Origin of the sequence: Flavobacterium yafengii (assembly GCF_030010375.1) — a bacterium.
Taxonomy (GTDB): domain Bacteria; phylum Bacteroidota; class Bacteroidia; order Flavobacteriales; family Flavobacteriaceae; genus Flavobacterium; species Flavobacterium yafengii.
In genome coordinates this window covers 634,386-678,829 of record NZ_JASCRY010000002.1, presented here as the reverse complement: position 1 = coordinate 678,829, position 44,444 = coordinate 634,386, and the positions used below count along the sequence as shown (strand labels likewise).

Sequence of the window (44,444 nt, the reverse complement as noted above, 5' to 3'; positions counted from 1 at the left end):
TAACTGTTCAATGTTCTAATGTTCCAACTGCTGCTACCTTAACCGCTACTGATAATTGTGGGGATGCTACTGTAACATACAACCAAACATCTACTCCAGGTTTATGTGCCGGTGCTTACACACTAACGCGTACTTGGACTGCAAAAGATGCTTGTGGAAATGCCTCAACAGCTACACAAACTATTAATATAATAGACACTGTTGGTCCAACAACTGCCACTCAATTCAGTTCAACTGTTAATGTAACTTGTGATGCAATTCCAGCTAAGCCTGAACTTGTGTTTGTAGATAATTGTTCTACAGTTTCACCAGCTATTTTTACTGAAAACATCATAAACAGAACAGAAAATTCTTATTCAATCGTAAGAAAATGGTCTGTAGCTGATGCTTGTGGAAATGTATCTGAGTTTACTCAAATCATCAATGTTACTATTCCTAATAGTGTTGTAACAATAAGCCGTTCAATCTGTAATGATGGAGATATCACTACGACAAATCTAAATGATTTGTTACCGGTTGGAACTCCAACAAACGGAACTTGGGTAGATGTAAATAATTCCGGTGGTTTACAAGGAAGTATTCTTAATGCTTCAGGTCTTTCAGTTAGAGATTATACATTTGAATACAAAATTAATGATGCAACTTGCCCTAGAACTATAAGAATTGTCATGACGGTAAATACTGGTTGTGGTGGTATTGTATTAGCTTGTGGAACTGTATTGGTTCATAATGCTTTCTCTCCGAATGGTGACGGAATTAATGAAAAATTCATAATTGATAATATTGATGATACTGTTTGTTATCCAGAAAATACAGTAGAGATATATAACCGATGGGGTGTATTGGTTTTTGAAACCAAAGGATATAATAACACAAGTAATTCATTTGATGGTATTTCTGGTGGTAGATCAACTGTTCAACAATCTTCTGGTTTACCAACAGGAACTTACTTCTATATCTTGAATTATACCTCTGTTGATAATGATGGAAAAATCATAACCAATAAAAAAGACGGATATTTATACTTAACCAAATAATTAATCTTTATACCTGAGAACAAAAAAAGTTCTCAGGTATAATAAAAATAATATCTTTAGGTCCTCTTTTACAAAATGACACACCCTAAGGAAATTTATCAAACCGACCTGCCGGATTCTTATAAATGAGTTCGATAGATAATTTAAAATAATAAATATCTACTATGAAAACAAAATTATTTTCTTTCGTTTTGATGTTTACAGCCTTTGTAAGTTATGCGCAACAAGATGCCCAATTTACTCAATACATGTACAACACAATCAATATTAATCCCGCTTATGCTGGATCAAGAGGTGCTTTAAGTATTTTTGCGCTACACCGTACACAATGGGTAGGACTTGATGGTGCTCCAGTAACTAATGCTGCTTCTGTCAATACGCCTCTCAACGAAAGTAACTTAGGTTTGGGAGTATCGATTATAAATGATAAAATTGGACCTACCACTGAAAATACGATTTCAGCTGATTTGTCATACACCGTTCCTACTTCTGAAACGTTTAAACTATCTTTTGGAATCAAAGCAACTGCTAACTTTTTCAATTTAGATGTTAACCGATTAAATCCTGTTGATGATGATCCTAGTCTGCATGATTTCAATAATAAATTTACACCTAATATTGGAGCTGGTGTTTATTTACATTCTGATAAAGCTTATCTAGGGTTTTCAGTTCCCAATTTCATCGAAAGCAACCGTTATGATGATAATGAAGTAGCCATTTTTAAAGAAAAAATTAATTACTACTTAATCGCAGGTTATGTTTTTGATGTAAATGAGTCCATAAAATTTAAACCCGCATTATTGACAAAAGTAGTTGGCGGCGCTCCACTTCAAGTGGATGTATCAGGAAATTTCATGTTCAATGATAAATTTGTTGTAGGTCTAGCTTATAGATGGTCTGCGGCACTAAGTGCGATGGTTGGATTTCAAGTTACCGACGGAATGTATATAGGATATGGTTATGACCATGAAACCACTAAATTGAATAACTATAATTCTGGTTCTCATGAAATATTTTTACGTTATGAAATATTTAAAAATAATGGTAAAATTATAACTCCTAGATTCTTCTAGAAATTAAGCCACATGAAAAAAATTATATTCTTTTACATAACAATAATAAGTCTTGCTTCTTTTAAAGGGAATGCTCAAGATTCAAAATTTTACGTAACAGATAAAATAAGTGACAAATATGCTTACATAGATGTCATAAAAACGTATGAAAGGATTGCTGAAAAAGGATATAAGTCAGTAGATCTGTTTAAAAAACTTGGAGATTCCTATTACTCAAACGCAGATTTTGACAAAGCTGCAAAATGGTATTGTGAATTATTTGCCTTAAGCATTGATTTAGAACCTGAATATTATAATCAATATGCGAAGTGTTTACTATTTATTGGTCAAAATGATAGTGCCAATGAAATACTGGAAAAATTAAAACAAAAATCAGGGGTAATACAAGAGAAAAAAAATCGAAAATAACGATAAAATCACAACTCCAAAATTCTTTTAAAAACAATTATTATGAAAAAAAATATACTCCTTTACATAACAATAGTAAGTGTTTTTTCTATTAACATTTATTCCCAAAAAGCAAAATTGGCTACTGCTGATAAAAAGTATGATGGCTATGCTTATGTAGATGCCATCAAAACCTATGAAAGGGTTGCTGAAAAAGGATATAAATCAGCTGATATGTTTAAAAAGCTGGGCAATGCTTACTACTTCAATGCGGACTTTGATAAAGCTGCTAAATGGTATGGTGAATTGTTTACTATGGACACCTCAAATTTAGAACCTGAATATTATTATCGCTATGCTCAATCTTTAAGAGCAATCGATCAAAATGATAAGGCCAATGAGATGATGGAACTATTCAACCAAAAATCAGGAAACGACACCAGAGCTAAACTCTTTAAAAAAAATACCAATTATTTAGAAGCTATAAAAGCGAATTCCGGAAGGTATACAATTGAAGATGCCGGAATAAACTCTATGTATTCTGATTACGGAACTGCCTTATATTCCAATAAATTAGTTTTTGCTTCTGCTAGAGATACAGGAAGTCTTGGACAGAGAAAACACAAGTGGACCAACCAATATTTTACAAACTTATACACGGCTGATTTAGCAGAAGACATGGCTCCAAGTACTCCGAAAAAGTTTGATGGAACCATAAATTCCAAGTTTCATGAATCTACTCCTACTTTTAGCAGTGATGGAAAAACCATGTATTTTACACGAAACAACTATCTCGATGGTAAAAAAGGAAAAGATGGAAATAAAATTACTTTAATTAAAATATACAAAGCCACTTTAGAGAATGACAAATGGGCAAATGTAACCGAACTGCCTTTTGACAGTGACAATTACAGTACAGCGCATCCTGCTTTAAGTCCTGATGGAAAAACATTGTATTTTGCTTCTGATATGCCTGGAACATTAGGACAATCTGATTTATTCAAAGTAACAATAAATGAAGATGGTACTTTTGGAACCCCTGAAAATTTAGGGAATACAATTAATACCGAAGGAAGAGAAACTTTCCCTTTTATTAATGATGAAAATGAAATTTACTTTGCATCTGATGGACATCCTGGTCTTGGAGGATTAGACGTGTTTATGTCTAAAATAAATGAAGATGGTACTTTCAGTGAAGTTCAAAATGTAGGGGCTGATGTCAACTCTCCTAAAGATGATTTTGCTTATTTAATCGATACAAAATCAAGAAGAGGTTTTTTTACTTCCAATAGAGACGGTGGTAAAGGCTATGACGACATCTATAAATTTTTGGAAACAAGAAGACTTATTTGCGAGCAACTTCTTTATGGTGAAATCACCGATATAAAAACGGGAGAACTACTGGCTAACACAAAAATAACCTTATACGATAATCAATTTAAGGTTGTCAATACTGCTACTTCAGATGATAAAGGAAAATATAGCTTTACGGTTGCATGTGGAAAGACTTACAATGTAAGAGCTGAAAAACCAGAATACACCACCAAAGAAGAAAAAATCACTATCACTGCAACAACTGGAAAAACGTATTTACCAATCGCTTTAGAAAAAGAAATATGTAAAGTAGCCGTTGGTGATGATTTAGGTAAATGTTTTGGTATCAAAATGATTTATTTCGATTTAGACAAATCGAATATTAGACAAGAAGCAGCTCTGGATTTAGAAAAAATATTAGATGTTTTAAATCAAAATCCAACGATGAAAATTGACATCCGTTCTCATACCGATAGCAGACAAACCTTCAAATACAATGAAGCTTTATCTGAAAGAAGAGCTAAATCAACTATAAACTGGTTAGTTAAAAATGGTATTGATTCAAGCAGATTGACTGGTAAAGGTTATGGTGAAACTCAACTGGTAAACAAATGCGCTGATGATGTAATTTGTACAGAGGATGAACATCAACTCAACAGAAGAAGCGAATTTATTATTACTGCTTTGTAAATTGTAAAAATTTAATAGGCTGTATTATAAAGACAGCCTATTTTTTATAAGCTTTACAGAATAAGGATATCACTGCACAACTTATTATGTAATTAGTTTCACTCTAAGAGCTAAGAAGATCAACTCCTTTTAGAGTTACTAAAACAAAAGATAATTACTCCAAACAAAAAAGTCCAATGAATTATTTCATTGGACTTTTCTCTTTAACCAATCATAATAAAATTAATTATCTTCTAGATTCTTAATAAATATAAAAGGCTGCCTTTTGGGGATAAGACAGCCTTTTAGTTTTAAAAACAAACTCTAACTATATTTTTGCGAAAATATTTGTGTAATATTTTCTACCATTTGCAGGATTTTCTTTAATTGCAATTCCAAAATGCGTATGATCACCTTCTATATTAGCTTTATGACTAGGACTTGCTAACCAAGCATCTAAAACTGCCTGAGGACTATTGTAATTGTAAGCTATATTTTCGCTTACTGTTTTAGCCCCTAAAGTTTTAATGATATTTTCGGAACGAGCTACAAAATCATTATGATTAACTACATTATTTGCAATCATGTAATTATCATGTTCTTCTGATTTGAAAGACATATGATTTATTTTTTCCAAAGGTTTCAATCCAACACTGATTCTGTGTTTATTAATTAAATCCATTGTTTCTAATTCAATTGAATTATAAGAATAACTTACCACTTTTTGTAAAGACGCTTCAGTAGTTTGAGTTTCAGAATCATCTGAAGAGCAAGAATTCATAGTGCATATCACAGTAACGAGCAATAATGCGCGAAGTAATTTTATTTTCATAATATAGTAGTTTAAGTTTAAAGTAGATTGTGGGGCAAACTTCTTTAATAAATAAATAATATGTTCTTATTTCTTTTTCAAACATACTTCTTTTGTCGTTAAACTACCAAAAATAATCGACGAACTACATCATAAAAATAATTAAATATGTATTTTTCTTACATTATGGAGATAATCGATCGATTTTCCAAGAAAAATCTTCCTGACTACTATATCTAATTCTGTCATGCAATCTATTAGGTCTTCCTTGCCAAAATTCTACCTCTAAAGGTGTTACTAGAAATCCTCCCCAATGTTTCGGTCTAGGAATTACCATACTCTCAAAATCCTTTTCTAACTGTTTTAGATTTCCTTCTAAATATTCACGAGAAGGGACAACTTCACTTTGGTTTGAAACAATTGCTCCTAATTTGCTTCCGTCCGGTCTAGATTCAAAATAATTATCTGAAATGGTTTCGGTAGTTTTATGGGCAATACCTTTTATAATAACCTGGCGTTCCATAGTGTGCCAAAAAAAAGATAGGCAAATTTTAGGATTTTGGGCAATAGCCCTACCCTTTTCTGAATTATAATTGGTGTAAAAAATAAACCCTTCCTCATTAAATTTTTTCAACAAAACAACTCTGGCCTTTGGAAATCCATCTAAACCTATTGTAGATACCGTCATAGCATTAACTTCACTATCGCCACCAAAGTCTTCTACTTCATGAAACCATCTGTTAAAAAGGTTTATTGGGTCTTCAGGAATATTTGATTCTAATAATTCACTCTTTTCGTACGATTTTCTGTAATTACCTAAGTCTTTCATATTTTATATTTTAAGATTATTCGATACTTGAATGATTCCATTTAGAAAGATTCAAATATCCAAATGTGAATTCAGATGAAATAAATTATTTTTATTTAAAACTCGAAGCTTTTTCCATCATCGGCCAAGAGTACTTCCGGAAAAATAGTTGCTGCTTCTTCTTTAAAAAGATCAATATTCTCATATCGAGTAGAATAATGCCCTAAAATTAATTGCTTTGCATTAGATTTCAAAGCAATTGTAGCGGCTTCTTTTGCCGTGGAATGCAAGGTCTTTTTAGCTAAATTTTCTTCTGTTTGCAGAAAAGTAGATTCATGATATAAAACGTCAATATTTTCAATGATTGGAATTATTGCTTCATTATATGCGGTATCTGAACAAAAAGCATAATTTTTTGCAGGAATTGGATCAAATGTTAATTTGTCATTTTCAATAACTCGCCCATCATCTAAAGTAATATCTTTTCCGTTTTTTATTTTTTGATAATAACAGGTATCGATTTCATAATTTTGGACGGCATCGAGATTAAGTTTTCGGTCTCCTTTTTTTTCTTGGAATAAAAACCCATTTGTATAAACACGATGCTTTAAAGGAATGGTTTTTACCAAAACCTTTTCATCTTCAAAAATCACTTCACTTTCGTTGGATTCCAGTTCATGGAAAAACAAACCATAATTAGTCCAAGAATTAGATAATCTCAATTGTAACTTGATGATTTCTTGGATTCCCTTTGGACCATAAATATGTAAATCAGTTGTTCTGTTCAGTAAAGTAAAAGTAGAGACTAAACCTATTAATCCAAAAAAATGATCTCCGTGCAAATGAGAAATGAAGATATGATTAATCTTAGAAAATTGGATTTTATTTTTTCGCAATTGCACTTGGGTTCCTTCTGCGCAATCAATCAGAAAAATTCTGTTTTTTATTTCTAGAATCTGTGAGGTTGGATTCGTAAAAGTTCGGGGTGTTGCGGCATAGCAACCAAGGATTGTTAATTTCAAGTTTTTGTGTATTCGGTTATTACGTATTTAGTTAAATCAATTAAACGGTTAACAATAACCGAATACACTAATTTAAAAACCTAAATCTCTTTCAATCTCTTCCATTTCAATAATATCATGTGCTTCTAATAAAGAAGGAACAACTGTTAATTTCTCTGGAACGGCATTGTAATCAAAATCAGAAGTAACTATAACAAATGATTTTTTAGCTTTTTTATGCAGTTTTGATAAAGGCATAAATAATTTCATATTACCCGCCGGTAAATCTTTGTACAACAAAAGATCTATGATTAAATTATGCTTTTCAAATGTTTTATATTGATGAGTAACCTTCATTAAAAAAGAGGTAAAATCACCTTGCGTATCTCTAATGCTAATTGTGTGTCCTTTTTGATCTACTTTCATCTTTTTAATTTCTAAGTCTACTCAAGGTAGAGAAGTTTATAAATAGCTAATTTACAAAGTTTTATATTAAACTACTGAATTTTTGATGCCAAAAGATAAATTACCGCCATTCTAATCGCCACACCATTTTCGACTTGGTTTAAAATCACCGATTGTTGTGAATCAGCCACCTCACTGGTAATTTCGACACCACGATTAATCGGTCCCGGATGCATAATTATGATTTCTTTATTTAGAGAATCCAAAATCGTTTTATCAACTCCATATTGTTGAGCGTATTCTCTTGTAGATGGAAAATAATTCACATCCATTCGTTCGTTTTGCACGCGTAACATATTCGCCACATCACACCATTCTAGCGCTTTTATCAAATTAGGTTCTACAGTTACACCAAGCGATTCAATATATCTTGGAATAAGCGTTTTTGGTCCGCAAACTTTCACCTCTGCTCCCTGCATTTGTAACGCATATATATTTGACAAGGCAACTCTGGAATGCAAAACATCACCTACAATCACTACTTTTTTTCCGGCCACTTCTCCTAATTTTTCTCTAATCGAATAACTGTCTAATAAGGCTTGTGTAGGATGCTCATGTGCGCCATCTCCCGCATTTACAATACTGGCTTTTACGTTTTTGGAAAGAAAATAAGCAGCACCAGGATTAGCATGTCGCATGACTACCATATCTACTTTCATCGAAAGAATATTATTAACGGTATCTATTAGAGTTTCCCCTTTTTTGACTGAAGATTGTGCTGCCGAAAAACTGATAACATCGGCAGATAAACGTTTTTGTGCTAACTCAAAAGAGAGTTTTGTTCTAGTACTATTTTCGAAAAAAATATTGGCAATGGTAATATCTCGTAAGGAAGGTACTTTCTTAATTGGTCGATTGATAACTTCTTTAAAATGATCGGCTGTTTCAAAAATTAGGTCAATATCATTTTTGTTGATGTATTTTATTCCTAATAAATGATTTACGCTTAATTCTTTCATTTCTTTTTACGATTATTAGTTTTTAATGTTAGACTTTTAAACAAATAAGTATCTAACTTGTAATTAAATAGACACCATCTTCACCATCATTTTCTTTCCAACTCACTTTAACTTTTTCGTTATTTATGGCATCTACCTGTCTTCCTCTATAATCCGGTTGAATAGGCAAATTACGGCTAAAACGTCTGTCAATCAAAACCAGAAGTTCAATTTCTGATGGTCTTCCAAAAGATTGAATGGCAGTCAAAGCGGAACGAATGCTTCGTCCGGTAAATAAAACATCATCAATGAAAATAACTTTTTTGTTTTCAACGATAAAATTAATCTTGGTTTTATTTGCTTCTAATGGCTTATCTGTTCTTCGAAAATCATCTCTGAAAAAGGTAATATCCAAATAGCCCAATTGAATTTCAGGTGTTTGGTATTCTTTTTCTAATATTTCTTTCAAACGTTCTGCTAAAAAAACGCCTCTTGGTTGAATACCTACTAAAATAGTGTCTGAAAAATCTAAGTGTTTTTCAATTAATTGACAGGCCAAACGATGTAATATTATAGTAACTTCTTTTGCAGTAAGTAATACTTTTTGACTCATTGTAAAGTGTGTTGTTTGGTTTTGCAAATATACGAATTCCGATTTATGATTTTATAATTATAAAGAGAGAAAATAGAGGCCTTTTTTATTTACCCCATGAAATCCATGTAGCTTTATACCAAATCGTTTCTAAAGGTCCTTGTTTATGCGTTTTAAGCCACCAAGTACAAAATATTAATTGTATAAAAAATAACACAATACCTATCAATAAACAATATGTTGCTCCCGTATATTCAAAAAGTCCTAATCCGTATCGATAATAAAGAAAAGAACCAATCATAGATTGCATAATGTAATTAGTCAAACTCATTTTTCCAAAAGGAATAAGTTTAGAAAATACTTTATTAACAGAATCCTTTTGATACAATAAAACAAATCCTGAAACGAGAACTAACATAAATGCTACGTTTGACCAAGAAGTAAATATAATGGTGAGTTTATTAGATAACGTTACTCTTGCTATAACATCTACCGTATGAGTCTTTAATACAAATAATGGTATAAATAAAATACTTGAATACAGTAATACTTTTTTCCAAAACTGTTGGTTTGCATCGGTTATATTAAAAAGTTGTTTTCGACCCAGTAACATTCCAAATAAGAATAAAGCCGGAGCCTGGAAAAACCTACCATTTTCCCAAGACCATAATAAAGAAGCGATTTTTCCTAATGTCAAGTTTCCTACTACATAATCTACAAAAGAACCATTTTTCATAAAAAGTGCAATACTTTCATAATAACCATTAGACAAATTAGGTGGTGCAACATAATCTGGATTTAGAATATAATAAATACACCTTGCCCATTCTAAAGGTTGCAGCATCAAAATAATAGCTGTAATAAAAATAGCTTTGTTACTCCAGTTGACAACCGGTATCAATAAAAGTCCCAAAAAAGCATACAAAGTCAGAATATCTCCTTGATAAAATGCCGTATTTATAAGTCCAAAAACTAATAATAACATCATACGCCAAAAAAATCGCCCTCGGAAATCATTTCCTTTTTTAGCTTGATTGTCATTTTGAATGTAAAAACTAAACCCAAAAAGAAGCGCAAAAATGGCATACGATTTTCCTCCAAAAAGGAAAAACATTGAGTCCCAAACTATTTTATCCATAGCGACAAGCCAAGCAGGAAAATTTTCAGGCAAATGATAATATTCAAAATGTTCTACATTATGAAGTAACATAATAGACATAATGGCAAAACCACGTAAGGCATCTACCACTTCTATTCTCGGAGATTTTAAATTTAAAGTAATGTTGGTCATATTGATAGCTTAGATTAAATAAAAATAATAAAACTCAAAAATATATTTTTTTACATAAATAGTGGTTTAAAAAATATTTATAAAGGTGCATTTTGTGATTTTTTTTTAAAACTATTGAAAAATTTTACAATAAACAGTAGAAATTATATAACAAATAAGCGCTTCTATTTAGTAATTTTATATTTCTAATTAAAGAAAAAAATCATGCAAAAAAAACTAACCAGATTGTTAATGCTTTTAGTAGTATTACTATCGTTTACGAGTTGTTCAATTATAGAAGGTATATTTAAAGCAGGAGTTGGCGTAGGTATTTTTATTGTGATTGCTGTACTAACCATTATCGCATTTATTGTGAGTAAAATTTTCAGCAGGAAATAGACAGAAATAATTTTAATTATTTTAGTGAATATCAATTAAACAAAAAAATCTCCCACAAATTGCGGGAGATTTTTTTTATAAACACTGTATTACTTTTATATTGTATACATCTTAGCTCTCAATTCCTGAACTTTTTCATCATCAAGATAATCATCAAACGTCATGTAACGGTCAATAGCTCCATTTGGTGTCAATTCGATAACTCTATTGGCAACAGTTTGAGAAAATTCATGATCATGAGTAGTAAAAATCACAGATCCTTTGAAGTTTTTTAAGGAATTATTAAAAGCTGTAATGGACTCTAAATCTAAGTGATTCGTTGGTTCATCAAGCATTAAAACATTCGCTCTTTCCATCATCATTCGAGACAGCATACAACGTACTTTTTCTCCTCCAGATAATACTCTACACGTTTTCAAAGCTTCTTCTCCAGAGAAAATCATTTTCCCAAGGAAACTACGAATATTTACCTCATCACGCTCTTCTTCGGTTTTTACCCATTGACGTAACCAATCTACAAGAGAATAATCGCTCTCAAAAAACGAATGATTTTCTACTGGCAAATACGCTTGGTTTGTAGTAACTCCCCAATCATAAGTACCTGAATCAGCTTTTTGGTTTCCATTTAAAATTTCATAGAAAGCAGTAGTTGCACGGGAATCTTTTGAGAAAAGAACGATTTTATCGCCTTTGGCCATATTCAAATCTACGCCTTTAAACAAAACATCACCATCTATTGAAGCACTTAGATTTTGTACGTTCAAAATTTGATCTCCCGCTTCACGCTCTTGGTCAAAAATAATCGCTGGGTAACGACGGCTTGATGGTTTTATCTCAGAAATATTCAACTTACTGATCATTTTTTTACGAGAAGTAGCTTGTTTTGATTTAGCCACATTCGCACTAAAACGACGAATAAATTCTTCTAATTCCTGTTTCTTTTCTTCGGCTTTCTTATTCTGTTGTGCACGTTGTTTTGCAGCTAATTGACTTGATTCATACCAGAAAGTATAATTTCCTGAATAATGATTGATTTTATTGAAATCAATATCAGAAATATGGGTACAAACTGAATCCAAAAAGTGTCTGTCGTGAGAAACTACAATTACTGTATTCTCATAATTTGCCAAGAAATTCTCTAACCAAGCGATGGTTTCAAAATCCAAATCATTGGTAGGCTCATCCATAATAAGCAAATCAGGGTTTCCAAAAAGTGCTTGTGCCAAAAGCACTCGAACTTTTATTTTCCCTTCCAAGTCTCCCATTAAAGTATAATGATGATCTTCGGTAATTCCAAGATTTGATAACATCGATGCAGCATCAGAATCAGCATTCCAACCGTTCATTTCTTCAAATTGCACTTGCAATTCTCCTATTCTGTCTGCATTTGAATCGTTGTAATCTAAATACAAAGCATCCATTTCTTTTTTGATTGCATATAAGGTTTTATTCCCCATCATAACGGTCTCAAGAACGGTACTTTCATCAAACATATTATGGTTTTGGTTCAAAACCGACATACGTTTTCCTGGTTCCAAGTGAATATGTCCCGATGTTGGATCCATTTCACCTGCAATTATTTTAAGAAAAGTAGATTTTCCAGCGCCATTGGCTCCGATAACTCCGTAGATATTACCGTGTGTGAAGGTAGTATTTACTTCGTCAAACAAAATTCGTTTGCCAAACTGAACTGATAAATTATTTACTGTTAACATGAATATTTATTTTATAAAATTTTTGCAAAAATACGAAAAAAATACTAATTTTTTTTATCCAAAAAAGTACATTTTTATGAATTCTATTTAGCTTACCATTAAAAGACTAATCAAAAAAAAACCTGACACAAAATGCCAGGTTTATAATATCATTTTCTTTAAAACAAACCACTTTCTAAATTATAAAGAAACTAATATTTATTCAAAATAAAATAAATCAAAATATAAATAACCAAACTCAATTTTAACAAGCCTATTCTATTTTTGAACTTTCATTATTTGATTAATTTTTTCAAACTATTGTACACTGCTAATTCTACATCGGCATGATTTTTTGAATTGCATTGTTCCAATAAATCATTCAGTACAACTGAATTTAAAGATTGTTTTTTCTCTATACTTAATAAAAGTTGTTCTGATATGGCACTTAAGCTTTTTGACAAAGGTAAAAGTGGTTGAACCAATGGTGCATTTGTACTCAAATCAATCAACTTAGTATTCATATCCATCCATTTTTTTAGAAAATGAGTAACTGAAACTTGATTTTCTAAACTTTTATTTTCTAAATAAAGACTCACTACCGCATCAAAAGCCAAGGCATCACTTGCGTCCGGTGCACAAGCATCAGCAAATAAAGTAAAAGGGGAATACATTTGATACTCGGTTCCGCCGCTATTACGCGAATATATTTTTAGTGGTTCACAAACATTAGAAAAATCATTTAAAGCCTCTGTTTTTTGATTATTACTGATGTTTCTTAAAATCACTTCTTTGTTTCTTATATGTGTAATTCCAAGCTCTTCTAATCTAAAAGAAATGCCTTTCAATCTTTTGCGCAAGCTATTTATATCCGTAATATTTTCATCTGACCACAATCGTTCCGCAATTGCTGCCGCTCTTGGCCAAATTCTGGAATCAATGTTTAAAGGTGTCACTAATTCGCTCCACATGGTTGCTTCTCCTCCTAATATCCTAGCTTTTTCAGCATCAGTTAACATATTGTTTTTAGGTAACGGATCGTTTGAATAATGATCTGCAACACCTTGCATTAAATCAATATAATATCCATTCGACAAAACGGTTTTATATCCGTTTTTTGCTGCATTAATTAATGAACTCCCTGATAAAACACCTTCATTTACTCCTTTCCAAGAATGAATTATCGCATCTTTAGACATGTTTTTAGTCATTATTTCTTCCCAACCCATTAATTCCTTATGATGTTTTTTTAACATCGGAACTAATTGCATGGTGAAATAAGTTTGTAATTCATGGTTGTTAGCCAGTTTATTTTTCTTTTTAAACTCTTGAATTTTAGGATTAGAATCCCAATCTTTTCCTTCATTTTCATCACCTCCAATATGGAAATAACTCCCCGGAAACAAGGGACAAACCTCATCAAATATTTCACTCAATAATTGATACGTTTTAGGGTTTGAAGGATCTAATGTTGGTGTAAAAATCCCAGCATTTCTTTCTAAAGAATAGGATGTTATCCCGGATACTTGCGTTTTACTTTCAATAGAGTTTGAATTCAAATTCACTGTTTTACTGCCTATTTCCGGATAAGCCGTAAGCATCGCAGTTCCATGACCTGGAACATCAATTTCAGGAACTACAAGAATCCCTCGATCATCAGCATATTTTACAATATTTTTTATTTCTTCTTGGGTATAATAATTCCCATCCGAAGCCAATTCTGTTAGTTTTGGATGCTTTTTCAGTTCAATTCTCCAACCTTGATCATCTACTAAGTGCCAGTGAAAAACATTCATTTTTACGGCTGCCATAGCATCAAGATTTCTTTTGATAACATCTATTGGTTGAAAATGTCTGGCAACATCTATCATTAATCCCCTCCAAGTAAATCTTGGAAAATCAGTAATCATAACTGTTGGAAAATAAAAAGAAGTCCCATTATTTTGCAACAATTGCAATACAGTTTCAAGTGCATGTAAGGCTCCTAAGTCAGACGTAGCATTAATAATAATTTTATTAGACTGAATTTCAAGTTGATAACTTTCATCTTCATACAACCCTATTTTTCCATTTTTAACACAATTTATTTGTACTTGTGCCTCTGGCGCTTCATTTTTTTTTATAAAAAATCCTTGCTCAAAAAACAAACCAGTTTTGTTGTCTAATCTTCGTAAAAAATTAGTCGCACCCACAAATATTCGAGGGTTAGGATTACCTGTAATATTAACTTTAAAGTTTTTGCTTAAAGCAAAAGTACCTTGAGTCAAATTAATATTTTGAGGCCATGGCATCAAATCTAATGATGTAGTTTTTAATTGAGCATTCGCAACAATGCCTGTGAACAATAGAATTAAAATATATTTCATGCTTTTTTGGGTAATTACAATAGTATAGAGAAGTATTTGAACTTGGTTAGGAACAAATTTATAAGCAGATTTTTTTTTCCACAGCTGTCAAAAGAAAAATCTGCCTATTATTTTATTTAGTAGTCGAAACGCTTGAAAGCTTCGATAGCTTCGTATTCAGCAAGACCTAAATTATCATACAATTTTGCTGTATTTTTATTACGGTCTTCAGCTCTTACCCAGAATTCTCTGGAATCGTTTCCTTGAAACATTACCCTGTCTTTTTGGGATTGATGGTACAAAATTGCATGTCTTTTAAGTAAGACCTCATCTGGACTTAATGGTACGGCCATGTCTATTTCGTGAATATCCCACTCATGCCATGCACCTCTATACAACCACAACCAACAATCATTCATGTAAGCCTCCGGTTTCAGTTGTTTCATTGCCGCGAAAATTGCATTCAAGCAAACTTCATGAGTTCCATGCGGATCAGCAAGATCACCTGCGGCAAAAACCTGATGGGGTTTAATTTTTGCAATTATATCTTTTACAATGGCAATATCATCCTCGCCTATTGGATTTTTCTTTACTTGTCCTGTTTCATAAAAAGGCATATCTAAAAAATGAATATTTTCATCTTTCAATCCGATATATCTTGTAGCAGCGTACGATTCACGACGTCTAATAAGACCTTTTAATTTTCTAACTTCAAGAGAATCTATTTGATTTTCTGTTTTGTTATTTAGAAAATTAATTACTGTTTTAAAATTAATTTTAGTTTCATCTGTACCAACAAAATCGTTACAAACTTCGGCAAACTTTAAAGCTTCATCATCTGTAACAGCAATATTTCCTGAAGTCTGATACACTACATGAACATCATGTCCTTGTTTTATCAATTTTGAAAAGGTTCCACCCATAGAAATTACATCATCATCTGGATGCGGACTAAAAAGGATTATTCTTTTCTTAGAAGGATTAGCGCGTTCCGGTCTGTAAGTATCGTCTGTATTCGGTTTTCCTCCCGGCCATCCAGTTATGGTATGCTGCAACACATTAAACATATTAATATTTAAATCGTACGCAGAACCTTCTAAAGCCAAAAGATCAGACATTCCGTTATTATTATAATCCCTGTCGGTCAGTTTTAAAATAGATTGATCCGTTTTTTGGCATAGCCAAACAATAGCTTTACTTTTTAATTCTTGTGTCCAAATGCATTCTCCCACTAACCACGGTGTTTTGAATCGGGTTAATTCAGAAGCAGCAGATTGGTCTAAAACAAAAGTTGTATTGGTGTGATTTTGTAAAAAAGTAGCAGGAACTTCAGAGCTTATATCACCTTGAATAGTTCTTTTTACAATATCGGCTTTATTTTGTCCCCATGCCATCAATACAATTCTTTTAGATCTAAGAATCGTAGAAACGCCCATGGTAATTGCTCTTTTAGGAACATTGTCAATCCCATTAAAATCCGATGAAGCATCTACTCTTGTAATATGATCCAACGTAATTATTCGAGTCCCTGAATTGATGTGCGAACCCGGTTCATTGAATCCAACGTGACCTGTACGGCCAATTCCTAATAATTGAAAATCAAGACCACCTGCATTTTTTATTTTCATTTCATAATCAATACAATATTGGTTCAATTCTTCAATAGCCACCGTACCGTCTGGAATATTGACATTTTCAGGTTTAATGTCTATGTGATTAAAAAGATGCTGGTGCATGAAATAATGATAGCTCTGATTATTCTCTTTTGTCATTGGATAATACTCATCCAAATTAAAAGTGATTACATTACTAAAACTAAGACCTTCTTCTTTATACATTCGAACCAATTCTTCATATACTTTTATAGGCGAAGAACCTGTTGCTAAACCTAGAACACAAGGTTTGTTTTCTTCTTGTCTTGATCTAATTAATTGTGCAATTTCCTGAGCGACAATGACAGACGCTTCTACTGAGTTTTTAAAAATTTCATTATGAATTTTTTCAAATCTCGTTTCTTCAAATTTACCGGCACTTTTATAGCTGATGTCAGGTTTAATTTCTAAAGCACTTTTCATTTTATTTTTATTTATTCGATTTAATTACTTCGTTGATATTAATTGTTTTAATCTAAAGCATAAAATTAACTAAAACGTTTTACCTAAAAAAATAATTTATACCAACGGTCATGAAATTTCAACAAACGACATGATTTACTACATAATCCGTTTTAAAAAATAGACTTGTTTTTAATGTTAGCAACAAATTATTTAAATACGAGGTTCATCCTTAAAAAACGTCTTTGATATAAAAAATGGTGCAAATAATTATGAGTTACTTACACCATTTTTAATCTGTACTAATTTTATTAAAAATTAGGTCCGGTAGTATCCCACCAAAGTCTAGTTCCTCCATTATCTGCTCCACCAAGTTTCGCAACTCCTGAAGCTACACCACCTGGATTTCCATCTTTTTCAGATTGAACAAAATTTACTCTTCGTATTCCCAAAGCAGAATTTATTGTTCCTCCACTAGTATTTTTAAGTACCGGTAATAATTTTGGATATCCTGTTCTTCTATATTCAGACCAAGCTTCTTGACCTTCCGGGAAACCGGCAATCCATTTTTGAGTAATAATCTTTTGCAATTTCACCTCATTTGTCGCGGAACCGTCCCAAGCCACAGTAACGTTATTAAGAGCTGCTCCATTGTTTACAGGGAAGTTTGGATCTACGTAAGCTTTTGCTTTTTTCACATTATCAGCAATGTAAATAGCTGCTCCAGAAACTCCATGTTGATCGAAAGAAGCAGTGATTCCCATTTCATACAAACTTTGAGCCGTTCCTCCCATATTCCAACCTCTTAAAGCACCTTCAGCTCTTAGTAAATATACTTCGGCAGTATTCATCAAAACAATTTCTTTTGAATTAACAATTGGACCAACACCGGAGAAATCAACATGATCCGCTTTGGCAGCGATTTCAATTCCAGTACGAACTCCTTTATATTCTCCAGGAAACTGTACTGATGTATTGAAAAATACAGATAATCTAGGGTCCGAATAACCACCCATGATAGATTCCATATCAGCTGACATACGAATGTCTCCCCAAGCATTGCTTATAGTAGCAATTGGATTATTGTACGTAGGCGATACCACTTTGAACGTATCTGCATTAACAGTCATCACACCAAATTTATGTGCAATCGCTTTTTCAGCTTCGGTTTTCGCCAAAGTTGGATTCTTTTTCACAATACGCATTGCTAATCTCAGGCGCAATGAATTAGCAAATTTGACCCATTGTTTGTAATGCTCTCCGGCTCCTGCTTTTTCTGCTTCTTTATAACTTGACAAATCAGTAGTTAAAAAAGTTGACGGCTCTTTAGCATCAGCTCTTTTTGTCAACTCTGCAACTGCTATATCTAATTCCTTAAACATTAAATTATAGACTTCCTCTTGGGAATCATATTCAATAACAGGATCTGTTGTACCAAATTTTGAATACACAATAGGTCCGTAAGTATCTGTTATTCTATGCATTCCTTCTACTTTTAAAATCAAAGACAAAGCATAAAACTGATCGTATTTTCCTTTTGCTTTTTGCTCAATTGAATACGCATTATACATTACATCTCCATAACCAGAAGCCCAAGCAAAACCGTTCCAACCATCAACTAAATCATATGTTGTATTGTTAGTTCCTCCTCTAAAAGCGGTTCCGGTAGCCATATAACCCGACCAAATATCTCCTTGTAATCCTTGCTGTACTTGGTATTTCCATTCAGGAGTAAGAACTAATATGTTATTGAACATAGGATCAAACGAACCTTTGATATGATTAAAATCTTGTTCGTATTGTTCAGGCGTGATCCCGTTGGGATTGGTATTGATATCTTCAAAATTATCTGTACAACTTACTGCTGCGAGTAAGGAAACACAAATAGCTGTTCTTTTTATAGTATTTAATTTCATGATTTTTTGTGATTAGAAAGTTACGTTTAAATTAAGACCGATACTTCTCGTAGATGGCATTCCGTAAACGTCAATACCTTGCAAACCTTCACCTGTACTTAATGAAATGTTAGGGTCAAATGGAGCATCTTTGTAGATAAAACCTAAATTTCTGGCAATTAATGACAAACTTGCCGATTGTAAGAAAGATAATTTTTTGACATTAAAAGTATAGCCAATAGAAACCTCTCTTACACTTACATTGGTCGCATCATAAACATATTCTCCTGTTGCTCCTGCTCTACCGCCAGTTTGTTTATAATAACTCTCCGCCGGATATTTTCCTGCATAAGCAGTTCCATCAGGATATACTGCGTTAATTGTAACTCCACCAGCATTTCTGGCATCACCTGTTACTTTCGAAACTCCAAACTCATCATTCACAGCTTCGGTTAAACTCATTACATCACCACCAAAACGAGCATCTATCAATACATTTACAAAGAAAGAACCAAATTTAAACGAGTTCGAGAAACCTAACATAAAATCTGGATTTGCATTACCCACTTCTTCAAAACCTGTTTTTTGTATCGTTCCGTCTGCATTTAACAACACTCTTCCTTGAGCATCTTTCTTTATGCTTACGCCTTCAATTACACCAAAAGGTTTTCCTTGTTCTAAAACATATCTGTAGTTGTTCACTCCTGCTTCGGTCAAAATTACTTTTCCTCCTAGTTCTGCAGGAATTTCTTGTACCGTATTTTTATTTTGAGAATAGTTTACAGTAGCATCCCAAGAGAACTTATCCGCTTTAACAATCTTTCCGGTTACTACAGCTTCAAAACCTACATTTTTAATACTACCTGCATTTATACCGTAATATTTTACACCAAGAGGATTTGTTAACGGAGCAAGAATTTGTAAATATTGGTGTTTAGTCTCTGAATTGTAATAGGATAATTCGAATCCAAGTCTGTTATCAAACATTCTCCATTCGGTACCAATCTCAACTTCTGATTTTAATTCCGGTCTCAATGATTCCCCTGGTCTTGGAGCCACTAATGGAGGTTTATTCCCTTCAGATGTAAATCCGTAAGTTGGCGATGTCACAAAAGAAAACACATCATTACCTACTCTGGCATAAGTTGCACGAACTTTTCCGTAATTGATAAACTCCGGCAAAGTGGTCATTTCACTAATAATAGCCGTAACTCCTACCGAAGGATAAAAAAATCCTGGATTATTTGTATTTACTAATGTTGAAGACCAATCGTTTCTTGCTGCAAGATCTAAAAACAACATGTCTTTATATCCAAAGGTTGTAGCTGCAAATAAAGACTGTACTTCTTTTGAGGAATCTAACGTTTGCAAATTACCCGCATTATTAACAAAATTCCCTAATGTAAACCAGTTTGCTTTTTGTAAACCACCACCAATGCCGGAATCAAGCGTTGTTCTTTGATTTCCTAATGTATTTGTAATACTGGTTCCAATGTTTGCATTAAAGCTAAAGTCATCATTGAATTTAGTATTAATTGTAGCAATCAAATCACCGTAACGTTGTGTACTTAATGTATTAACATTTATGTATCTACCATTTATGTGAGAAAGTGTTCCTTGAGTTGTTGCGTATATTTTTTTATCAAAACCACTCTCAACACGGTTATAACTGTATCTGGAAGCTATAGAAAACCAACTGTTAACTTTATAATCTAAAGCGATTGATCCGTTAAAAAATTGATTAGTATCTTCTGATTTATTTCTATTGATTCCCCAAAATGGATTTTGAAGGATATCTCTATCCGTCATCCAATTTTGAGCCATCAGATTTCTCGTAGGGTCAAAAACCTCAAAATTCTCTTTATATTCATTAAAATCATTTCCTCTTGGCATCAAATAAACTCCTGTCAAAGGATTGAAATAAAGTCCGTTTACAGGTTTGTTAAAAACGGTTTGAGTTGTATAATTGGCATTAGCCGCAACATTCAATTTATCATTGAAGAATTTTGCAGTTTGACGAATACCAAAATTATTTTTCTTAATGCTGTTTCCCGGAATAATTCCTGAACCGCTTGTATTAGCATATGATAAAGTTGTTGAAGATGTTGCTGATCCAGATGAAAAAGCCAATGAAGTAATTTGAGTATTTCCTGTTTCAAAGAAATCTTTCACATAATCATCAGAGGCTCCTTTTGCTCCCCAAGTTTCTTCTCCGTTAGGAACTGCAACATATTCATTTTGAAATTTAGGCAAATAAGCTGCCGATTCGAAAGTGGTCACTGAAGATGCTTTAAGATTTGATCTTCCCTCTTTTTCTTTTTTAGAAGAAAGTAAAATAACTCCATTTGCACCTTGACTTCCATACAATACAGATGCAGCTGCACCTTTTAGAACTGTCATACCTTCATAATCATCAGGATTAATAAGAGAAACTACGTCTCCACCATCACGATTTCCTCCTGCAGTATCTCCAAAAGCATTATTAGGTTGTCCTGAAGTTCCGTTGAACAACGGAATACCATCAATTACATAAAGCGGCTGGTTATTACTCACCGAAGAGTTTCCACGAATAACAACTTTAGTAGAACCTCCAGTTCCTCCAGCACTTTTTGTCACGGCTACACCGGCAATTTTCCCTGCTATAGTGTTAATAATATTAGCGTCTTTGACACGGGTTAATTCTTCTCCTTTTAGTTCTTGAGCAGCATAAGTCAAAGATTTTCGCGTTTTCTTGATACCCAGCGAAGTCACTACTACTTCATTTAAAGCATTTGAAGCTGCTTCTTTCAATTGAACTGTAATAGTATTTTGATCACCTACTACAATACTTTGAGTTTCTAAACCCAAATAAGAAATTATCAAGGTTTTGCCTTTTTGCACTTCAATAGAAAAATTACCATCAAAATCGGTAATAGTTCCATTTGATTCTCCTTGAACTGCAATAGATGCGCCAGGCAGTGGTGAACCGACAGCATCGGTTACTGAACCTTTGACAGTTTTCGCTTGTGCAAGCGTAACTTGCGAAGTAAAAACAATCATAAAGATTAAGATAATTTGTTTCATTTTTTTTAAGTTTTTGTTGGTTATGGCGTAAATTTATCTTTATGGGTTTTCTAAAAAAAATAATTTATACCAACGGTAGTTTATTTTAAACCAACGACACAATTCTGTCAATAATGCGTTTTCCAACCGTAATAATTATGAGTTTTTTTTACCAATTTTCATATTTTTGATATTTTTATTTAAAAAAAGTTGTTTTTTATTATCAAATTGATTAAAGTTGCAGAAAATTTACTTTTTTATAAATAGTCAGTACTAAAGATAATTCCAACAGAAAATGAAGTATACAAAAGAGGAAAAATTCGATATCAAACTTCAAAATCATTTTTGGTTCTGGGGATTGTTTTTTTTAATGAACTTTCTTCGATGGGGAGCGTATTTCAATGATTATGAATATTCATTTAAATCGAATGTCTTAGAATTCTCGCTTCATATTCCATTAGTCTATTTCAATTTATTTGTTCTAATTCCCCGCTATGTATTAACATCAAAATATTACAAGTATACATTTGCTTTACTTTTGAGTTTAATGGTTATCTATTTATTAAAAACAGGATTAACCTATTATATCATTTCTGAGGATATTTGGCCCGAAGCTGATAGAGAATATACACCATTTGAAATCAATCATATTGTTGCCGTATGCATTGGTGAATTGTATGTTGTTGCAATCGCCTCATCCATTTACCTTACCCAAATTTGGCTCAAAGAAAGAGAACGAAACAGAGCCATAATTGAGAACCAATCCAAGATGAAACTGAAGTATTTAAAGACTCAGATTCAACCTCATTTCTTCTTCAATACCTTAAACAATTTATATGCATTGTCACTGGAATCTTCAAAAAAAGTTCCAGATGTGATTATTAAGTTGTCAAAATTGATGGAATATGTATTATATGATATCGAAGACACTAAATTTGTACCACTAATAAAAGAAATTGATTACATTCAAAATTATATTGAAATTGAAAAACTTCGTTTTGAAAACGTAGAAGTAAGTATAAATCTTGAATCGAATATTGATGAAGTAAAAGTGCCGCCATTACTGCTGATTTCCTTTCTGGAAAATGCCTTTAAACACGGCGGAATAAATAATGACAATCTTAAAATAAAAATAAATTGTAAAATTATTGATGGGTCCATACTCCATTTTGAAATACTAAATAATTTTGTACTTTCACAAGGTTTTAAAGAAAAAAAAGGAATTGGGCTAACAAATACTAAGAAGAGATTAAAGTTAATTTTCAAGAAAAAATATAAATTAGAACAACAGATAAAGTTCAATTTTTATATCATCCGCTTACAAATACCTATATCTAATGAAGATTAAATGTGTTTTGATTGACGACGAACCATTAGCCATAAAAGTATTGCAGAATTATTTTAATAATTTTGCCGACTTTGAAATTACTGCTACATTCAATAATGCTCTGGAGGCTCTGGAGTTTATCAACAACAATACTGTTGATGCCGTTTTTTTGGATATTAATATGCCAATGATGACTGGTTTTGAATTAATCCGATTGATAGAATATAAGACCAAAATTATTATCACCACAGCCTTTAGAGAATTTGCTGCCGAAAGTTATGATTTAGACGTATTAGATTATTTAGTAAAACCAATACCACTTCCAAGATTTATAAAATGCATTCATAAAATTGAAGCAGATTTCAATTTAAAAAATAATATCAAAATTGAACCGCATAAAATTGAACCGCATATTTTTATCAAAGTAGATAAGAAAATGGTAAAAATAACCATCGATGAAATCCTATTTATTGAAGGAATGAAGGAATATATAAAAGTAGTTACATCGGATAAAACATATATTACCCACAAATCATTGACCTCATTATCCGAAGAATTACCTGCTGACAGGTTCATGCGCATTCATAAATCATACACTATAGCGATTGATAAAGTAAAATCTATTGAAGGCAATAGAATACAGATCCTTTCTTACACGCTACCAATTGGCAGAAATTACAGTAAAGATGTAAAAAGTAAAATTTTAGAATAAATTCCATTTCAATATTTTATTTGAAAAAGCAAAAACTTCGAAAAAAAAGCATCGTTTTTTAACAAAAAGTGATTATTCTATAATTCTAACAATATTTATTCTAAATAATTTTTTTTTAATTTACTTAACAAATATATTTACGGTCTTGCAGCTATAAAAGTCATTAACTTAATCATTAACCTATTTAAAATTATGAATTCAGAACAAACAAAGTCTAATAATTCCGCACTTTATACGCTCATTACCGTATTTTTCTTTTGGGGATTTATTGGAGCATCTAACGGTATTTTTATTCCGTTTTGTAAAGCCAAGTTTGGCTTAGATCAATTTCAAAGTCAACTTATAGATTTTGCTTTTTACGGAGCATATTATATTGGAGCATTACTTCTATTTATTTTTAGCAGCATCGCAAAAAAGGATATTTTAAATGCTTGGGGATTCAAGAAAGGAATTATCTACGGACTATTGATCAGTACATTTGGAGCTGTATTAATGATCTTAGCAGTAACACAAGGAAGTTATTTATTTATTTTAGGAGCTTTATTCATAGTTGCATTAGGCTTTTCATTACAACAAACTTCTGCACAACCATTTGCGGCTTCTTTAGGAGAAGCACATTCTGCATCAAGTAGATTAAATCTTGCTGGAGGAATCAATTCATTAGGAACTACGATAGGTCCAATAGTTGTTTCTTTTGCTTTATTTGGGGTTATTTCTGGTGTAAGCATTGAAGAATTTGCCCAAAAAGAAAATTCATTGGATTCAATGAGAATTTTATATGTATTTGTTGGAGGTTTATTTTTATTAGCTGCAGCATTATTTCATTTTTCTAAAAAATTACCAGCCGGTAAAAGCGACTCTACTTTTGAAACAGCCAGCAAAGCAATGAAAACGCTTATTGCTATTACTGTAATTCTGGTAGCGATTTTTGCTTATATATTTTCTCGTTATGAAGATCCTGAATTCATTACTCGATTTATCGAAAATAAAGAAAAGGATTATTTAGGTTTAGCATTAACTGTGTCTACATTATTAGTTGTAGTTATCGGGTTATTTTTCGCTAATACTACAGCACAAAAAAATCCTGAAGGTTGGGGTGCTATGAAATATCCTCAATTAGTTTTGGGAATGTTAGCGCTTTTTGCCTACGTTGGTGTCGAAGTAACTATTGGAAGTAATCTTGGAGAATTATTGGTAACCGCTGATTTTGGTTCTATTTCTGGGCCTGCATTAGCGCCTTATATGTCTATGTATTGGGGAAGTTTAATGATTGGTCGTTGGGCTGGAGCTATCACTGTTTTTAATCCATCATCTCAATTAAGAAAAATTTTACTAATTGTTATTCCTTATGTAGCCTTTGGAGTAGTATTAGCTGCTAATGCAATTTCTGGACAAGATGTTACACCATTATACGCTTATGCTTTTGTAATTTTATTCCAAATTGCAGGTTTCTTTTTAGGGAAAGATCAACCATCGAGAACCTTAATGATTTTTGGTTTAATGGGAATGGCTGCTATGATAATTGGTTTATTTACTACTGGTACAACTGCTATTTTTGCTTTTATGAGCGGTGGTTTATTTTTAAGTATTATGTGGCCTTCTATTTTCTCATTGGCAATTGCAGGATTAGGAAAATATACATCTCAAGGATCTGCCTTCTTAGTAATGATGATTTTAGGTGGTGGAATTATCCCTCCGTTACAAGGAAAACTTGCAGATATCATTGGAATTCATCCGTCATATTTCATTCCAGTTCTGTGTTTTGCATTCATCGCATTCTACGGTTGGAAAGTAATCGGAATTTTAGAAAAACAAGGAATCGGAAAAGAAATAGAAGTTGGTGGAGGACACTAATTTCAACACAAACTAACCAAAACCAAACCAATAAAAAATCCCATCAACCTAGGTTGATGGGATTTTTTTATTTAGAACTTAAATGTATTTAACTAAACATTAAATACTCAACTATTATTTATTTCCTTTCTCGAAATCAGCAACAAACTGTGCCAATCCAATATCAGTTAATGGGTGTTTCAACAAGCCATAAATAGCAGATAATGGTCCAGTCATAACATCAGCACCAATTTTTGCACAGTTTACAATGTGCATTGTGTGACGAACTGAAGCGGCTAGAATTTGAGTTTCATAACCGTAGTTATCATAAATCAATCTGATTTCTTCAATCAAAGCCAAACCATCAGTAGAAACATCATCTAAACGACCAATAAACGGAGAAACATAAGTAGCACCCGCTTTTGCAGCTAATAAAGCCTGACCAGCAGAGAATACTAAAGTTACATTTGTTTTAATTCCTTTATCCGAAAAGTATTTAGCAGCCATAACACCTTCTTTAGTCATAGGCAATTTTACCACGATTTGCTCATGTAAATCAGCTAATTCTTCACCTTCTTTAACCATTCCGTCGTAATCTAAAGCATTTACTTCGGCACTAACATCTCCATCAACTAGGTTACAAATATCAACATAATGTTTCAAAATGCTGTTTTTACCTGTGATTCCTTCTTTTGCCATCAATGATGGATTAGTTGTAACACCATCCAAAACGCCTAATGCTTGTGCTTCCTTAATTTGAGCTAAATTAGCCGTGTCAATAAAAAACTTCATAATATATCTATTTAATTGTGTGTTTCTAATTCTTTGGGCGTGACCCTTCGTAAAAACTTCGGGTCGGGCTTTTTGTTTCAATCCACGCTAAAAAGCGTGGGATTTTCACTGCAATCCCTCACGCAAGCGTAAAATCAATAAATTCGGTGCAAAATTACAACTTATAATGATTCATAAGCATTTTTTCATATACTTTATCCGGTAAAATTCTCTTCAAAACAATCGAGAACTTTTGCATAAAAACACCTACTTTATAATGAATTTTAGGATTTGGAGTTTGGATAATTTTATACACCGCTTCTGCCATTTCATTAGGATTATTGCCACTATCGACATGTTCATCCATAGTTTTTAGTGAATTCCCATACGGACTTTCGTAAGCAGAACCTTTTATAACCGGAGCATGAAAACGTCCCGAAGCAATATTAGTCGCAAAATCTCCCGGAGCCACATTCGTAATATGAACACCAAAGGATTTCACTTCCATGCGTAATGCTTCCGTAATAAGTTCAAGAGCACCTTTTGAAGCGGAATAAACACTTCGATACGGTAAACCCATATAACCAGCAATAGAAGTTACATTAATAATCAAACCGGATTGTTGCGAACGCATTTGTGGCAAAACTGCTTTCATCACTTCAATTGGTCCAAAAAAATTAGTCTCAAAATTATTCTTGATTTCATGCATTGGAATTTCTTCCAAAGGTCCTGTAATTCCAACACCTGCATTGTTAATTACAACATCTAATCTTCCTGAAATAGCAATTATTTTGGCTACAGCCGTATGAATCGAATCCGTATCTCGAACGTCTAAAGCTACTAAAGGGAAAACCGAATTTAAAACTCGTTCCGGATTTCTGCTGGTTCCGTAAACAACAAAACCTTTTTGATGCAAAAACTCGCCAATAGATTTCCCTATTCCCGAAGAACCTCCTGTAATTAGAACTACTTTATTCATGATTATTGATGTTTGTTGTACGAAAGGTCCAAAAATAAAAAAATCCTCCCGAAGGAAGACTACTTTTGTAAGAAATAAAAAAAATGGCAAGCGACCTACATCGCACCGCTCAACCACGTACCCTTGCTATGTTCCCATCCTGGGGGAGTCTGCAGGAGCTGGTCGTGTAGGACTTGCCGGTGCAAATATACAACCTTTTTATATTTTTGCAAGTGCTTTGCAGCTATTAAAATAACGTTGTATATTGGGGTATTCAAATTTTACGCTATGAAAAATTATAACATACTATCTATCATTTTATTAGGAACCTTACTGGTTAATTGTGGTGATACAAAAAAAGGTGAAAATTCTTTATTTACCTTTGATAATTCAAAATTTAAGGAACAATACCAACCTCAAGAGGCACTTTCTTTGGAAATTTTGAACTCAAATTCAAAAACGATCGACAGTATTATTTACTATGTGAATGATACAAAAATTGGTTCCAAAAAAGGAGTTGACAAATTAACTTTTGAATTAAAAGATCAAAAATTGGGCTATCAAAACCTAAAGGCTCTAGTGTATTATGAGGGACAAAGCTCTGAAGCTACCTCAAGAGTGGAATTAGTTTCTAATATTGCACCAAAATTATTGAAATATACCATCGTAAATACGTATCCACATGATATTCAAGCGTACACGCAAGGACTAGAATTTTACCGTGATACACTTTATGAAGGAACTGGAAATGGTTCAGGCCCATCAGGAAAAAGAGGAATCTCCAGCTTAAGAAAAACAAATTATAAAACTGGAGAAGTTTATAAGAAAGTTGAACTGGATGCTAAATATTTTGGCGAAGGGATTACGATTCTAAATAATAAAGTTTACCAATTGACATGGAAAAATAATGAAGCGTATGTTTATAATGCAGATACTTTCAAAAAAGAAAAAACAGTTCCGTATTACAAAAATATGGAAGGCTGGGGTTTAGTGAGTAATGGTACAAACTTATATATGACTGATAGTTCCGAAACCATACACATATTAAACCCTGAAACTTTTAAAGCGATTGACCATATCAATGTTTACTCTTTAAAATCTAAAGTAAAAGGAGTTAATGAACTGGAATGGATTGATGGAAAAATATATGGAAATGTGTACCAAAAAGATGCTATTGCCGTCATTAACCCTAAAAACGGAGCGGTAGAAGGAATAATCAATCTTGCAGATTTGACTACAAAAATTGCTAAATTAGAAGATACTGACGTTTTAAACGGAATTGCTTACAACCCAAAAACAAAAACCATTTTTGTAACCGGTAAAAACTGGGATAAAATGTTTGAAATCAAAGTTTCAGAATAATTTTTTATATAAATGACAACGTTAATTATCAATATAAAAGAATTACTTCAGGTGCGGAAAACTTCAATTGCTAAAGTTTCCGGTGCCGAAATGGCTATTCTTCCAACTCTCAAAAATGCTTATTTAGTAATTAAAGACAACTTAATTGCTGATTTTGGTACTATGGATAATCTACCTGAAACAGATGCTGACAAAACGATTGATGCCACTGGGAAAATGGTTTTACCATCTTGGTGTGACAGTCATACGCATATTGTTTATGCCGGTAATCGAGAACAGGAATTTGTAGACCGAATCAATGGCATGACCTATGAAGAAATTGCCAATCGTGGCGGAGGAATCTTAAATTCAGCTAAAAAACTCAATGAATCCTCTGAAGAAGAAATCTACAACCAATCTAAAGCTAGGCTGGAAGAAGTCATGCGTTTAGGAACTGGAGCTGTAGAAATTAAATCGGGATATGGATTGACAGTAGATGGTGAATTGAAAATGCTTCGCGTGATACAGCGATTAGCTCAAAACTATCCAATAACTATAAAAGCAACCTTTCTTGGAGCTCATGCTTTTCCATTGGAATTTGCAACAAATCACAAAGGTTATATTGATTTAATCATCAACGAAATGCTCCCTGAAATTGCAAAATACAAACTGGCAAACTTCATCGATGCATTTTGTGAAACGGGTTATTTTACTGTTGATGAAACCCAACAAATCATGGAAGCTGGAATTAAATTTGGCTTAAAGCCAAAAATCCATGTCAATCAGTTCAACTCTATTGGCGGAATTCAGGCAGGTGTAAAGTACAATGCCCTTTCTGTAGACCATCTAGAAGTTATGACAACAGAAGATATTGAAGCTTTAAAAAATACCGAAACGATGCCAGTGGCGCTGCCTTCGTGTTCTTATTTTTTAAGTATTCCATATACGCCAGCACGAGAAATGATAACAGCCGGACTTCCTCTCGCCCTTGCAACCGATTATAATCCAGGTTCTACTCCTTCCGGAAATATGAACTTTGTAGTTGCAACTGCTTGTATCAAAATGAAAATGACTCCCGAAGAAGCCATAAATGCGGCCACAATAAACGGAGCCTACGCTATTGGGATTTCAGAAACCCACGGAAGCATAACTATTGGTAAAAAAGCTAACCTTATACTCACTAAACCTATTCCCTCCTACTATCAATTACCGTATGCTTTTGGTAGTAATCTAATTGACACTGTATTGATAGAAGGTGAAATTTTCGCATAAAAAAAGAGGAACGTTATGTTCCTCTTTTTTATTCTGTCTAATATTGTTCCTATCTTAAAACAAAACTTGTTTTAGAAACCAATATATCTCTATCAAAAATATTGATGTAATACGTTCCTTTGGCAAAGTCTCTTCCTTTTAAATCCTCAGAAACTTGAATTGTTTTATTTTCATATTTAACATTCGTTAAAAAACTATAGGTTAAAGTATTATCGCCAAAAGTCTCTGTTTTTTTATCGCCTAAAACATTGTTTTTACTATCAATTACTTGAACATAATATGTTTTATCCCCTGATTTAGCAATTTGATTTTCAGCAATAGTAAAATTAACTCTAAGAACATCAGCTCTGCTCGCTTTATCAGTCTCGATTTGTTTACCAGAACTTCTTAATTTAAAAGCAGAACCTCTAGTGTTTAAAACCGTCAATTTTGAACCAATTTCAACCGCTTTCGCTAATTCTTCATTTTGACCTGTTAATACTTCAACATTCTTTTTAGTCTCTCCTAATACCACAACTGTACTATCACGTTGCGTAGTAAGCGTTGTATTTGCCTTTTTTAGGTTATCATTTTCAGCCATTAAAACCTTCATATTTCCTTGTAAGGCATTAAATTGTGTTTTATACTTTGACATAGTAGCTACATCGCCTTTCGATTTACTTAAATCAGACATTAAGTTTACCACTTTATCTCTTTCTTGAATCAACTCATCAGACATTGATGTGTTTTCTGCAATTGCAGCATCATACGTTGATTTTAACTCTTGTAGATCTTTCATAACTGATTCTTTTTCAGTTAATGTGGATTTCAATTCTGTTTTTACGATTTCGGTATCTGAAGTCATTTTAAAAATATAAACTAAACTTCCCACTAATAAAATAGCTAATACTGCTATAACCGCTTTAAGACTTGAACTGCTTTTTTGATTTTCCATCTTTTAATTTAATTTAATTTATTTTACAAATTTAACAATATATAACCACGTAATAACGTAAGTTAACGTAATTATATTATTTTTGGGAAAAAAAATATTTTTTTTAATGGAAAAAATCATCCCATTTACTATCAAAGATCTTGCAAAAATTACGAACCATAGAAGTGGTGAAATAAAATTTGGAGAGAAAATGATAACTGTTCCAAAAGAGACCGATCCTGTTGAGTTTCTTAAAACTTGCGAAGCAAAATACGTATTATTTGGAATTCCGGAAGACATAGGCATAAGAGCTAATTTTGGTAGACCTGGCGCAGCATCAGCTTGGGATAGCGCCATCAAAAGTATCGCTAATATTCAGCACAATAGATTTTGCAAAGGAAGCCAACTTTTTGTTTTAGGTCAATTGAATGTTAGCGTCGAAATGAAAGAAGTGGAGCATTTGGATTTTAATGATATTGACGATCGATCTAAATTAAGTCAATTAGTCGAAAAAATTGATAAAGATGTTTCTCATATAATTTTCAATATTATAAAACTGGGTAAAATTCCTATAATTATAGGTGGTGGACATAATAATTCCTATGGAAACATAAAAGGATCTGCACTTGCAAAAGGGAAACCTATCAATGCTATAAACTTTGATGCCCATTCTGATTTTAGAATTTTAGAAGGACGTCATAGCGGTAATGGTTTTTCGTATGCATTTGAAGAAGGATTTTTAAAAAAATATTTTATTTTTGGTTTACACGAAAATTACACTTCCAAAAGTGTATTGGATATAATTAAAAAAATAGAAGACCGTGTGCGCTACAATACATATGACAGCATAAACATTCGAAAAGAAAAAGATTTTAATCTAGAAATGGCTCAAGCTTTAGAGTTTATAAATGATGACTTTTTTGGAATTGAGATCGATTTAGATTCGATTCCTAATATTGCTTGTAGCGCAATGACTTTGAGTGGTTTTTCTGTGGAGCAACTACGCCAGTTTATTTCCTATTTTGCAAAAAACAAAAATGCAACCTATTTACACATTTGCGAGGGCGCACCGGATTTAGGCGAAGAAAAAAACAACCATTTAATAGGTAAACTTATAGGATATTTAGTAACTGATTTTATTAAATCAAATACTATATAGTCAATTTTATTGATGAATTTCTGGATTTAAAATCCAGAAATTCTAATCCCAAATACCATATAAATTATCATCCAAAATAATAATACTATCTTTGCTGCACTATCTATGTACTTAATACATGATATTTAATACCAAAAATATGTTATTCGAAGATTTATCACTCTCAAAAAGTATACAAAAAGCCGTATTTGAACAAGGCTATATTAATCCAACTCCTATTCAAGAACAATCTATCCCAATTGTATTATCTGGAAAAGATTTAATAGGTTGCGCACAAACCGGAACTGGGAAAACTGCCGCATTTGCTATTCCAATTATACATCAATTACACCGAATTGTAGGTTCTTCAAAAAAAGCCAAACAAATTCGTGCTTTAGTAGTTACTCCTACAAGAGAATTAGCTGTTCAAATTGGACAAAGCTTTGATACATACGGAAAATATACAAACCTGACGCAACTTACCATTTTTGGTGGAGTTTCACAAAATCCGCAAGTAGATACTTTAAAAAATGGTGTCGATATTTTGATTGCTACACCTGGAAGACTTCTTGATTTACACAAACAAGGTTTTATTGATTTAGACCATTTGCATACTTTAGTTCTTGACGAAGCAGATCAAATGCTAGATATGGGATTTGTAAATGATGTAAAGAAAATTGTAAAGCTTACGCCAAAAAACAGACAAACATTATTTTTCTCAGCTACGATGCCAATCGCTATCCGAGAATTAGCTGAAATGTTTTTGACTGATCCTGCAACAGTTACCGTTTCTCCAGTATCTTCTACTGCCGAAAATGTAGAGCAACGCGTTTATTTTGTTGAAAAAACAGAAAAAAGAAACTTACTATATCATTTAATTAAAAATGAAAATCTTTCCGATATTTTGGTTTTTTCAAGAACCAAGCACGGTGCTGATAATGTTGTAAAAGCATTGCGAAAAAACAATATTGCCGCAGAAGCCATTCACGGTGACAAATCACAAAATGCAAGACAACGCGTTTTGGATGCTTTCAAAAATAAAGAAGTTGGTGTTCTCGTAGCTACTGATATTGCAGCCCGTGGAATTGATATTGACCAATTGCCTTTTGTAATCAATTTTGATTTACCTAATATTCCTGAAACGTATGTTCACCGTATTGGTAGAACTGGTCGTGCTGGAAATGGAGGTATTGCAATTTCTTTTTGCAGTAAGGACGAACATACCTATTGGAAAGACATCCAAAAACTAATAAAAGTGGATGTAAAAACTGTAAATGACCACCCTTATCATTGGCATTCTGGAAGTCCGGAAACTGCTCCTGGTTCGCAACAAAAAAATTCAAACCGTAGTGGTGGAGCTCACAAATCAAGAAAGTCAGAGGTTTCAAAACAAAATAAAAAGCGCTGGTATTAGAATATTTAGGACTTATTTTTCATCCGTAAGAAATACCTTTTTAAGTTTTGAAAAAAAACGCACTTAATCGTTAATAATCTAATTTTCAACGTTTTATAAGTTAAAAAATATTTGTAAATAAATAATATCATTAAATTTGATTCAACTTATTTCAAATAATTAAAACATAAAACTATGGAAACTTTAGTAAAAAGAAACGGTTTATTTCCAACAGTGAATACATTTTTCGATGATTTTATTTCAAGAGATCTTTTTGATTGGAATGATAAAAATTTTACTGCTATTGGCAGTAATTTACCATCAGTAAACTTAAAAGAAACAGATGATAAATTACAAGTGGAATTAGCAGCTCCGGGAATGAAAAAAGAAGATTTTAAAGTTGAAATTGAGAATAACATGCTCATGATTTCATCCGAAATAAAGCAAGAAAAAGAGGAAACTAGAAAAAAAGATAATTACGTTCGTAAAGAATTTAATTATCAATCATTTTGCAGAACTTTTACTTTACCGGAATACATTGATGAAAGTAAAGTTGAAGCCAGTTATAAAGATGGAATTTTGCATGTGGACATTACCAAAAAAGAAAATAGTATGAAAAAAGCACATAAAACTATAGCCATCAAATAAATAATATTTAATTTAAACCATTAAATAATTCATTAAAATCGTTAAATCGTTAGAATCAGTAACTGGTTTCGAAGGTTTAACGATTTTGATTTTATTAAAAATCTATTCAAATCAAAAAATTTTAAAGCAAGATTATAAAATATGAATCAAGCTATACTTTTAGGTTTTGATATTAGAATACTGATGATTTCAAATAATTTAATCGAATCAAAAGGTTTTATGATGATATCATTGATTCCGGCAGAAAGAGCTTCTTCGGTTATTTCGGCTTTATCAAATGCCGTTAATGCTACAATTGGGATATCGATACCTTTAAGGCGAATCTTTCTGGTTGTTTCAAAACCATTAATTAAAGGCATATTTATATCCATCAATATTACATCAAAATTCTCTTTTTCTAATATTTCCAATGCAGCATAACCATTGTCAACAACACTACATTTATAGTTGTTTTTTTCTATAGTTTTTCTTGTAATAACTTGATTGATATGATTATCTTCTACTACTAAAACATTAACTACTTGGGTTGAACTCATATCTACTAGGATGTTATTGATAATCTCCGTTGTTCGCTCAGGATTAAATTCAAATGCAATTACAAATTTGAATGACGTTCCTTTTCCTACAGCACTTTCGAGCGAAATATCACTATTAAATAATCCTAACAGTTGTTTTACAATGGAAAGCCCTAAACCGGTTCCTTGATAATCAGTTTCTTTTCTGCCAACCTGAACAAATTTATCAAAAATCTTTTCTTGATCAGCAGTGTGAATTCCTATTCCGTTATCTTGGATTTTAAATTCCAGAAAATGAGATTTTCCTTCTACTCGCACCAAGTTTACACTTATGATTACTTCTCCTTTTTTTGTGAATTTCAATGCATTACTAACCAAATTCATAATGATTTGAGAAAGCCTTAACTTATCCCCAATTAAGTATTCCGGAATATTAGGATCAACATCCACCTGAACAAGATTGTCATTTGTTTTTGCTATAAAAGACAATGAACTTTTAATCATATTAATTTCATCAGAAATATTAAAAGTCAAATTTTCAAGAATAATTCTATTGTCTTCAATTTTATTTATTTGCAGAATATCATTCACTAATGATAGTAAATATCTTGCTGAAAATTTAAGAGAACTTAAATGAGGGCTATTCACTAATTCTTTATGTTCATCAAGCAACATATTGGTAATTCCTACCACACCGTATAAAGGAGTTCTTAATTCATGGCTGATTGTAGAGACAAATTGTGATTTTAATACGGTAGCTTCTTCTGCTTTTTCTTTAGCAATCAGCAATTCTATATTTGTTTGAGAAAGCTCCGCATTGGCTTTTTTCTTAAAATTATTATTCTTGAATAATGTGTAGAGCAATAATAATAAAATGCAAAAAACTATTCCAAATAGCAGAACAATGATTTTTGATTTCCTTAAACTTTGAAGTTGAGCTTCTTTCTCCGTTTCAATTTTGTCAATTTCTCTTTTATATTCATCTAATTCTAAATTAATTCCGGCTAAATTAGCTTTCTTAATTTTTTCCTTGTTGTATAGTTCGTCAGTAATGATGTTGTAACGTGCGAGATTTTCATACGCGTTTTTATAATCTCCTTTTTTTAATAAATATTTTGAATATTCAAGATATGAAAAGGATAAATCTGATTTTTCATTCCCTTCATTTCCAAATTTTATGGCATTCAAAAAGGATGATGTCGCTTTACTGTCGTTTCCTTTGTAACCGTAATACATTCCATTCAACATGTTCACAGCTACAGCGGTTGATTCATCACCATGTTTTTTATTGTATTTGTTGATAAATTCTAAACTTGGAAAACCTTTCTCAAAAAGACCAATATCAAAATAAGCCCAAGCAATATTGAGCTTAGTCATAAAAACCTGATTAGTATCCGCTAATTTCTGACTGTACTTAAGTGAGTTTTCATAAAAACTTATCCCTTTTTCATATTGCTTTTTTTCAAAACAATAAATATTGCCTAAATTATTATTTATCCGTTTTTTTAACGTGTCATTATTGGTTTTAGTGGCGTAGGACAAACTTTTATTGTAGAAGAATATTGCTTTATCAAATTCAGCCATTTCAGCATAATTTGCAGCAATTGTAATATAGGAAACGGCTGTTGAATATAAATCATTAGAATTAATAGAGGAACGAAGCGCCAATTTAGAAATATCCAAAGATTTTTCAAAATTAGCCTCCTTTAAGTATTTGGAAGCCTCATCCGTTAGCCTAGTGATTTCTTTTTTAGAATATGTTCTTGTCTGTGCAATTGAATTATCCCCAAAATAATTTAATCCAAACAATAGTAATAAAACAATACGTAAATGATACATAAACAATTAAAGTTTATCAAATATACATTTTATTAATAAAAAAAAGAGGAATAAGTGTATATTATCTATTAAAATAAAATTGAATAGACAGATTTCAAAAAACAGCATTGCTCCCTCTTAAAATAAAAAACAATTAAAAATTTGAATTTTTAAATCAAAAAAAAACCTGCTCCACTAATTGAACAGGTTTTAAATATGTTATTACTGTAAAAACGTAGCGTTATACTATTCTGAAGCTACAGTTTCATTTTCATCATCACCTTCCCATTGCCCAACAACCGATGTCGCCAAAGCATTTCCTAAAACATTTGTTGCACTACGAAACATATCACAAAAATGATCAATCGGTAAAATTAATGCTATTCCTTCAATTGGAATATCAAACATACCACAAGTAGCGGCAACTACAACTAAACTTGCTCTTGGAACACCTGCAATTCCTTTGCTGGTAAGCATCAAAACTAAAAGCATGGTCATTTGTGTTCCTAAATCTAAATCGATTCCGTAGGCTTGAGCAATAAAAATACTGGCAAACGTCATGTACATCATACTTCCGTCTAGATTAAATGAATACCCTAATGGCAACATGAAAGAAACGATTCTGTCTTTTACTCCAAAACGTTCTAATTCCTCTGTCAATTTTGGAAAGACTGCTTCGCTACTGGTTGTTCCAAAAGCAATAATCAAAGGACTTACAATTCTTTTAAGTAAAACAGTCATTCTGCTTTTTAGAAAAATATAACCCACCACTATTAATACCAACCAAAGTGATGAAATTCCAATTAAGAATGATCCAAAGAATTTGAAATATGTAATTGCTAATTCCTGAAAATCTCTTACGGCGAAAACTCCTGCAATAGCTCCAAAAACTCCTATTGGAGCAAACTTCATTACATAGTTTACCATTTTAAGAACAATGTGAGACGTTTTATCTAAAGCATTTGTAACAGGCTTTACATAATCTCCTAAGGAAGCCGCAGCCAAACCAAAGAAAATAGAGAAAATCACAATTTGTAAAATTTCATTAGTAGCCATTGCCTCAAAAATACTTTTGGGTACAATATGCTCGATAAAATTTTCAAAAGATATATTTTGAGTTTTTGCAGTAACTTCAGAAACAGAGGCCAAATCAACATTTGATAAATTAAGCCCAACTCCCGGTTGAAGTATGTTTACAAAAAACATTCCCAATAATAAGGAGATAAATGACGCTGTAAAAAACCAACCCATTGCTTTTCCTCCAATTCTTCCAACAGCTTTAATATCACCCAGTTTTGCAATTCCTACAACAAGTGTTGTAAAAACTAATGGCGAGATAATCATTTGAACTAATCGAATAAAAACTGTTGCCAGGATTTTAATTTTTGCACTAAAGCCTTGAGCTGCTTCTGGGGAAATGGAATTATGAATTATAATGCCTAAAATAGCACCTAAAACCATCGCAATTAATATTTGTCCCGTTAATCCTGAAAAAAAAGATGGTTTTTTAGTTGTTTTGGTGTTCATTAAATTGATTGTTAGGTTTTAGTCTTTGTCCTGGTTACTTCACTTTTATAAGTGTTAAGTTAATTTTCTTTACAATATTTTTTTTTCTTATTTGTTTCCAAGCAAGGAAAGAATTATTATTAAGCAGGAAAGCTTCAAAATTAATATTAATAGGTTTTGTTTATCAAATAAAAATCAGCAAGTACAATGGCAGCCATTGCTTCAACGATAGGCACTGCACGTGGTACTACACAAGGGTCATGCCGTCCTTTACCAGTCATCTCAGTTATATTTCCTTTATTATCCAATGATTCTTGTTTTTGCATAATGGTAGCAACAGGCTTGAAAGCCACACGGAAATAAATATCCATTCCATTACTAATTCCGCCTTGAATCCCTCCCGAAAGATTAGTCTTAGTGGTACCGTCTGGATTGTATAAATCATTGTGCTCGCTTCCTTTCATCCTAGCTCCATCAAAACCACTTCCAAACTCAAATCCTTTTACTGCATTAATTGAAAGCATTGCTTTTCCTAATTCAGCATGAAGTTTATCAAAAACAGGTTCTCCTAAACCAATAGGCACATTTTGAATTACACACGTTACAGTTCCACCTACAGTGTCACCTTGTTTGCGAATATCACGAATATATTCCTCCATAATTACCGCTGATGCTTCATCAGGGCAACGAACAGGATTATTTTCGGTTTTTGAAAAATCTAATTCTTGGTATGGTTTTTCTAAAAATATAGGACCTACAGAAGAAACGTAAGCATTAATTTTTATTTCTGACAGTATTTGTTTTGCAACTGCTCCAGCCACTACTCTACTGGCAGTTTCTCGGGCAGAACTTCGTCCGCCACCACGGTAATCACGAACACCATATTTTTTTTCATATACATAATCAGCATGACTGGGTCTGTAATTATCTTTTATATGAGAATAATCGTCTGATTTTTGATTGGTATTGGGAATAATAAAACCTATTGGAGTTCCTGTGGTTTTACCTTCAAATATTCCGGATAAAAATTGTACATCATCCGGCTCTTTACGTTGGGTAACTATAGCCGACTGACCCGGCTTTCTTCTTGACATTTCAAATTGAATTGCATCTAGATCTATAGTTATTCCAGGAGGGCAACCATCTATTATACCACCTAATGCTTCACCATGTGATTCTCCAAAAGTTGTTATTCTAAATAGTGTTCCGTAGCTATTTCCTGCCATTATAATTAGTTTTGAACAAAAGTACCATTTTAGTTGAAAGTTCAAAAGTTTAAAGTTTAAAGTTTTAAGAAACATTTCACATTTATTGATATTAATTTAATCTTGTCTTAGATTTCTTAACCTTTAATTCCATTTCTATTGCTAATAATTCTATTAATTTGGTAAACTTCAAATTCAAATACATTGAAAAAAAGAAAAGTTGAGTTAGTGGTCATTTCAGATGTGCACCTTGGAACTTTTGGTAGTCATGCTAAAGAACTTTATAATTATTTATCTTCTATAAAACCTAAAACGTTAGTCTTGAATGGTGATATTATAGATGTATGGCAGTTTCGAAAATCGTATTTCCCAAAAGCACATTTAAAAGTCATACAAAAAATTATAAGTTTTGCTTCCAAAGGAACTAAGGTTTACTACATCACAGGAAATCATGATGAAATGCTCCGAAAATTTAGTGATATGAATATGGGTAATTTCGCTTTAGTTGACAAGTTAGTATTAGACCTTGATGACAAAAAAGCCTGGATATTTCACGGTGATGTTTTTGATGCTTCTGTACAACATTCAAAATGGATTGCCAAACTTGGCGGTTTAGGGTATGATTATTTAATACTTTCAAACCGATTTGTAAATTGGTGTTTATCCAAAATAGGAAGAGAACCGTATTCCTTTTCTAAAAAAATAAAGGCCAGCGTCAAAAAAGCCGTAAAACACATTTCTGATTTTGAGAAAACCGCAACTGAATTAGCCATCGAAAAAAAATATGATTACGTTGTTTGTGGGCATATTCATGAACCAAAAATGATTCATAAAGAAAATAAAAACGGGACTACTTTATATTTAAATTCTGGAGATTGGGTTGAAAACTTAACAGCATTGGAGTACAATAAAAAACGTTGGAAAATATATAGCTATTCTGAAGCAAACTATGTTGAAGAAGAGAATCTTTTTGAAATGGAAGATATTTTAAGTAATCAAATAGTGGCTTCAGCACTTTTCTCGAAGCAAAATATCCTTTTGTAATGCCAATATAAACAAGATGTCAAAATTCTAAAAAAACGTAAATTATATAACTTTTCTATAAAATTTTACAAACTTCATATCCTACTAAATCATACATTTGTATCTATAAAAATTTACTTATGAAAAAAATTATTTTATCGGCAATAATGTTAATTGGATTAGCATTTACAGCACAAGCACAAGATGTTTCAAAAAATGCTATCGGTCTTCGTTTTGGTGACAGTGGTGGTTTTGGAACTGAAATAACTTATCAAAGAGGATTGTCAAACAACAATCGTTTAGAGTTAGATTTAGGTTGGAGAAATAGAAATAATTATAAAAACGATAATTATGATGACAATGCTATCAAATTAACTGCTTTATACCAATGGGTTTGGAACATTGAAGGCGGATTTAACTGGTATGCAGGTATTGGTGGTGGTGTAGGAAGCTACAACAGAGATTATTATGACAATAGAGATTATAATAATGGAACTTTTGCATTTGCTGCTGGAGATATCGGTATTGAATACAATTTTGACATTCCATTGTTAATCTCTTTAGATTTCAGACCTGAGTTTGGAGGAAATGGATATTACGAAAATAATTACGGTTCTGATGTAGCTTTAGCTCTTAAATACCAATTCTAATATTTTAGAAAACATATTAAAAAAACGCCACTATTAATAGTGGCGTTTTTTTATTTAAAAATAATTTCTTTCTTAGAATTTATTTTGACTACACAAAAAGGATTTGTAAAAGCTTGTGTAACCATACTACCAGGTTCTGGACTAGTTTCTTTTATGGTGATAACAATATTTTTATCGGTTTCAACTACAGTATCGATTCCTATACTATACCCTCCCGACGTTTTTTCACCCATATTCAAAACTATAAAATTAGAAATCTGAATATCATTCGAACTAATTTTATTTTTTAGATTTTCATCGTTCTGCAACATTGCAATTTCATTTGGCTCAGAAAGAATCTCAAAAAAACGAATACTTGCACCACCGTTTGTCTGTTGCGTCAAGACTTCATATAAAGAATTTTTATCGGGACTTTTTGTAGCTGTTGCACCGCAGGAAACTAAAGCTAAAGCCACTAATGATAATACTATTTTTTTCATTGCAGGATTTTATTGATTAATAGATTAAATTCGAAAGTCTTACTACATTCTATAATAGAAAAATGTAAAATCTATGCGTATTTTTTTATGGCTTTTTTATATAATGCTTCATAAAGTGGCAAGATGTTTTTGATGTCAAATTGTTTTGCAACTGACAGCGCATTTTCTTTAAATTTATAAAGAGTAGCATCGTCTTTTAAAATTTTCAAAGCATTTTGTGCCATTTCATCCGTATTCCCCACATCACTTAAATATCCGGAAATACCATCAAAATTTACTTCTGGCAAACCTCCTGAATTACTTGAAATTACGGGGACACTCCAAGCCATAGCTTCGAGAGCCGCAAGTCCAAAACTTTCTGTTTCTGATGGCAACAAGAATAAATCAGTATAACTCAAAATTTTATCAATCTCATTACTGTTTCCAAAAAAGATGATTTTATCCTGAATTCCTAATTCCTGACATAGATATTCTGCTTTTTCTTTTTCAGGACCATCTCCTACCATCATCAATTTAGCAGGAATTTCTTTTTGAATATTATAGAAAATTTTAATTATGTCCGGAATTCGTTTTACTTTTCTAAAATTACTGATATGCGTAATGATTCTTTCATTTTTATTAGCCATTACGGAGCGATTACAAGGAGTGCTTGGATCATTCAGGTTTTTATCTAATTCTATAAAATTAGGAATAACCTCAATTTCATTTTTTATATTAAATAATTTATGAGTATCATCTTTCAAGCTTTGTGAAACCGAAGTAACAAAATCCGATTTATTGATGCTGAAAGTTACAGCTGGTTTATAAAATGGATGATTTCCAACTAATGTAATATCAGTTCCGTGAAGTGTAGTCACCATTGGGATATTAATTCCCTCATCTTTCAGCATTTGTTTAGCCATATAACCCGCATAAGCATGAGGAATTGCATAATGCACGTGCAATAATTCGATTTTATATAGCTTTACCATGTCAACTAATTTACTTGACAAAGCCAATTCGTAAGGTTGATAATGAAATAACGGATATTCAGGAACATTCACTTCGTGGTAATGCACATTTGGGTTTAAAAGAGCCAAACGTACAGGCTGACTGTACGTTATAAAATGGATTTCGTGACCACGTCTTGCCAATTCAAGACCTAATTCTGTAGCGACAACACCACTTCCTCCAAAGGTAGGATAACAAACTATTGCAATTTTCATCTATGTATTTTAATGAAACGAAATTAATAAAAATAGGAATGTGTTTTATGGAAATTTAAGTTAAATCCTTTCAAGTCTAAAACTTAATACGTTGTATCCTTACGGCATTTAAAATAGCTAACAAAGCGACGCCAACATCAGCAAAAACAGCTTCCCACATCGTAGCTAGTCCTCCTGCTCCCAGTACCAAAACAATCAATTTAACGGTAAAGGCTAAAAAAATGTTTTGCCAAACGATTTGTTTTGTCTTTTTTCCAATATTAATTGCTGTATAAATCTTTGTAGGTTGATCATTTTGAATGACAACATCGGCAGTTTCAATAGTTGCATCACTTCCTAAACCTCCCATTGCGATTCCAACATTTGCCAAAGCAATTACTGGAGCATCATTTACTCCGTCTCCAACAAATGCAACACTTAAATTTTGCTTCAATAAAGCCTCTAATTTTTCAACTTTATTTTCAGGCAATAAATTTCCAAAAGCCTGATTAATATTCAACTCTTTGGCAACAACAGAAACTATTGATTGATTATCGCCAGAAAGCATAATGGTTCCGACATCTAATTTGTGTAAACTCTGAATTGCCTCTTTTGCATCTTCTTTAACTTCATCAGCAATAATAAAATAACCTGCATATTTTTGATTGACAGCAACAACTATAATTGTAAATGGAATAGTATCTATTTCAGCATCATAAGCGATATTGTAATTTTTCATCAACTTAGCATTTCCCACCAAAATCTCATTTCCATCCACAAATCCTTTCAATCCTAAACCAGCTATTTCCGTTACTTCAGTTACACTTGTATCTTTTTTATACTCTTTGGCAAATTCAATAATTGCTGAACCCACTGGATGTGTAGATTTAGTTTCAATTGCGGCTGTATAGTTGATCAAATCTGCTTCTGAAATCCCAACAGCTACTACTTTTTGAACTTTGAAAACCCCTTTAGTCAATGTTCCTGTTTTATCAAAAACGACTACTTTGACCGATGCTATTATATCCAGAAAAGTAGACCCTTTGAATAAAATTCCGTTTTTACTTGCAGCGCCAATTCCCCCAAAATAACCTAACGGAATAGAAATTACCAATGCGCAAGGACAAGAAATTACCAAGAAAACCAATGCTCTGTACAACCAATCCTTAAAAATATAATTGTCTATAAATACCATTGGTAGCACACAAATTGCTATTGCGAGATAAACCACAATCGGTGTATAAATTTTAGCAAATTTCCGAATAAACAATTCTGTTGGAGCTTTTTTTGCAGTAGCTTCTTGAACCATTTCTAGAATTTTCGATAATTTACTATCCGTAAATGCTGTAGTAACTTCAACCTGAGAAATCGTATTAAGATTAATCATTCCTGCAAGAATTATTTCTCCTTTTGATTTGGTATCAGGTTTACTTTCGCCTGTTAATGCTGCAGTATTGAAAGTGGCGTGATCAGAAAGTAGTTTTCCATCTAATGCTAATTTCTCACCTGGTTTCAATTCGATGATTTCTCCAATAGTTACTTCCGAAGCTTTTTTGGAAACAATATTAACCCCATCAAGAACATTCGCTACATCCGGTCTTTGATCTAGTAATGATTTTATATTCGTTTTTGCTCTTTTTACAGCTAGCATCTGGAATAATTCACCAATGGCATAAAATAGCATTACCGCAACACCTTCGGCATATTGACCAATTCCAAATGCACCTAATGTGGCAATTCCCATTAAAAAAAATTCAGAAAAAACAGCTCCGTTGCAAATGCTTTCATAAGCTTCTTTCAAAACTGGAAAACCTACCGGAATATACGCTAAAACATACCAAACGATTCGAATCCAACCATTAAACCAATATTGAGGAAAGTAATTATCAAATAGTAAAGCAATTAGCAATCCTATAAAACTAATTATGGAAGGTAAAAACATTCTGAAAGTACTTTCGCTTCCG

The 44,444-nt window shown here is 32.3% G+C and carries 35 protein-coding genes and 1 other RNA gene (1 of these 36 only partly in view); 14 read left to right on the top strand and 22 right to left on the bottom strand.

Features of this window, described 5'->3' with window-relative positions:
- The 4 genes from QLS97_RS10330 to QLS97_RS10315 all read left to right on the top strand — a co-directional run.
- A partial coding sequence (locus tag QLS97_RS10330; RefSeq protein WP_282716470.1) for a T9SS type B sorting domain-containing protein occupies nucleotides 1-1,037 on the top strand: 1,037 nt, incomplete at its 5' end.
- Between the two features lie 164 nt (nucleotides 1,038-1,201).
- Complete coding sequence (locus tag QLS97_RS10325) at nucleotides 1,202-2,110, top strand: PorP/SprF family type IX secretion system membrane protein (protein WP_282716469.1); 909 nt, start codon at nucleotides 1,202-1,204, stop codon at nucleotides 2,108-2,110.
- Between the two features lie 12 nt (nucleotides 2,111-2,122).
- A complete protein-coding gene (locus QLS97_RS10320; protein ID WP_282716467.1) occupies nucleotides 2,123-2,518 on the top strand; it encodes a tetratricopeptide repeat protein in 396 nt (131 codons plus the stop codon).
- Between the two features lie 42 nt (nucleotides 2,519-2,560).
- Nucleotides 2,561-4,501: an OmpA family protein gene (locus QLS97_RS10315; protein WP_282716465.1), complete on the top strand. Its 1,941-nt coding sequence runs from the start codon at nucleotides 2,561-2,563 to the stop codon at nucleotides 4,499-4,501.
- Between the two features lie 307 nt (nucleotides 4,502-4,808).
- Here QLS97_RS10315 and QLS97_RS10310 read toward each other — a convergent pair whose 3' ends face one another.
- The 12 genes from QLS97_RS10310 to QLS97_RS10255 form a co-directional block, all read right to left on the bottom strand.
- Nucleotides 4,809-5,312 carry a CAP domain-containing protein gene (locus QLS97_RS10310; RefSeq protein ID WP_282716463.1) on the bottom strand — a complete coding sequence of 168 codons (504 nt, stop codon included), beginning with the start codon at nucleotides 5,310-5,312 and terminating at the stop codon, nucleotides 4,809-4,811.
- A gap of 163 nt (nucleotides 5,313-5,475) precedes the next feature.
- The gene (gene pdxH, locus QLS97_RS10305) at nucleotides 5,476-6,120 is read right to left on the bottom strand and encodes a pyridoxamine 5'-phosphate oxidase (RefSeq protein ID WP_282716461.1); all 645 of its coding nucleotides are present in this window, start codon (nucleotides 6,118-6,120) and stop codon (nucleotides 5,476-5,478) included.
- Between the two features lie 95 nt (nucleotides 6,121-6,215).
- A complete protein-coding gene (locus tag QLS97_RS10300; protein ID WP_282716459.1) occupies nucleotides 6,216-7,121 on the bottom strand; it encodes a ribonuclease Z in 906 nt (301 codons plus the stop codon).
- Nucleotides 7,122-7,193: 72 nt separating this feature from the next.
- On the bottom strand, nucleotides 7,194-7,526 hold the full coding sequence (locus QLS97_RS10295) for a ribonuclease Z (RefSeq protein WP_282716458.1): 333 nt from the start codon (nucleotides 7,524-7,526) through the stop codon (nucleotides 7,194-7,196).
- 71 nt (nucleotides 7,527-7,597) lie between these two features.
- Nucleotides 7,598-8,524: an aspartate carbamoyltransferase catalytic subunit gene (locus tag QLS97_RS10290; protein ID WP_099715638.1), complete on the bottom strand. Its 927-nt coding sequence runs from the start codon at nucleotides 8,522-8,524 to the stop codon at nucleotides 7,598-7,600.
- Between the two features lie 52 nt (nucleotides 8,525-8,576).
- Entirely contained in the window at nucleotides 8,577-9,116 is a 540-nt protein-coding gene (gene pyrR, locus QLS97_RS10285; RefSeq protein WP_282716456.1) for a bifunctional pyr operon transcriptional regulator/uracil phosphoribosyltransferase PyrR, read from the bottom strand.
- Nucleotides 9,117-9,201: 85 nt separating this feature from the next.
- Complete coding sequence (locus QLS97_RS10280; protein ID WP_282716454.1) at nucleotides 9,202-10,386, bottom strand: DUF418 domain-containing protein; 1,185 nt, start codon at nucleotides 10,384-10,386, stop codon at nucleotides 9,202-9,204.
- Nucleotides 10,387-10,859: 473 nt separating this feature from the next.
- Entirely contained in the window at nucleotides 10,860-12,479 is a 1,620-nt protein-coding gene (locus tag QLS97_RS10275; RefSeq protein ID WP_282716452.1) for an ABC-F family ATP-binding cassette domain-containing protein, read from the bottom strand.
- A gap of 275 nt (nucleotides 12,480-12,754) precedes the next feature.
- On the bottom strand, nucleotides 12,755-14,824 hold the full coding sequence (locus QLS97_RS10270) for a beta-N-acetylhexosaminidase (protein ID WP_282716450.1): 2,070 nt from the start codon (nucleotides 14,822-14,824) through the stop codon (nucleotides 12,755-12,757).
- Nucleotides 14,825-14,940: 116 nt separating this feature from the next.
- Entirely contained in the window at nucleotides 14,941-16,878 is a 1,938-nt protein-coding gene (nagB, locus tag QLS97_RS10265; RefSeq protein WP_282716448.1) for a glucosamine-6-phosphate deaminase, read from the bottom strand.
- 290 nt (nucleotides 16,879-17,168) lie between these two features.
- Nucleotides 17,169-18,773 (bottom strand): RagB/SusD family nutrient uptake outer membrane protein, encoded by a 1,605-nt coding sequence (locus QLS97_RS10260; RefSeq protein WP_282716446.1) that lies wholly within the window; start codon nucleotides 18,771-18,773, stop codon nucleotides 17,169-17,171.
- Between the two features lie 12 nt (nucleotides 18,774-18,785).
- Nucleotides 18,786-21,815: a SusC/RagA family TonB-linked outer membrane protein gene (locus QLS97_RS10255; RefSeq protein ID WP_282716444.1), complete on the bottom strand. Its 3,030-nt coding sequence runs from the start codon at nucleotides 21,813-21,815 to the stop codon at nucleotides 18,786-18,788.
- A 274-nt stretch (nucleotides 21,816-22,089) separates the two neighbouring features.
- On the opposite strand from QLS97_RS10255, the gene QLS97_RS10250 reads away from it, so the two are divergent.
- The 3 genes from QLS97_RS10250 to QLS97_RS10240 all read left to right on the top strand — a co-directional run bounded on the left by QLS97_RS10250 (nucleotide 22,090) and on the right by QLS97_RS10240 (nucleotide 25,687).
- Nucleotides 22,090-23,142 carry a sensor histidine kinase gene (locus tag QLS97_RS10250; RefSeq protein WP_282716443.1) on the top strand — a complete coding sequence of 351 codons (1,053 nt, stop codon included), beginning with the start codon at nucleotides 22,090-22,092 and terminating at the stop codon, nucleotides 23,140-23,142.
- Nucleotides 23,132-23,833, top strand: a complete 702-nt coding sequence (locus QLS97_RS10245; protein ID WP_282716442.1) for a LytR/AlgR family response regulator transcription factor — start codon at nucleotides 23,132-23,134, stop codon at nucleotides 23,831-23,833. Before QLS97_RS10250 ends, QLS97_RS10245 begins: the two co-directional genes overlap by 11 nt.
- A 192-nt stretch (nucleotides 23,834-24,025) precedes the next feature.
- Nucleotides 24,026-25,687 (top strand): MFS transporter, encoded by a 1,662-nt coding sequence (locus QLS97_RS10240; protein WP_282716440.1) that lies wholly within the window; start codon nucleotides 24,026-24,028, stop codon nucleotides 25,685-25,687.
- A gap of 114 nt (nucleotides 25,688-25,801) precedes the next feature.
- Here the strand turns inward: QLS97_RS10240 and fsa are convergent, their stop codons facing one another.
- The 3 genes from fsa to ffs form a co-directional block, all read right to left on the bottom strand.
- Nucleotides 25,802-26,458 carry a fructose-6-phosphate aldolase gene (gene fsa / locus QLS97_RS10235; protein ID WP_066078774.1) on the bottom strand — a complete coding sequence of 219 codons (657 nt, stop codon included), beginning with the start codon at nucleotides 26,456-26,458 and terminating at the stop codon, nucleotides 25,802-25,804.
- Between the two features lie 154 nt (nucleotides 26,459-26,612).
- The gene (locus tag QLS97_RS10230) at nucleotides 26,613-27,416 is read right to left on the bottom strand and encodes an SDR family oxidoreductase (RefSeq protein ID WP_282716439.1); all 804 of its coding nucleotides are present in this window, start codon (nucleotides 27,414-27,416) and stop codon (nucleotides 26,613-26,615) included.
- 81 nt (nucleotides 27,417-27,497) lie between these two features.
- An RNA gene (gene ffs / locus QLS97_RS10225) (signal recognition particle sRNA small type) lies at nucleotides 27,498-27,595 on the bottom strand.
- A gap of 88 nt (nucleotides 27,596-27,683) precedes the next feature.
- On the opposite strand from ffs, the gene QLS97_RS10220 reads away from it, so the two are divergent.
- Together QLS97_RS10220 and hutI are read left to right on the top strand one after the other, a co-directional pair.
- Nucleotides 27,684-28,757, top strand: coding sequence for a glutaminyl-peptide cyclotransferase (locus QLS97_RS10220; RefSeq protein WP_282716438.1), 1,074 nt, complete (start codon nucleotides 27,684-27,686; stop codon nucleotides 28,755-28,757).
- Nucleotides 28,758-28,769: 12 nt separating this feature from the next.
- The gene (gene hutI, locus QLS97_RS10215; RefSeq protein WP_282716437.1) at nucleotides 28,770-30,008 is read left to right on the top strand and encodes an imidazolonepropionase; all 1,239 of its coding nucleotides are present in this window, start codon (nucleotides 28,770-28,772) and stop codon (nucleotides 30,006-30,008) included.
- A gap of 49 nt (nucleotides 30,009-30,057) precedes the next feature.
- On the opposite strand, the gene QLS97_RS10210 is transcribed toward hutI, so the two are convergent.
- On the bottom strand, nucleotides 30,058-30,942 hold the full coding sequence (locus QLS97_RS10210) for a hypothetical protein (RefSeq protein WP_282716435.1): 885 nt from the start codon (nucleotides 30,940-30,942) through the stop codon (nucleotides 30,058-30,060).
- A gap of 106 nt (nucleotides 30,943-31,048) precedes the next feature.
- Here QLS97_RS10210 and QLS97_RS10205 point away from each other — a divergent pair, with 106 nt between their 5' ends.
- From QLS97_RS10205 to QLS97_RS10195, 3 genes are all read left to right on the top strand, one after another.
- Nucleotides 31,049-32,080 carry a formimidoylglutamase gene (locus QLS97_RS10205; protein WP_282716434.1) on the top strand — a complete coding sequence of 344 codons (1,032 nt, stop codon included), beginning with the start codon at nucleotides 31,049-31,051 and terminating at the stop codon, nucleotides 32,078-32,080.
- 139 nt (nucleotides 32,081-32,219) lie between these two features.
- Entirely contained in the window at nucleotides 32,220-33,473 is a 1,254-nt protein-coding gene (locus QLS97_RS10200; RefSeq protein ID WP_282716484.1) for a DEAD/DEAH box helicase, read from the top strand.
- A 174-nt stretch (nucleotides 33,474-33,647) separates the two neighbouring features.
- Complete coding sequence (locus QLS97_RS10195) at nucleotides 33,648-34,100, top strand: Hsp20/alpha crystallin family protein (protein WP_282716433.1); 453 nt, start codon at nucleotides 33,648-33,650, stop codon at nucleotides 34,098-34,100.
- A 146-nt stretch (nucleotides 34,101-34,246) separates the two neighbouring features.
- Here QLS97_RS10195 and QLS97_RS10190 read toward each other — a convergent pair whose 3' ends face one another.
- From QLS97_RS10190 to aroC, 3 genes are all read right to left on the bottom strand, one after another.
- Complete coding sequence (locus tag QLS97_RS10190; RefSeq protein ID WP_282716432.1) at nucleotides 34,247-36,454, bottom strand: response regulator; 2,208 nt, start codon at nucleotides 36,452-36,454, stop codon at nucleotides 34,247-34,249.
- A gap of 225 nt (nucleotides 36,455-36,679) precedes the next feature.
- Nucleotides 36,680-37,960, bottom strand: a complete 1,281-nt coding sequence (locus QLS97_RS10185) for a dicarboxylate/amino acid:cation symporter (protein WP_282716430.1) — start codon at nucleotides 37,958-37,960, stop codon at nucleotides 36,680-36,682.
- A 146-nt stretch (nucleotides 37,961-38,106) separates the two neighbouring features.
- A complete protein-coding gene (gene aroC, locus QLS97_RS10180; protein WP_282716428.1) occupies nucleotides 38,107-39,165 on the bottom strand; it encodes a chorismate synthase in 1,059 nt (352 codons plus the stop codon).
- Nucleotides 39,166-39,348: 183 nt separating this feature from the next.
- On the opposite strand from aroC, the gene QLS97_RS10175 reads away from it, so the two are divergent.
- Together QLS97_RS10175 and QLS97_RS10170 are read left to right on the top strand one after the other, a co-directional pair.
- Nucleotides 39,349-40,188, top strand: coding sequence for a UDP-2,3-diacylglucosamine diphosphatase (locus tag QLS97_RS10175; RefSeq protein ID WP_282716427.1), 840 nt, complete (start codon nucleotides 39,349-39,351; stop codon nucleotides 40,186-40,188).
- 119 nt (nucleotides 40,189-40,307) lie between these two features.
- Nucleotides 40,308-40,817, top strand: coding sequence for a hypothetical protein (locus QLS97_RS10170; RefSeq protein WP_282716425.1), 510 nt, complete (start codon nucleotides 40,308-40,310; stop codon nucleotides 40,815-40,817).
- A 50-nt stretch (nucleotides 40,818-40,867) separates the two neighbouring features.
- Here the strand turns inward: QLS97_RS10170 and QLS97_RS10165 are convergent, their stop codons facing one another.
- From QLS97_RS10165 to QLS97_RS10155, 3 genes are all read right to left on the bottom strand, one after another.
- A complete protein-coding gene (locus QLS97_RS10165; protein WP_282716424.1) occupies nucleotides 40,868-41,296 on the bottom strand; it encodes a protease complex subunit PrcB family protein in 429 nt (142 codons plus the stop codon).
- A gap of 71 nt (nucleotides 41,297-41,367) precedes the next feature.
- Nucleotides 41,368-42,501: an N-acetyl-alpha-D-glucosaminyl L-malate synthase BshA gene (gene bshA / locus QLS97_RS10160; protein WP_282716422.1), complete on the bottom strand. Its 1,134-nt coding sequence runs from the start codon at nucleotides 42,499-42,501 to the stop codon at nucleotides 41,368-41,370.
- Between the two features lie 76 nt (nucleotides 42,502-42,577).
- Nucleotides 42,578-44,444, bottom strand: the 3' portion of a protein-coding gene (locus QLS97_RS10155) for a heavy metal translocating P-type ATPase (protein WP_282716420.1). 146 nt of this gene lie beyond the right edge of the window; the window shows 1,867 of its 2,013 coding nt (coding positions 147-2,013); its start codon lies beyond the right edge, outside the window; its stop codon occupies nucleotides 42,578-42,580.

Coding starts and splice junctions, on each gene's coding strand:
- QLS97_RS10270 (WP_282716450.1), bottom strand. CDS start 14,824: ATGAAATATATTTTAATTCTATTGTTCACAGGCATTGTTGCGAATGCT.
- QLS97_RS10275 (WP_282716452.1), bottom strand. CDS start 12,479: ATGTTAACAGTAAATAATTTATCAGTTCAGTTTGGCAAACGAATTTTG.
- hutI (WP_282716437.1), top strand. CDS start 28,770: ATGACAACGTTAATTATCAATATAAAAGAATTACTTCAGGTGCGGAAA.
- QLS97_RS10200 (WP_282716484.1), top strand. CDS start 32,220: ATGTTATTCGAAGATTTATCACTCTCAAAAAGTATACAAAAAGCCGTA.
- QLS97_RS10280 (WP_282716454.1), bottom strand. CDS start 10,386: ATGACCAACATTACTTTAAATTTAAAATCTCCGAGAATAGAAGTGGTA.
- pdxH (WP_282716461.1), bottom strand. CDS start 6,120: ATGAAAGACTTAGGTAATTACAGAAAATCGTACGAAAAGAGTGAATTA.
- QLS97_RS10255 (WP_282716444.1), bottom strand. CDS start 21,815: ATGAAACAAATTATCTTAATCTTTATGATTGTTTTTACTTCGCAAGTT.
- QLS97_RS10315 (WP_282716465.1), top strand. CDS start 2,561: ATGAAAAAAAATATACTCCTTTACATAACAATAGTAAGTGTTTTTTCT.
- QLS97_RS10325 (WP_282716469.1), top strand. CDS start 1,202: ATGAAAACAAAATTATTTTCTTTCGTTTTGATGTTTACAGCCTTTGTA.
- QLS97_RS10260 (WP_282716446.1), bottom strand. CDS start 18,773: ATGAAATTAAATACTATAAAAAGAACAGCTATTTGTGTTTCCTTACTC.
- QLS97_RS10185 (WP_282716430.1), bottom strand. CDS start 37,960: ATGAACACCAAAACAACTAAAAAACCATCTTTTTTTTCAGGATTAACG.
- bshA (WP_282716422.1), bottom strand. CDS start 42,501: ATGAAAATTGCAATAGTTTGTTATCCTACCTTTGGAGGAAGTGGTGTT.
- QLS97_RS10240 (WP_282716440.1), top strand. CDS start 24,026: ATGAATTCAGAACAAACAAAGTCTAATAATTCCGCACTTTATACGCTC.
- QLS97_RS10190 (WP_282716432.1), bottom strand. CDS start 36,454: ATGTATCATTTACGTATTGTTTTATTACTATTGTTTGGATTAAATTAT.
- QLS97_RS10310 (WP_282716463.1), bottom strand. CDS start 5,312: ATGAAAATAAAATTACTTCGCGCATTATTGCTCGTTACTGTGATATGC.
- QLS97_RS10165 (WP_282716424.1), bottom strand. CDS start 41,296: ATGAAAAAAATAGTATTATCATTAGTGGCTTTAGCTTTAGTTTCCTGC.
- QLS97_RS10320 (WP_282716467.1), top strand. CDS start 2,123: ATGAAAAAAATTATATTCTTTTACATAACAATAATAAGTCTTGCTTCT.
- QLS97_RS10220 (WP_282716438.1), top strand. CDS start 27,684: ATGAAAAATTATAACATACTATCTATCATTTTATTAGGAACCTTACTG.
- nagB (WP_282716448.1), bottom strand. CDS start 16,878: ATGAAAAGTGCTTTAGAAATTAAACCTGACATCAGCTATAAAAGTGCC.
- pyrR (WP_282716456.1), bottom strand. CDS start 9,116: ATGAGTCAAAAAGTATTACTTACTGCAAAAGAAGTTACTATAATATTA.
- QLS97_RS10245 (WP_282716442.1), top strand. CDS start 23,132: ATGAAGATTAAATGTGTTTTGATTGACGACGAACCATTAGCCATAAAA.
- QLS97_RS10250 (WP_282716443.1), top strand. CDS start 22,090: ATGAAGTATACAAAAGAGGAAAAATTCGATATCAAACTTCAAAATCAT.
- QLS97_RS10170 (WP_282716425.1), top strand. CDS start 40,308: ATGAAAAAAATTATTTTATCGGCAATAATGTTAATTGGATTAGCATTT.
- QLS97_RS10195 (WP_282716433.1), top strand. CDS start 33,648: ATGGAAACTTTAGTAAAAAGAAACGGTTTATTTCCAACAGTGAATACA.
- aroC (WP_282716428.1), bottom strand. CDS start 39,165: ATGGCAGGAAATAGCTACGGAACACTATTTAGAATAACAACTTTTGGA.
- QLS97_RS10295 (WP_282716458.1), bottom strand. CDS start 7,526: ATGAAAGTAGATCAAAAAGGACACACAATTAGCATTAGAGATACGCAA.
- QLS97_RS10205 (WP_282716434.1), top strand. CDS start 31,049: ATGGAAAAAATCATCCCATTTACTATCAAAGATCTTGCAAAAATTACG.
- fsa (WP_066078774.1), bottom strand. CDS start 26,458: ATGAAGTTTTTTATTGACACGGCTAATTTAGCTCAAATTAAGGAAGCA.
- QLS97_RS10230 (WP_282716439.1), bottom strand. CDS start 27,416: ATGAATAAAGTAGTTCTAATTACAGGAGGTTCTTCGGGAATAGGGAAA.
- QLS97_RS10210 (WP_282716435.1), bottom strand. CDS start 30,942: ATGGAAAATCAAAAAAGCAGTTCAAGTCTTAAAGCGGTTATAGCAGTA.
- QLS97_RS10290 (WP_099715638.1), bottom strand. CDS start 8,524: ATGAAAGAATTAAGCGTAAATCATTTATTAGGAATAAAATACATCAAC.